58 protein-coding genes, 2 tRNA genes and 1 pseudogene (1 of these 61 only partly in view) are annotated in these 50,369 nt (G+C 62.7%); 28 read left to right on the top strand and 33 right to left on the bottom strand.

The genetic code is table 11. The annotated features are described in order from the left end of the window. Window positions 1-86: 86 nt before the first annotated feature. Window positions 87-332, bottom strand: a complete 246-nt coding sequence (locus N5A93_RS14880) for a hypothetical protein (RefSeq protein ID WP_268955889.1) — start codon at window positions 330-332, stop codon at window positions 87-89. Window positions 333-487: 155 nt separating this feature from the next. Continuing rightward, window positions 488-564, bottom strand: a tRNA-Arg gene (locus tag N5A93_RS14875). Window positions 565-687: 123 nt separating this feature from the next. Between N5A93_RS14875 and N5A93_RS14870 the strand changes: the two genes are divergently transcribed. Continuing rightward, entirely contained in the window at window positions 688-1,713 is a 1,026-nt protein-coding gene (locus tag N5A93_RS14870) for a LacI family DNA-binding transcriptional regulator (RefSeq protein WP_268955888.1), read from the top strand. A 103-nt stretch (window positions 1,714-1,816) separates the two neighbouring features. Here N5A93_RS14870 and N5A93_RS14865 read toward each other — a convergent pair whose 3' ends face one another. Genes N5A93_RS14865 through petA form a run of 3 tightly spaced genes read right to left on the bottom strand, consistent with a single transcriptional unit; the run spans window position 1,817 to window position 4,558 of the window. Next, complete coding sequence (locus N5A93_RS14865) at window positions 1,817-2,605, bottom strand: cytochrome c1 (protein ID WP_268955887.1); 789 nt, start codon at window positions 2,603-2,605, stop codon at window positions 1,817-1,819. 16 nt (window positions 2,606-2,621) lie between these two features. Next, a complete protein-coding gene (petB, locus tag N5A93_RS14860) occupies window positions 2,622-3,968 on the bottom strand; it encodes a cytochrome b (protein ID WP_268955886.1) in 1,347 nt (448 codons plus the stop codon). An 11-nt stretch (window positions 3,969-3,979) separates the two neighbouring features. Then, entirely contained in the window at window positions 3,980-4,558 is a 579-nt protein-coding gene (gene petA / locus N5A93_RS14855; RefSeq protein ID WP_268955885.1) for a ubiquinol-cytochrome c reductase iron-sulfur subunit, read from the bottom strand. A 218-nt stretch (window positions 4,559-4,776) separates the two neighbouring features. Here petA and N5A93_RS14850 point away from each other — a divergent pair, with 218 nt between their 5' ends. Further along, window positions 4,777-5,460 carry an outer membrane beta-barrel protein gene (locus tag N5A93_RS14850; RefSeq protein WP_268955884.1) on the top strand — a complete coding sequence of 228 codons (684 nt, stop codon included), beginning with the start codon at window positions 4,777-4,779 and terminating at the stop codon, window positions 5,458-5,460. Window positions 5,461-5,502: 42 nt separating this feature from the next. Here the strand turns inward: N5A93_RS14850 and N5A93_RS14845 are convergent, their stop codons facing one another. Further along, complete coding sequence (locus N5A93_RS14845; RefSeq protein ID WP_268955883.1) at window positions 5,503-6,213, bottom strand: winged helix-turn-helix transcriptional regulator; 711 nt, start codon at window positions 6,211-6,213, stop codon at window positions 5,503-5,505. 148 nt (window positions 6,214-6,361) lie between these two features. Between N5A93_RS14845 and N5A93_RS14840 the strand changes: the two genes are divergently transcribed. Next, complete coding sequence (locus tag N5A93_RS14840) at window positions 6,362-6,760, top strand: group I truncated hemoglobin (RefSeq protein ID WP_268955882.1); 399 nt, start codon at window positions 6,362-6,364, stop codon at window positions 6,758-6,760. A 61-nt stretch (window positions 6,761-6,821) separates the two neighbouring features. Here the strand turns inward: N5A93_RS14840 and N5A93_RS14835 are convergent, their stop codons facing one another. From N5A93_RS14835 to dapF, 3 genes are all read right to left on the bottom strand, one after another. Next, complete coding sequence (locus N5A93_RS14835; protein WP_268955881.1) at window positions 6,822-7,424, bottom strand: glutathione S-transferase; 603 nt, start codon at window positions 7,422-7,424, stop codon at window positions 6,822-6,824. 196 nt (window positions 7,425-7,620) lie between these two features. After that, window positions 7,621-8,880, bottom strand: coding sequence for a tRNA (N(6)-L-threonylcarbamoyladenosine(37)-C(2))-methylthiotransferase MtaB (gene mtaB, locus N5A93_RS14830; RefSeq protein ID WP_268955880.1), 1,260 nt, complete (start codon window positions 8,878-8,880; stop codon window positions 7,621-7,623). Further along, a complete protein-coding gene (gene dapF / locus N5A93_RS14825) occupies window positions 8,877-9,710 on the bottom strand; it encodes a diaminopimelate epimerase (RefSeq protein ID WP_268955879.1) in 834 nt (277 codons plus the stop codon). The genes mtaB and dapF overlap by 4 nt, the downstream gene beginning before the upstream one ends. 107 nt (window positions 9,711-9,817) lie before the next feature. Between dapF and N5A93_RS14820 the strand changes: the two genes are divergently transcribed. The 3 genes and pseudogenes from N5A93_RS14820 to N5A93_RS14810 all read left to right on the top strand — a co-directional run bounded on the left by N5A93_RS14820 (window position 9,818) and on the right by N5A93_RS14810 (window position 11,451). Continuing rightward, a tRNA-Lys gene (locus N5A93_RS14820) sits at window positions 9,818-9,893 on the top strand. Between the two features lie 694 nt (window positions 9,894-10,587). After that, window positions 10,588-10,805: pseudogene (locus N5A93_RS14815) on the top strand (IS256 family transposase); the annotation flags it as partial. A 157-nt stretch (window positions 10,806-10,962) separates the two neighbouring features. Further along, a complete protein-coding gene (locus tag N5A93_RS14810; RefSeq protein ID WP_268955878.1) occupies window positions 10,963-11,451 on the top strand; it encodes a bacterioferritin in 489 nt (162 codons plus the stop codon). Window positions 11,452-11,534: 83 nt separating this feature from the next. Here the strand turns inward: N5A93_RS14810 and N5A93_RS14805 are convergent, their stop codons facing one another. The 6 genes from N5A93_RS14805 to cydD all read right to left on the bottom strand — a co-directional run bounded on the left by N5A93_RS14805 (window position 11,535) and on the right by cydD (window position 18,524). Continuing rightward, window positions 11,535-11,945 carry a hypothetical protein gene (locus tag N5A93_RS14805; protein WP_268955877.1) on the bottom strand — a complete coding sequence of 137 codons (411 nt, stop codon included), beginning with the start codon at window positions 11,943-11,945 and terminating at the stop codon, window positions 11,535-11,537. A gap of 269 nt (window positions 11,946-12,214) precedes the next feature. Continuing rightward, window positions 12,215-12,328: a cytochrome bd-I oxidase subunit CydX gene (gene cydX / locus N5A93_RS14800; protein ID WP_268955876.1), complete on the bottom strand. Its 114-nt coding sequence runs from the start codon at window positions 12,326-12,328 to the stop codon at window positions 12,215-12,217. Between the two features lie 14 nt (window positions 12,329-12,342). After that, complete coding sequence (gene cydB, locus N5A93_RS14795) at window positions 12,343-13,491, bottom strand: cytochrome d ubiquinol oxidase subunit II (RefSeq protein WP_268955875.1); 1,149 nt, start codon at window positions 13,489-13,491, stop codon at window positions 12,343-12,345. Between the two features lie 5 nt (window positions 13,492-13,496). Then, a complete protein-coding gene (locus tag N5A93_RS14790) occupies window positions 13,497-15,107 on the bottom strand; it encodes a cytochrome ubiquinol oxidase subunit I (protein ID WP_268955874.1) in 1,611 nt (536 codons plus the stop codon). Between the two features lie 118 nt (window positions 15,108-15,225). Further along, window positions 15,226-16,887, bottom strand: coding sequence for an amino acid ABC transporter ATP-binding/permease protein (locus N5A93_RS14785; protein WP_268955873.1), 1,662 nt, complete (start codon window positions 16,885-16,887; stop codon window positions 15,226-15,228). Next, window positions 16,887-18,524: a thiol reductant ABC exporter subunit CydD gene (cydD, locus tag N5A93_RS14780; protein WP_268955872.1), complete on the bottom strand. Its 1,638-nt coding sequence runs from the start codon at window positions 18,522-18,524 to the stop codon at window positions 16,887-16,889. The genes N5A93_RS14785 and cydD overlap by 1 nt, the downstream gene beginning before the upstream one ends. Before the next feature lie 354 nt (window positions 18,525-18,878). Here cydD and N5A93_RS14775 point away from each other — a divergent pair, with 354 nt between their 5' ends. Both N5A93_RS14775 and N5A93_RS14770 read left to right on the top strand, forming a co-directional pair. Next, a complete protein-coding gene (locus N5A93_RS14775) occupies window positions 18,879-19,094 on the top strand; it encodes a hypothetical protein (RefSeq protein ID WP_268955871.1) in 216 nt (71 codons plus the stop codon). Next, window positions 19,091-19,405 (top strand): hypothetical protein, encoded by a 315-nt coding sequence (locus tag N5A93_RS14770; protein ID WP_268955870.1) that lies wholly within the window; start codon window positions 19,091-19,093, stop codon window positions 19,403-19,405. The genes N5A93_RS14775 and N5A93_RS14770 overlap by 4 nt, the downstream gene beginning before the upstream one ends. Before the next feature lie 37 nt (window positions 19,406-19,442). On the opposite strand, the gene N5A93_RS14765 is transcribed toward N5A93_RS14770, so the two are convergent. Next, window positions 19,443-20,036 carry a TetR/AcrR family transcriptional regulator gene (locus N5A93_RS14765; protein WP_268955869.1) on the bottom strand — a complete coding sequence of 198 codons (594 nt, stop codon included), beginning with the start codon at window positions 20,034-20,036 and terminating at the stop codon, window positions 19,443-19,445. A 118-nt stretch (window positions 20,037-20,154) separates the two neighbouring features. On the opposite strand from N5A93_RS14765, the gene N5A93_RS14760 reads away from it, so the two are divergent. Beyond that, complete coding sequence (locus N5A93_RS14760; RefSeq protein WP_268955893.1) at window positions 20,155-20,724, top strand: carboxymuconolactone decarboxylase family protein; 570 nt, start codon at window positions 20,155-20,157, stop codon at window positions 20,722-20,724. A gap of 93 nt (window positions 20,725-20,817) precedes the next feature. On the opposite strand, the gene N5A93_RS14755 is transcribed toward N5A93_RS14760, so the two are convergent. Further along, complete coding sequence (locus N5A93_RS14755) at window positions 20,818-21,162, bottom strand: hypothetical protein (RefSeq protein ID WP_268955868.1); 345 nt, start codon at window positions 21,160-21,162, stop codon at window positions 20,818-20,820. 140 nt (window positions 21,163-21,302) lie between these two features. Between N5A93_RS14755 and N5A93_RS14750 the strand changes: the two genes are divergently transcribed. Then, entirely contained in the window at window positions 21,303-21,854 is a 552-nt protein-coding gene (locus N5A93_RS14750; RefSeq protein ID WP_268955867.1) for a hypothetical protein, read from the top strand. A gap of 70 nt (window positions 21,855-21,924) precedes the next feature. Here the strand turns inward: N5A93_RS14750 and N5A93_RS14745 are convergent, their stop codons facing one another. The 4 genes from N5A93_RS14745 to N5A93_RS14730 form a co-directional block, all read right to left on the bottom strand. After that, window positions 21,925-22,677 (bottom strand): DeoR/GlpR family DNA-binding transcription regulator, encoded by a 753-nt coding sequence (locus tag N5A93_RS14745; protein ID WP_268955866.1) that lies wholly within the window; start codon window positions 22,675-22,677, stop codon window positions 21,925-21,927. After that, on the bottom strand, window positions 22,677-24,359 hold the full coding sequence (locus N5A93_RS14740; RefSeq protein ID WP_268955865.1) for an ABC transporter permease subunit: 1,683 nt from the start codon (window positions 24,357-24,359) through the stop codon (window positions 22,677-22,679). The genes N5A93_RS14745 and N5A93_RS14740 overlap by 1 nt, the downstream gene beginning before the upstream one ends. Further along, complete coding sequence (locus tag N5A93_RS14735; RefSeq protein WP_268955864.1) at window positions 24,356-25,396, bottom strand: ABC transporter ATP-binding protein; 1,041 nt, start codon at window positions 25,394-25,396, stop codon at window positions 24,356-24,358. Before N5A93_RS14735 ends, N5A93_RS14740 begins: the two co-directional genes overlap by 4 nt. An 85-nt stretch (window positions 25,397-25,481) precedes the next feature. Beyond that, complete coding sequence (locus N5A93_RS14730; protein ID WP_268955863.1) at window positions 25,482-26,489, bottom strand: ABC transporter substrate-binding protein; 1,008 nt, start codon at window positions 26,487-26,489, stop codon at window positions 25,482-25,484. 208 nt (window positions 26,490-26,697) lie between these two features. Between N5A93_RS14730 and hisN the strand changes: the two genes are divergently transcribed. Further along, on the top strand, window positions 26,698-27,486 hold the full coding sequence (gene hisN / locus N5A93_RS14725; RefSeq protein ID WP_268955862.1) for a histidinol-phosphatase: 789 nt from the start codon (window positions 26,698-26,700) through the stop codon (window positions 27,484-27,486). A 72-nt stretch (window positions 27,487-27,558) separates the two neighbouring features. Here the strand turns inward: hisN and N5A93_RS14720 are convergent, their stop codons facing one another. Together N5A93_RS14720 and N5A93_RS14715 are read right to left on the bottom strand one after the other, a co-directional pair. After that, window positions 27,559-28,323 (bottom strand): 3-keto-5-aminohexanoate cleavage protein, encoded by a 765-nt coding sequence (locus N5A93_RS14720; RefSeq protein ID WP_268955861.1) that lies wholly within the window; start codon window positions 28,321-28,323, stop codon window positions 27,559-27,561. Further along, the gene (locus N5A93_RS14715) at window positions 28,320-29,642 is read right to left on the bottom strand and encodes an aspartate aminotransferase family protein (RefSeq protein WP_268955860.1); all 1,323 of its coding nucleotides are present in this window, start codon (window positions 29,640-29,642) and stop codon (window positions 28,320-28,322) included. Before N5A93_RS14715 ends, N5A93_RS14720 begins: the two co-directional genes overlap by 4 nt. A gap of 136 nt (window positions 29,643-29,778) precedes the next feature. Here N5A93_RS14715 and glnH point away from each other — a divergent pair, with 136 nt between their 5' ends. From glnH to N5A93_RS14685, 6 genes are all read left to right on the top strand, one after another. Further along, on the top strand, window positions 29,779-30,510 hold the full coding sequence (gene glnH / locus N5A93_RS14710; RefSeq protein ID WP_268955859.1) for a glutamine ABC transporter substrate-binding protein GlnH: 732 nt from the start codon (window positions 29,779-29,781) through the stop codon (window positions 30,508-30,510). 75 nt (window positions 30,511-30,585) lie between these two features. Continuing rightward, on the top strand, window positions 30,586-31,242 hold the full coding sequence (glnP, locus tag N5A93_RS14705; RefSeq protein WP_268955858.1) for a glutamine ABC transporter permease GlnP: 657 nt from the start codon (window positions 30,586-30,588) through the stop codon (window positions 31,240-31,242). Next, window positions 31,239-31,964 (top strand): glutamine ABC transporter ATP-binding protein GlnQ, encoded by a 726-nt coding sequence (gene glnQ / locus N5A93_RS14700; protein WP_268955857.1) that lies wholly within the window; start codon window positions 31,239-31,241, stop codon window positions 31,962-31,964. Before glnP ends, glnQ begins: the two co-directional genes overlap by 4 nt. Beyond that, window positions 31,957-32,976, top strand: coding sequence for a C45 family autoproteolytic acyltransferase/hydrolase (locus N5A93_RS14695; RefSeq protein WP_268955856.1), 1,020 nt, complete (start codon window positions 31,957-31,959; stop codon window positions 32,974-32,976). Before glnQ ends, N5A93_RS14695 begins: the two co-directional genes overlap by 8 nt. Continuing rightward, a complete protein-coding gene (locus tag N5A93_RS14690) occupies window positions 32,936-33,889 on the top strand; it encodes a MurR/RpiR family transcriptional regulator (RefSeq protein WP_268955855.1) in 954 nt (317 codons plus the stop codon). The genes N5A93_RS14695 and N5A93_RS14690 overlap by 41 nt, the downstream gene beginning before the upstream one ends. An 89-nt stretch (window positions 33,890-33,978) precedes the next feature. Further along, a complete protein-coding gene (locus N5A93_RS14685) occupies window positions 33,979-34,230 on the top strand; it encodes an FAD-dependent oxidoreductase (RefSeq protein ID WP_328406841.1) in 252 nt (83 codons plus the stop codon). Here the strand turns inward: N5A93_RS14685 and N5A93_RS14680 are convergent. The 5 genes from N5A93_RS14680 to N5A93_RS14660 form a co-directional block, all read right to left on the bottom strand. After that, a complete protein-coding gene (locus tag N5A93_RS14680; protein WP_268955894.1) occupies window positions 34,176-34,367 on the bottom strand; it encodes a hypothetical protein in 192 nt (63 codons plus the stop codon). The genes N5A93_RS14685 and N5A93_RS14680 overlap by 55 nt on opposite strands. 134 nt (window positions 34,368-34,501) lie before the next feature. Continuing rightward, window positions 34,502-34,870 (bottom strand): hypothetical protein, encoded by a 369-nt coding sequence (locus N5A93_RS14675; protein ID WP_268955854.1) that lies wholly within the window; start codon window positions 34,868-34,870, stop codon window positions 34,502-34,504. A 16-nt stretch (window positions 34,871-34,886) separates the two neighbouring features. Then, window positions 34,887-35,213 (bottom strand): hypothetical protein, encoded by a 327-nt coding sequence (locus tag N5A93_RS14670; RefSeq protein WP_268955853.1) that lies wholly within the window; start codon window positions 35,211-35,213, stop codon window positions 34,887-34,889. A gap of 21 nt (window positions 35,214-35,234) precedes the next feature. Next, the gene (locus N5A93_RS14665; protein ID WP_268955852.1) at window positions 35,235-35,633 is read right to left on the bottom strand and encodes a CBS domain-containing protein; all 399 of its coding nucleotides are present in this window, start codon (window positions 35,631-35,633) and stop codon (window positions 35,235-35,237) included. A 9-nt stretch (window positions 35,634-35,642) separates the two neighbouring features. Next, window positions 35,643-35,759, bottom strand: coding sequence for a CBS domain-containing protein (locus N5A93_RS14660; RefSeq protein WP_268955851.1), 117 nt, complete (start codon window positions 35,757-35,759; stop codon window positions 35,643-35,645). 152 nt (window positions 35,760-35,911) lie between these two features. Between N5A93_RS14660 and N5A93_RS14655 the strand changes: the two genes are divergently transcribed. The 4 genes from N5A93_RS14655 to ligD all read left to right on the top strand — a co-directional run bounded on the left by N5A93_RS14655 (window position 35,912) and on the right by ligD (window position 37,853). After that, a complete protein-coding gene (locus N5A93_RS14655; protein ID WP_268955850.1) occupies window positions 35,912-36,172 on the top strand; it encodes a hypothetical protein in 261 nt (86 codons plus the stop codon). Window positions 36,173-36,367: 195 nt separating this feature from the next. Next, window positions 36,368-36,493 carry a hypothetical protein gene (locus N5A93_RS19575; protein WP_411289503.1) on the top strand — a complete coding sequence of 42 codons (126 nt, stop codon included), beginning with the start codon at window positions 36,368-36,370 and terminating at the stop codon, window positions 36,491-36,493. 47 nt (window positions 36,494-36,540) lie between these two features. Beyond that, complete coding sequence (locus tag N5A93_RS14650; RefSeq protein ID WP_268955849.1) at window positions 36,541-36,726, top strand: hypothetical protein; 186 nt, start codon at window positions 36,541-36,543, stop codon at window positions 36,724-36,726. 188 nt (window positions 36,727-36,914) lie between these two features. Then, window positions 36,915-37,853 (top strand): non-homologous end-joining DNA ligase, encoded by a 939-nt coding sequence (ligD, locus tag N5A93_RS14645; RefSeq protein WP_268955848.1) that lies wholly within the window; start codon window positions 36,915-36,917, stop codon window positions 37,851-37,853. 206 nt (window positions 37,854-38,059) lie between these two features. Here the strand turns inward: ligD and N5A93_RS14640 are convergent, their stop codons facing one another. From N5A93_RS14640 to N5A93_RS14630, 3 genes are all read right to left on the bottom strand, one after another. Beyond that, on the bottom strand, window positions 38,060-38,674 hold the full coding sequence (locus N5A93_RS14640) for a LuxR C-terminal-related transcriptional regulator (protein WP_268955847.1): 615 nt from the start codon (window positions 38,672-38,674) through the stop codon (window positions 38,060-38,062). Window positions 38,675-38,852: 178 nt separating this feature from the next. Next, a complete protein-coding gene (locus N5A93_RS14635) occupies window positions 38,853-39,041 on the bottom strand; it encodes a hypothetical protein (protein WP_268955846.1) in 189 nt (62 codons plus the stop codon). A 3-nt stretch (window positions 39,042-39,044) separates the two neighbouring features. After that, window positions 39,045-40,241: an EscU/YscU/HrcU family type III secretion system export apparatus switch protein gene (locus tag N5A93_RS14630; RefSeq protein ID WP_268955845.1), complete on the bottom strand. Its 1,197-nt coding sequence runs from the start codon at window positions 40,239-40,241 to the stop codon at window positions 39,045-39,047. On the opposite strand from N5A93_RS14630, the gene N5A93_RS14625 reads away from it, so the two are divergent. The 3 genes from N5A93_RS14625 to N5A93_RS14615 all read left to right on the top strand — a co-directional run bounded on the left by N5A93_RS14625 (window position 40,146) and on the right by N5A93_RS14615 (window position 44,036). After that, on the top strand, window positions 40,146-42,221 hold the full coding sequence (locus N5A93_RS14625; RefSeq protein ID WP_268955844.1) for a GcvT family protein: 2,076 nt from the start codon (window positions 40,146-40,148) through the stop codon (window positions 42,219-42,221). The two genes, N5A93_RS14630 and N5A93_RS14625, sit on opposite strands and share 96 nt — an antisense overlap. Window positions 42,222-42,242: 21 nt before the next feature. Further along, entirely contained in the window at window positions 42,243-43,175 is a 933-nt protein-coding gene (locus N5A93_RS14620) for a choline/ethanolamine kinase family protein (protein ID WP_268955843.1), read from the top strand. Window positions 43,176-43,349: 174 nt separating this feature from the next. Further along, a complete protein-coding gene (locus N5A93_RS14615; protein WP_268955842.1) occupies window positions 43,350-44,036 on the top strand; it encodes a methyltransferase domain-containing protein in 687 nt (228 codons plus the stop codon). 19 nt (window positions 44,037-44,055) lie between these two features. Here the strand turns inward: N5A93_RS14615 and N5A93_RS14610 are convergent, their stop codons facing one another. Both N5A93_RS14610 and N5A93_RS14605 read right to left on the bottom strand, forming a co-directional pair. Next, on the bottom strand, window positions 44,056-44,835 hold the full coding sequence (locus N5A93_RS14610) for an inositol monophosphatase family protein (protein ID WP_268955841.1): 780 nt from the start codon (window positions 44,833-44,835) through the stop codon (window positions 44,056-44,058). Further along, window positions 44,828-45,655 carry a DeoR/GlpR family DNA-binding transcription regulator gene (locus tag N5A93_RS14605; protein WP_268955840.1) on the bottom strand — a complete coding sequence of 276 codons (828 nt, stop codon included), beginning with the start codon at window positions 45,653-45,655 and terminating at the stop codon, window positions 44,828-44,830. The genes N5A93_RS14610 and N5A93_RS14605 overlap by 8 nt, the downstream gene beginning before the upstream one ends. A gap of 199 nt (window positions 45,656-45,854) precedes the next feature. Between N5A93_RS14605 and N5A93_RS14600 the strand changes: the two genes are divergently transcribed. From N5A93_RS14600 to N5A93_RS14585, 4 genes are all read left to right on the top strand, one after another. After that, the gene (locus N5A93_RS14600; RefSeq protein WP_268955839.1) at window positions 45,855-46,799 is read left to right on the top strand and encodes an ABC transporter substrate-binding protein; all 945 of its coding nucleotides are present in this window, start codon (window positions 45,855-45,857) and stop codon (window positions 46,797-46,799) included. A 120-nt stretch (window positions 46,800-46,919) separates the two neighbouring features. Beyond that, window positions 46,920-47,951: a quaternary amine ABC transporter ATP-binding protein gene (locus N5A93_RS14595; protein WP_268955838.1), complete on the top strand. Its 1,032-nt coding sequence runs from the start codon at window positions 46,920-46,922 to the stop codon at window positions 47,949-47,951. After that, entirely contained in the window at window positions 47,948-49,957 is a 2,010-nt protein-coding gene (locus N5A93_RS14590) for an ABC transporter permease (RefSeq protein WP_268955837.1), read from the top strand. Before N5A93_RS14595 ends, N5A93_RS14590 begins: the two co-directional genes overlap by 4 nt. Continuing rightward, window positions 49,954-50,369 carry the start of a choline/ethanolamine kinase family protein gene (locus tag N5A93_RS14585; protein WP_268955836.1) on the top strand. It continues 484 nt past the right edge of the window, so only the first 416 of its 900 coding nucleotides appear in the window; the start codon lies at window positions 49,954-49,956; its stop codon lies beyond the right edge, outside the window. Before N5A93_RS14590 ends, N5A93_RS14585 begins: the two co-directional genes overlap by 4 nt.

Genomic DNA, 50,369 nt, shown 5'->3' with positions numbered 1-50,369 from the left:
GTCATCGAAGGCGTCACATTCACCGACGGTGTCGCCACAAACGACACTGCAAACCGCGCCGCTTGATCAGGCCGCGTCACCCAAAATCACGCATAGCTCTTCTTACACCCGCGCGCACCAGTCTCGACCAGGATGCCTTCCTTCAGGAAATCGCGGATGGTCCGCTTGACGGTGGTCTCGCCCAGCTCCGTGTGCCGCTGGATCGTTCCCTTCGAACACCAGATGCCCGAGCCATCGTCCGACGCCTTGTCCGCAAGAAACATGATGATCTGCTTGCGCGTCGCACTGCCGAACTTCCGTTCGGCACACGCATTCGCCACCCGCCAGCTCATCGGATAGCCCCAAAAGCCGCACGTCCGTGCGAATTTTGTACAGGTTTTGTACGAGAACTCGGTGGTTTTCGGAGAATTCGGCGGAAAATGAAGCGGGCATTTCTGCAATCTCGGACAGAACCCCTTGCAAATAAGCCATATTTTTCAGGCAGTTTTGGCGACCCCGGCAGGATTCGAACCTGCAACCTGCCCCTTAGGAGGGGGCTGCTCTATCCAGTTGAGCCACGGGGCCATCCGCCCCCTCCTTTAGCGCGCCTCCCGGGCTTTGTCATCGGTCGATTGCACCGCGTGCGGCGCTTGATCCTGTGGCGCGCTTCGCGGTAACACTGACAAAAGCCCTTCAGGACATCCCGACGTGACCAAGCCCGATCATCGCCCCCTGACCCTGCGCGACGTATCCGAGGCCTCGGGCGTTTCCGAAATGACCGTCAGCCGCGTTCTGCGCAACCGGGGCGACGTGTCCGACGCGACGCGCCAGCGCGTTCTCGCGGCCGCCAAACGCCTTGGCTATGTGCCCAACAAGATCGCGGGCGCACTGGCCAGCCAGCGGGTCAACCTTGTCGCCGTGATCATCCCCTCGATGTCCAACATGGTCTTTCCCGAGGTCATGACCGGCATCAGCCAGATCCTCGAGGAAACCGAGCTTCAGCCGGTTGTCGGGCTGACCGATTACCTCCCCGAAAAAGAGGAAAAGGTGCTTTACGAGATGCTCTCCTGGCGTCCTTCCGGGGTGATCATCGCCGGGCTCGAACATTCCGACGCCAGCCGCGCGATGCTGCGCGCCTCGGGCATTCCCGTGGTCGAGATCATGGATGTGGACGGCACGCCGGTCGATTCCGTGGTCGGCATCTCGCATCGCCGCGCCGGTCAGCAGATGGCCCAGGCGATCATAAAGGCAGGGTACAGGCGCATCGGCTTCCTCGGCACCAAGATGCCGCTGGATCACCGCGCGCGCAAACGCTTCGAAGGCTTCACGCAGGCCCTCGCCAAAGCCGGGATCGAAGTGGCCGACCAGGAGTTCTATTCCGGCGGCTCGGCGCTGGTGAAGGGCCGCGAGATGACCGAGACCCTGCTCAAGCGCACACCCGACCTGGATTTCCTCTATTACTCCAATGACAAGATCGGCGCGGGCGGGCTGATGTATCTGATCGAACAGGGCATCGACATTCCCGGCCAGATCGGGCTTGCCGGGTTCAACGGGCTTGACCTGCTCAAGGGCCTGCCGCGCGAACTGGCGACGATGGATGCCTGCCGGGTCGAGATCGGCCGCCGCGCCGCGCAGATCATCGCCGATCGTGTCGAACATCCCGCCAATACCGACCCGGTGCGCGTGGCGCTGGAACCCACGATCACCTTCGGCGACACCCTGCGCCGCGACTGACGGGGCCTTGCATCATGCAAGAACGCCCTCGCAGTTTCCTGCAAGGGCGCTCTGTTCATTCGTGATCCCGTCAGCGCGGGATCATGTTCCTGCTGGCCATGGCTCAGGCGGTTTTCTTGCCCTTGATCGGCGCCCAGATGCGCTTGTTCGTCAGGTACAGCAGCACCGTCAGCACCGTCAGAAAGATCACCCCGGTCAGACCGGCCTGCTTGCGGGCCATCATCTTGGGTTCGGCGGCCCACATCAGGAAGGCCGCGACATCCTCGGCCTCGTGGTGCAGGTCGTTCGAATGACCATCGGCATATTCCACGTCCTCGCCGTAAAGCGGCGGCGCCATGGCGATCCAGCCGCCCGGAAATGCGGTGTTCTCGTAAAAGGTGGTGCCGGCCTCGAACTTGTCCTCACCGGTATAGCCGGTCAGAAGCGCGACCATGTATTCCGGCCCGCCCATGCCCTTGAACAGCTGCGCAAGCCCGGTGCCGTAGGGGCCGTGGAAGCCTGCGCGCTTCTTGGTCATCAGGCTCAGGTCGGGCGCGTTGGGGTCGTTGGAGGCCGGGAAGTGGTCGGTCGGCTTGGCTTCGCGGTAATCGTCCAGATCAGCGTCGAACACCTCGAACTGCGCCGCGTAGGCGCGCACCTGGTCGTCAGGCAGGTTCGGCCCGCCCTCGTCGCCAAGGGTGCGCAGCGGCACATAGGTCATGCCGTGGCAGGATGCGCAGACCTCGGTATAGACCTGAAGGCCGCGTTGCAGCTGGTTCTGGTCGAATTTGCCGAACGGACCCTCGAACGAGAAGTTCACATCCTCGATATGCCCTGCCTCACCGGCCGCCAGCGCGCCACCGGCCGAAAGGGTCAGGGCGGCGACTGCGGAAATCGCGAGTTTCTTGAACATTGTCCCGTGTCCTTTCTTATTCGGCAGGTGTGGCGGCGGTCTGACCCGCGTCACCGGATGCCTTGGGGTGGTTCGCCTCGAAATCGGCCTCGATCGTCTCTGGTTGCGGCAGCGGTTTCTCGATCACGCCCAGAAGTGGCATGATGACCAGGAAATAGGCGAACCAATAGGTCGAGCCGATCAGCGAGATGGTCGAGTAGGGCGGCTCCGCAGGCATGGCACCCGCCCACATCAGGACCAGGAAATCCAGGACCAGCAGGGCGAACCACCATTTGAACATCGGCCGGTAGCGGCCCGAGCGCACGCTCGACGTGTCCAGCCAGGGCACCAGCGCCATCACCGCGATCGCGCCGAACATCGCCAGCACGCCGAAGAACTTGGCGTCGATGATGCCGCCGGTGATCCAGCTGGCGAACATCACGACCCAGACATCCGAGGTGAAGGCCCGCAGGATTGCGTAGAAGGGCAGGAAATACCATTCCGGCACGATGTGCGACGGCGTCACCAGCGGGTTGGCCTCGATATAGTTGTCGGGATGTCCCAGGTAGTTGGGCATGAAGCCGATGATCGCGAAGAACACCACCATGATCACGCCCAGCGCGAACAGGTCCTTCATCACGAAATAGGGCCAGAACGGTACCGTGTCCTTCTCGGCCTCGGCCTTGGAGCCGCGCCGCACCTCGACACCGGTGGGGTTGTTGTTGCCCGTGGTGTGGAAGGCCCAGATATGGATCGCCACCAGCGCCGCGATCACGAAGGGCAGCAGGTAATGCAGCGAGAAGAAGCGGTTCAGCGTGGCATTATCCACCGCCGGTCCGCCCAGAAGCCAGGTCTGGATCGGCTCGCCGATGAAGGGGATCGCGCCGAAGAGGCCGGTGATCACCGTGGCGCCCCAGAACGACATCTGACCCCAGGGCAGCACGTAGCCCATGAAGGCGGTGCCCATCATCATCAGGTAGATCAGCATGCCGATGATCCACGTGACCTCGCGCGGGGCCTTGTAGGACCCGTAGTAGAGACCGCGGAAAATATGGAGATAGACCGCAAGGAAGAACAGCGACGCGCCGTTCATGTGCAGGTAGCGGATCATGTGCCCGCCATTCACGTTGCGCATGATATGCTCGATCGACGCGAAGGCCATGTCCACATGCGGCGTGTAATGCATCACCAGCACGATGCCGGTGATGATCTGCAACGCCAGGCAGAAGGTCAGGACGATGCCCCAGATCCACATCCAGTTGAGGTTCTTGGGGGTCGGGATCATCAGCGTGTCATAAAGCAGGCCGACAATGGGCAGACGCGAATGAAGCCACTTGGCGCCGCCAGACTTCGGTTCGTAATGATCGTGCGGAATTCCGGACATGAGTGCTTTCCTTATCCCAGTTTGATCGTCGATTCGTCGACGAATTCGGCGATCGGCACCGGCAGGTTCTCCGGTGCGGGGCCTTTGCGGATGCGACCAGAGGTGTCGTAATGCGACCCGTGGCAGGGGCAGAACCAGCCGCCGACATCTTCCGATGAGGTGTAATCGCCGGCATTGCCCAGCGGCACACAGCCCAGATGCGTGCACACACCCATCTGAACCAGCCATTCACCGGCCTCGTCCAGCGTGCGGTTCGCGTCATCGGCGGGCACGTCGCCGTCGATATTGTTGTTGCGTGCGATCTTGTCGGGCAGATCCGCCAGTTCGACCGCGCGCGCCTCTTCGATCTCGACTTCGGTGCGGCGGCGGATGAACACCGGCTTGCCCAGCCATTTCACGGTCACCTGCGACCCCTGGTCCAGGCCCGAAACATCGACCCGGATCGAGCTCAGCGCCTGAACGTCGGCCGACGGATTCATCTGATGCACAAGTGGCCAGATCGCGGCCCCTGCGGTCACCGCCCCCGCGCCTGCGGTGGCATAATAGAGAAAGTCGCGGCGGGTGCCTTCGTGGTCTTCTGCGTGGGACACGGGATTTACTCCATTTTCTTAGCCGGTCACGGGGCCCTGCCGTTCGACAGACGGAATCCGAGGGTCCGTTTGGATCGCTATTTAGCGGGCGATTCAAGGGCAGTCCAGTGTGCATTCTCCTCGTTTTGATCATGGCGCGGAAGTGTCGCGCTTGAGAACCTCGCCCCTTGGGTGTATCTAGCACCCAGTCCCGCGCCATCGCAACGAAAGCATTTCCCATGAAAACACCGCTTGCCGCAGCCACCATGCTGGCCGCCTCCGGCCTCGCCGCCCCCGCCCTCGCCGAAATGGAACTCAGCTTCTACCTCGGCGTGCAAAGCGTCGACAGCTCCAACGCCTCGGGCTTTCTGCCCGGCGGCGCGGCCTTCAGCCGCTCCATCGACTGGGAAGGCAAGCCGCTCGACAGCCCGATATATTACGGCGGGCGTGCGATGTGGTGGCTCGACAACAACCTCGGCTTCGGCGTCGAGGGCACACACGTCAAGGCCTATGCCCCGACTGCCGACCGCCTCGCGCTCGGCGTCAACCGGATGGAGCTTTCCGACGGCCACAACATCATCACCGCCAACGTGATGAAACGCTGGCCCGGCGCCTTCAAGCAGACCCCGAACTTCACGCCTTACATCGGCGCGGGCGTCGGTGTCGCCATTCCCCATGTGGATATCGAGGTGACCGGCTCGCCGGTGCGCACCCATGACTTCGAAGTCACCGGCCCGGCCCTGCGCGGCATCGCCGGCCTGAAATACGACTTCAACGAAAAATGGGCGCTGTTCGGCGAATACCAGTTCACCTGGTCGGATAACGACATCACCATTGATCCGGCCCCCGGCCAGCTGGCCGGCAAGATGAAAACCGACATCCTGTCGCACGCCTTCAATATCGGCATCAGCTACAGCTTCTGATATCGTCAGACCGGGCGGCGCATCGCGCGCCGCCCCTTCGCTTCATACGCGGTCCGTTCCGGCCAGCTTCTTCTGGCGCGCAAAGGGGCTGCGCCCCAGCCAGACCTGCATCCGGTCGGCCAGCCCGCGATCCCCGTCCAGCACCAACCGCCCCTGGTCCAGCGCCAGCTTGACCGTGCTCAATCCCATCCAGATCGCCGTCATGCATCTCAGATCGGTCTCGATGAACAGATCGACGTCGAAACCCGGATCTATCGAACACAGATCGACAGCCTTGCCCGGCTCGACAATCAGCCACCAATCCCGGCGCCCTTCGGGCTGATCGGTGTAAAGGAACGCGAAAACCGTCTTTCGGGGCGGCAATGGCGTCGGGTCCAGGTTGCGGCGCATGTCCCACATCAACAGGCCCGGATCGACATTGTTGAGGCTCGGCTCGGCCTCGATCCATTTCTGGCCCCATGTGCCGAAGGCCTCGATCACCGGCCCAAGGTCGCGCCCCGCTTCCGTCAGCTCATAGGCCATGTGCTCGGGGTCTTCGGGCGCGGGTCGGCGGGTGACGATCCCGGCCCGCTCCAGTTCGCGCAGACGTTTGGATAACAGCGTCGGTGACATCCTCGGCACGCCCCGCCGCAATTCGTTGAAGCGCGTCGATCCGGCCACCAATTCGCGCAACAGGACCATCGTCCAGCGCGGGCACAGAACCTCCGCCGCCATGGCGACGGGACAGAACTGGCGATAACTTTGATCCGCCATGGTGCCTCCAAAGCATTACCCTAGCCGATTCCGCACAAAAATTCGACTCCTGATACAGATCGTACACTGGCAGCGGCGTCGTCCGGCCTGTCACTGTCGGGCCACGAGGCCGGCCTCCGGACCTCGACAAGGGAGAAGGAGATTCAAGATGAATTCACTGGGCAAAGAGATTAACACCGCCACCCTTTTTGAACGCCTCGGGGCAACCGAAGGCGTCCGCCAGCTGGTCGATGGCGTCATCGATGCGCATATGCGCAACCCCGAGATCAAGGCGCGCTTCCTGCCCTATCAGGACGACGCCGATCATCTGGAGGGAATCAAGAAACATGTCTGCGACTTCTTCGTTCTCGGCGTGGGCGGCCCGGACAGATACCAGGGCCGCTCCATGCCCGAGGCGCATCGCGGCATGAATATCAACGCGGCGGAATTCCTGGCCGCGACCGACGATATTCTCGATACGATGGAAAAGCACGGCCACGACGCCGCCACGCGCGGCGAGGTTCTGGCGATCGTCTATTCCCTCAAGGACGATATCATCCGCGTCTGACCGGGCATCAGGCCCGTGCGGGCCGGGGCCGCGCACCTGTGCGCGTCGCCCCGGCCATTCTTCACTGCGGGCGCGTCGCCACCATGCTGTCGCGCTCCGCAAAGACCGCGAACCAGTCATCCAGCGCGTCATTGCCCTTGCGCCAGCCGCGATCGTCATGACGGAAATCAAGATAGGCCAGGGCGCAGCCCACGGCAACCTGCCCCATGTCCAGCGGTCCGCGCAGATGGCTCATCCACCGCGCGTTCAGCGCCGCGACCGCTCGCTCGATCTTGGTCCACTGCGCATCGACCCAGGCTTCCACAAAGGCTTCGCCGGGGCGCATCTTGTGTTCATAGACCATCAGCACCGCCGCCTCCATGATCCCGTCCGCTGTCGCTTCCAGCGTCAGGGTCTCCCAAAGACGCCCGTCAGGATAAAGCCCCGCCTGCGCGCGGTCGTCCAGATAGCGGCAGATCACCCGGCTGTCATAGATCGCCGGGCCTTCGGCACGGATCAGCGCCGGGATCTTGCCGATCGGATTCGCGCTCGCCACTTCGGGGGCGGTGTCATAGGGCGTGGTCGCCGCCGTCACCATCTCGATATCGTCCAGCTGCCCGGTCTCGTGGAGCAGCACCAGGACCTTGCGCACGAATGGCGAGGTGCCCGAGGAAATGAGCTTCATCTTATCACTCTCCAATTGGATAATCCGCGCCAGCTTAAGGGTCGCCAAGGCGCTTGAACAGCCCCGCGATGCATGCCGCATGAAGGCGGCACGAGGCACCGGATCAGGCCGGTTTTCGGGATTTGTACAGATCTTTTCGCCAACCCGGCCATTTCGGTACAAAAGCGGCGTACAAACCGGCCGTTTTGTACGCTGTTCAGGCGGCCACCAGCTGCTGTCCACGGGTGCCGGTCACCGTCGCCGTGACGATCTGGCCTTCCTCCCGGTCGGCGTCGAACGCCACCTCGGTGAACTGTTCCGTTCGCCCCATCCGGGGGTTTTCCATCAAGATGCGGTGGGTCCGGCCCTGTTGTTCCGCAAGATGTCGGGCCACCTGTGCCGCGCCCGCAGCGCGCAATTGCGCCGCGCGCGCCTTGATATCCGTGCCATGCACTTGCGGCATCCGCGCCGCAGGCGTGCCGGGGCGCGGGCTGTAGGGGAAGACATGCAGCCATGTAAGCTGGCATTCTTCTACCAATTTCAATGAGTTAGCGAACGCCTCCTCGGTCTCGGTCGGGAACCCCGCGATGATATCCGCCCCGAATGTCATCTCCGGCCGCAACCGCTTCGCCTCCTCCACAAACCGTATCGCATCCCCCCTCAAATGCCGCCGCTTCATCCGTTTCAGGATCAGGTCGTCACCATGCTGCAGGCTCAGGTGCAGATGCGGCATCAGTCGCGGTTCGGTAGCGATCGCCTGCATGAGGTTTTCATCTACCTCGATGGAATCAATGGAAGAAATCCGCAGGCGCGGCAGGTCGGGCACCAGCTTGAGGATGCGCATGACCAGGTCGCCAAGGCGCGGCGCGGCGGGCAGATCGGCGCCCCAACTGGTCAGGTCGACCCCCGTCAGCACCACCTCGTTATACCCCCGCGCCACCAGCCGCCGGATCTGATCCACCACCACCCCCGCCGGCACCGACCGCGAATTTCCCCTGCCATAAGGAATGATGCAAAACGTGCACCGATGATCACACCCGTTCTGCACCTGCACATAAGCCCGGCTCCGCGATCCGAAACCGTCTATCAGATGACCGGCGGTTTCGGTTACGCTCATTATATCGTCTACCTGGCAAGACTCTGTTTTTCCTATGAAATCAGCGGCCATTCCCTTCCAGGTCTCGGGTTGCATTTTCTCGGTATTGCCGATGACGGCGTCCACTTCCGTCATCTTGGTGAAGGTCTCGGGCTCGGTCTGTGCGGCGCAGCCGGTGACGATCAGCCTTGCATCGGGATGCTCTCGCCGCAGACGCCGGATTTCCTGTCGTGCCTTGCGAACCGCCTCGGCCGTAACCGCGCAAGTGTTTACGATTACAGCATTTTCCAGACCCGCCTGTTGGCTGAGTTCTTTCATCGCCTCGGTTTCATAAGCGTTGAGGCGGCATCCGAGCGTGGTGAATCGCGGCGTCTGCGTCATCCGATCCCCCTCAGGAACGCATCCGTCAGCACCCCGTCGAACACATGCATCGTCTCGCCGGTCATCCACACCCCGTCATCGCGCCACTCCACATGCAGCGTGCCGCCATCCAGGTCGATCTGCACACTTCGCCCCGTCAGCCCCCGCCGCGCCGCCGCCACTGCCACGGCACAGGACGACGACCCCGAAGCCAGCGTCACCCCGACGCCCCGCTCCCAGACCCGCATGCGCAAATGATCCTTGCCGATCAGGCTGGCGACCTGAACATTCGTGCGCTCGGGATAAAGCGGGTGGTGTTCATAGCGCGGGCCGAACTGCTCAAGCGGGATCGCCTCGGCGTCCTCGACGAAAAAGGTGCAGTGCGGGTTGCCCATGCCCGTCGCGGTGGGCCCGCCTTCTATCGGCAATTCAAGGGTGTCCATCTCCTCGGCCAGCGGTATGCCGCGCCAGTCAAGTTGCGGCTGCCCCATGTTGACCGAGGTCAGCCCGTCGCCCGCATCGACCGCATTTAGGTCGCCGCGCGCCGTGGTCAGATGCAGGCGGTCGCGCCCGGTTTCGTCCATCAGGAAGCGCGCGATGCAGCGCGTGGCATTGCCACATGCCGCCGATTCCGTTCCATCGGAATTATAAAACGTCAGGTGCGCGTCGGCAGCTCCGCTGGCGATCACCGCAAGCTGGTCGAACCCCACTCCCATCCGCCGATCCGCCAGGGCAAGAATCAGGGCCGGCGTGACATTGACATGGCGCGCACGCGCATCCAGCACGACAAAGTCATTGCCCAGCCCGTGCATTTTCATGAAGGGCAAACCGGTATCGCTGCGCATACTCATGAGCGGGCATATAAACCTCGTGTCGCAACGAATCCAGCGTCCGTGAACAAAACCGACAATTTCGGGCTTGACCCCCTGCCCGCCACTTTCTAGATAGGCCGCCTAGTGGGCCGTTAGCTCAGTTGGTAGAGCAACTGACTTTTAATCAGTGGGTCGCAGGTTCGAATCCTGCACGGCTCACCACTGAAATCAATTACTTAGATGATTGTTGATCTTACGCTCGACACGCCTGTAGGCTACTGCGTGGCGACCACTCAGCTGTCAACAGCGTGTTCTTTCAATTGGACTGACTTCTGGGAGCTGACAGTGCTCAGTGAGAATGCCGGGCTAGCTCACCTGCTCCTGCAAAGCCTTGGGGCATTATACAGAACCTCGGCTCGCAGCAAGTGCACGCACCCAATCACCGCAGAGACGCAGCATCGAGTTCAGCCCAGTTGAACTGGTCCCATTCTCGACCGGACATCCGGGCCGGAACGAGTAGGCTTACGCTTATTCTAAGGTCGTGCTCATGTCTGGAGTTGAGATCATTACAGATGGAGGCCGCCGGTACCGCTGGAGTGCCGCCGAAAAGCTGCGGATCGTCGAAGAGACGCCTGATGCGCGCCGCCGCAGGCTTCCATCGCAACAGCGCAGGGTGGAGCCCCGCCAAGAACTACGGCAGAGGATGCCGCTGGATGCGCTTGCGAAACACGATCGCTCCTGCTTCATCCAGCCCGGCAAGACTGCAAACGGCCTTGCCAAGATCAATTCCCAGAACCTTGACGTCCATCAGATGTTCCTCACTTCGCCAATCTCCGCAATAATGACCGCGGTTTGGTGGCAAGGCAGTTCATCCCATAGGTCAGTCGCTATGACTGTCCTGCCGAATACCGGAAGCACGTCAAATCCGATTGAAAGCACATTCGCCACCATCAGGAATCGAACAAAACGTACCAAGTGCTGCCTCAGCCGAAAGACGGGGCTGGCCATGGCCTTCAAGCTGAAGACGGCGGCGCAAGAAAATTGCGAAAGCTCGACGGGCAAAACCGCCTGCCCGAGATCATCCAAGGGATTGACTTCCGCGACAGGATTCGCCGACTTCAAGCCGCCGCCTGATCAAGCGTCACCAACTTTTGCCCATATCTCCAAGTCACCGGGTGCCCGAGCTATGAAACAACGGGTTGAGATGCTATCGAAGAATGCGTGACCATTGTTGAAATGAACTTGCCCGGACAATACGTTTTCAATCGAATTTTCAGAAAGGAGATCCGCGATGTCGAATGACAAGACCATCGAATTCCTGCAACGCGCAGTCAAAATGGAAATGACGGCGGCGCATCAGTACCAGCTTCATGCGCATACGCTGGATGATTGGGGCCTGACCAGGCTGGCGGATCAGATGCGCGAGGAGATGAACGAGGAACTCGGGCATTCGGACATGTTCATCGAGCGGCTGATGTTCCTCAAGGCCTCGCCGGAACTCGGCTTCGAGAAAGCGCCTCAACAGGCCGAGACCTTGCCGAATATGTTCAAGGCCGATCTTGCGGACGAGGAAGAGGCGATTGCGGTCTATACCAAGGCCGCGCAACACGCCGCCGAGGTCGGAGATATCGGGACACGGACGCTTTTCGAAAAGATCGTGCTGGATGAGGAAGGTCACAAGGCATGGCTTGAACTGCAGCTCGACCTGATCGAGCGGCTTGGCGAGAAGACATACAGTGCCAAGCTGATTTCATTCGGTGATGACGAGTCCGACGATTAAGGGCGGCCATTTCGCACACGCGGAGAGCGTTTGAACCATTCCGGGGGCGGGCATCTGCGCGCGCAGGGCCGCGCCCCTTGGGATCAGTATGTGAAGGCGAGGACCGCGAAGAGCACCGAGAGCTGCGCGAAGATCATGCCCGACAGGCCCAGTGGCTTGATGATGGGCGGCGGTGGCGAGCGGCGTGCCATGAGCAGTTGTGCAGTGCCCGAGACCAAGGTCAGCGCGGCGACAGCGGCGATCTTGATCCAGAACCAGGTGCCGAGACCGGTCCAGCCGCCATAGATGGCATAGACAAGGGCGATGCCCGTCAGCCACAGAACTGCAAGCGACAATGCCGAGAGGCGTGCGACCCTTTTCTGCAGCGCTGCGAAGGCGGGTTTGACTTCGGCCGAGGCGCGGGCCTGCTGCCGCCCGGCGACCATGTTGCTGATCCCGCCACCGATAGCCACGGCAAGGGCAATGAAGTGGAGGAATTTCAAAATCTCTGTCATTGTGGCTCCTTCGCCGTTCTATCCGGTCTTGCACGGTTTTTCACTGTCATGCGCCTGCCGGGCAGGAGCCCCGGAACCTCGGGGTTCCGATATTGTCATGACACCGCGGCCGGGCATATTGACTGGGCGCGATATCGTCCTGCCCCAAGGGCTTTCTGGCGCTGCGAGGCCCCGGTGAAACCATCCGTGGAAAATCTGTCATGCGACAGGCGACCGGCAGTCTCCTGCCGTACGCCTGTGCGGTTGCGCTCAAGTATGGATGCGGCGCGTCAGTCCGACTCATGGGTGAGTCGGGAATCCTCGCGCACCTCGAACCACATCGCGTTGAGAATGGCGAAGAGCGCGGCCAGCGGCAGGCCGAGAATCCAGGCGAAATACCACATGGGATGTCCTTTCCTTAATAGGCGTTCTGGTTATCCGCGATCTCGTCCATGGTGACCTTGCCCCACAGCACCTTGTAGACCCAGGCGGTGTAGAGCAGGATCAGCGGCATGAAGATCACCGTGACGGCGAGCATCACGAACAGGGTGAAATGCGACGACGAGCTGTCCCAGACCGTGAGGGAGGAGCGCGGGTCGATCGAGGAGGGCAGGATGAAGGGGAACATCGTCAGCCCGACAGAGGCGATGATGCCCGTGATCCCGAGCTTCGAGAACAAGAGCGGCGACAGTTCTCCACCGCGCCAGAGCGACAGATAGGCCAGCGCCATGCCCGCAAAGCCCATCAGGGGAGCGATGATGATCCAGGGCCGCACCGAATAGGCCGCCAGCCAGGAGCCTTCGCGCGCGACCTCGGTCAGGAGCGGGTTGGAATGGCCCCCCGCAGCCGCCTCGGTGGTCATCACGTAGCCGTCGATGCCGAAGGCCAGCCACAGCCCGGCCAGCGCATATCCTGCCATCCCGGCCAGCCCGGCGAAGGTGCCAAGGCGGCGTGCACGCTCAACCACGGGGCCTTCGGCCTTGAGCGCGACCCATGCCGCGCCATGAGCGATCAGCATGCAGAGCGACACCGCGCCAGCCAGCAGCGCGAACGGGTTCAAGAGGCCGAAGAACGACCCTTCATAGAGCGAGAAGAGATCATCGGTCAGCCGGAACGGCACGCCCTGCAACACGTTGCCCACGGCGACGCCGAAGATCAGCGCAGGCACCGCGCCGCCCACGAAGAGCGCCCAGTCCCAGCCATAGCGCCAGCGCGGGTCATCGCGCTTGGAGCGGTATTTGAACCCGACCGGGCGCAGAATCAGCGCCGCCAGCACCACGAACATCGCAAGGTAGAACCCCGAGAAACTGACCGCGTAGAGCGGCGGCCAGGCGGCGAAGATCGCGCCGCCACCCAGGATGAACCACACCTGGTTGCCTTCCCAGACGGGGCCGACGGTGTTAATGACAAGGCGGCGCTCTTCGTCGGTCCGGGCGATGAAGGGCAGCAGGGCGCCGACCCCCATGTCGAACCCGTCGGTCAGGGCGAAGCCGATCAGCAGCACACCCAGAAGGCCCCACCAGATGATGCGCAGGATATCGAAATCTATCATTTCATAAAGGATCATGGCGTTCACTCCGCAGGGTTTGCAAATGGATCGCGCCCATCATGGGTACGCAGGCGGTGTTCGTGGCGCACGCGCCATTCCTCGGCTTCTTCGGCATCCTGAACCGGGCCCTTGCGGATGTATTTCAGCATGAGGCCCATCTCGATGACGAAGAGAACGGTGTAGAAGGTGACGAACCCCGCCAGCGTCAACAGAAGTGACGTGATCGAAAGGTGACTGACCGACAGCGCGGTCGGCAGGACACCATCCACTGTCCAGGGTTGGCGGCCGTATTCGGCGACGAACCAGCCCAGTTCAGCCGCGATCCAGGGCGTCGGGATGATCGCCACCGCCGCGATCAGCGACCAGCGCGGATAGGTGCGGCTGCCGAAGTTCGAGCGGATGAAGAAATATGTCATCACCCCGATGAACGCAAAGCCGAGCCCCACCATGATGCGGAAGGCCCAGAACAACGGCCAGACCGTGGGAACGGTATCGTTGGCGGCCTTCTCGATCTGTGCATCGGTCGCTTCGCGCGGGTCTTCGACATAGCGTTTCAGCAGCAATGCATAACCCAGATCGCCGCCATGTTCCTCGAATGTGGCATTGATCTCGGGCGATGTCGCCTCGCGGTCCTGCCGGATCGTCATCAGGGCGTCATAGGCGATCAGCCCCGAGCGGATGCGCTCTTCGGATTCGATCACGAGATCATCGATGCCGGGAATATCCTTGGTCAGCGAGCGGGTGGCGATCAGGCCCATGGCATAGGGGATCTTGACCGCGTAGTGGTTTTCGCGCGCCTCCTGATCGGGCAGACCGACAAGGGTGAAGGCCGCGGGCGCCTCTTCGGTGTGCCACATGCCTTCCATCGCGGCGAGCTTCATGCGTTGCGTGTGGGTCGCGCTGTAGCCGGATTCGTCACCCAGCAGGACGACCGAAAGCGCAGCGGCCAGACCGAAGCTCGAGGCGACGGTCATCGAGCGGCGTGCCAATTCGACATGCCGCCCCTTCAGCAGGTACCAGGCTGAGACCCCCAGCACGAAGACCGAGGCCGTGACATACCCGGCCGAAACCGTGTGGACGAATTTGGCCTGCGCCACCTCGTTGAACATCACGTCGAAGAAGCTGGTCATCTCCATGCGCATGGTCATGGGGTTGAATTCGGCGCCGATCGGGTTCTGCATCCAGCCATTGGCGATCAGGATCCACAGGGCCGAGAAGTTCGACCCGATCGCCACCAGCCAGCCGATCACCATATGCGCGACCTTCGAGAGCTTGTCCCAGCCAAAGAACCACAGGCCGACGAATGTCGCCTCGAGGAAGAAGGCCATCAACCCCTCGATGGCGAGGGGTGCTCCGAACACGTCGCCGACGTAGTGGCTGTAGTAGCTCCAGTTCATGCCGAACTGAAATTCCATGGTGATACCGGTGGCGACACCAAGCACGAAGTTGATCCCGAACAGCGTGCCCCAGAACTTGGTCATCTGCCGCCAGATCGGGCGTCCGGTCATGACGTAGACCGTTTCCATGATGGCGATCAGGACTGACAGGCCAAGTGTCAGCGGGACGAACAGGAAATGATACATGGCCGTCATCGCGAATTGCAGGCGAGACAGCTCAACAAGGTCGAGTTCCATAATGTCTACTCTCCGGCCCCGAAGGGCACCTTTGGCTTCGATACAAGCAGATCAATAAGGTGTATTGGAGATAAATCTTTGATTCAGGTCAATGTTACATTCTGAAATCAAGATTTGTTCAGATTGCGAGAATCACACCGCCTGCCGTCCGTACCCATTTGGTTTCGACCGGGCTATGCGCGGCCAGGATCAGCGCGCTGTGCGGGCAGATGACGCGTATTCCCTCGAGAACCGTGCGCGCGGTTTCGCCGTCGAGGCCTGTTGTCGGTTCGTCCAGCAACAGGATGGCCGGGCGCCGGATCAGGACGCGGGCAAGTGCGAGGCGGCGGGCCTCTCCGCCCGAAAGACCCGTGCCAGTCTCGGCCAGTTCCGCTTGCAGGCCGCCACGCGGGGCAAGGGCCGGCCAAAGTGCCACCGCGTCGAGAACCCGGCGCATATCGCCGGGGTCGGCCTCGGGCATGGCCAGGTGCAGGATGCTTTCAACCGTGCCGCGGGTGAGGACGCTGCGCTGCGCCAGCAGGCCGACTTCAGCCCGCAGATCGGCCTCGTCCCAGTCGGCCAGGTCACGCCCATCGAGCTGCGCGCGCCCCTCGGCGGGATGGAGAAGCCCGGCGGCAAGATGGAGGATCGTGCTTTTGCCGCAACCGCTGGGGCCGGTCAGGGCGATGGTGTCGCCGGCCCCGACATCCAGCGAAATGCCGGACACGACAGCTGCGCAAGCGGTGTCTTCCCGCCAGCCGACATCCTGCAGGCGCAGCCTGGGCTGCGCGGTGCGCGACTTGGGGGCGGCAGCGCGTGTCGCGCCGCCTTGATCGTCGAGTTGCCGCCCGACGCGGCGGGCGGCGTCCATCATGCGCCCCAGATCGGCCATGCCCCGCCGCAGGGGGCCGAATATTTCGGCAAGGGCGAGGGTTGCGAAGAAGCCCAATGCGGCCTGAGCTGGGGTCAGGATCCCGCTCTGTGCCAGCGATGCGCCAAGGCCCAGCGTTCCGGTGGCCGCAAGCACGGCCGAGAGGGCAAGCGCCAGTGCGGTCGATTGTTCGGCGCGGTCCACCTCGGCGCGGGCCAATTCCATCCGGCCCGCCGCATCGTGGACATTCGCCTGTGCGCGATCCAGCACGCCATGCATCACCAGATCGGTCTTGGCGCGCATCAGGTCCATGCTGCGTGTTCGCAGGGCCTGCATCGCCGCCTCGGCCCGCCGCGCCGCCCGGCGAGTGCGCCGCGCAGCCACGCCCAATGCTGCCGCGCCGCCGAACCCCAGCACGCCCACGATCCAAAGCGCGATGACCGGCGTCACCAGCCAGGCCAGCGTCATGGCCGCGAGGGCGAGGGTTGCCGCGCCCGCAAGCAAGGGAATCGCAAGCCGCAGCATGACGCCATCCAGAGCGTCGACATCGGCGACGATGCGGTTCAGCGCCTGAGAGCCGCGCATCCGCATCAGTTGCCGCCATGGCCGCGCGGCGATCCCGCGCAGGAGGCGCACCCGCAGGTTGGCCAATGCGCGCAGCGTGGCGTCATGGGTCAGGATCCGTTCGCCATAGCGCGCGGCGGTCCTGCCAAGGGCAAGGAAGCGCACCCCGGCGCTGGGGCGGAACACGTCAAAGACCGCGCCCGTCCCGGCGAGGCCGGCGGCAGCGGCGGCGGTGATGAACCATCCCGAGAGGCCCAGGAGCGCCGCACCCGCCACGAGGACCGCGACCGACAGGGCAAGGCCGCGCCGCATCGCCACCCGGTCGGCGCGCCAGAGCAGCCGGTATATCCGCCAGAGCCAGCGCATCAGCTCATCCCTTCGTCGAGCGAAATCACCTGGTCCATCCGGCCCGCCAGGGTGGCGTCATGCGTCGCCACGATCAGCGTGCGCCCCGATGCCGTCAGTTCCAGAAGCCCGTCGGTCACGGCGTCGGCGGTGGCGCGGTCCAGATCGGCGGTCGGCTCGTCGGCCAGGATCGCGTCCGTGCGCGAAAGCCAGAGCCGCGCGATCAGGAGCCGCCGCGCCTCGCCGCCCGAGACGCCCACTCCGGTTTCGCCAAGACGGGTATGCAGCCCATGCGGCAGCCGCGCCACGATCCCGTCGGCCTGTGCCTTGCGCAGCGCTTCGTGCAGGGATGCGTCATCGGTCTTGTGCCCGTTCAGCAGAAGGTTCCCCAGAAGGCTGCGGTTCAGGAAATGGACATCCTGGGGCAGCCACCCCAGACGCGCGCGCCATGCGGCGGCACTGTCCGCGTCGAGGGTGTGGCCGGCGACCTCGATCCGTCCGCGATCGGCTGTGCGCAGCCCCGCGAGGCAGGCCAGCAGCGTGCTTTTGCCCGATCCGCTGGGTCCGGTCAGCGCGATGCGTGCGCCCGGTGCAATATCGAGATCGGGAAAAGTGATTTCGCGGCCCGCGATCCGCAGGCCGAGCGAACGGGTCCGGATATGCGCCGGACCCTGGAGGGCGGGTGCCGGGGCGGTGCCGCCCAGCAGGGGCACAAGGTCGCCTGCATCAAGCGCGTCGAGCTCGTCATTGACCGCCTCGGCAGCGGCCTTGTCGTGCCATGCGGCGGCCAGTTCGCGCAAGGGGTCGAAAAACGCCGGGGCCAGCATCAGAAGCCAGATACCTTCGGTCGCATCCAGTGGGGTCGTCCAGTAGCCGAAGTCGATCTGCCCCAGTAGCAGGAAGCCGACATAGACCGCCACCATCGCAACACCGATGGCGGAGAACAATTCAAGCACGGTGGATGACAGGAAGGCCAGGCGCAGAACGGCCATTGTCCGTTTGCGCAGGGCGTCCGCATGGTGCTGGAAATCGTCGGTCATGCGCCCCACGGCCCCCAGCAAACGAAGGTCGGGCAGGGCGCGCAAGCGGTCCAGAAGCATCGTGTTGAGGGAAGAGACCTCTTCGAGTTGCTGCGCGCTGGCCTGTTTGGCGGCCATTCCGACCAAGGCCTGGAACACCGGAATAAGCGGTCCCGCCATCAGCAGTATCAACCCCACCGCCCAGGAATGCCACGCCGCCAGCCCGAAGATGACAATCGGAACGGTGCGAACCCGCGCCATCGCGGGCCGGTAGCGGGTCAGCGCGGGGATCAGCATGTCCAGCTTTTCGCTCAGCAACGCCCCCAGGGCGCCGGAATCGGGGCGGGCCTCGTCAACGGGGCTGCGTCCGGCTTCGCGGTCCAGCAGGTCTTGCCGAAGGACGGCAACGGAATGCCGCGCATCCCGGACGAGGCGGCGCTGAGCGAAATGATCGAGACCGGCACGCAAGACCCCCAGAAGTGCGAAAATGGCGAGTTTTGCAGCCATCGCTTGCGGTGTCATCGCTTGCAGCAAGCCCGCAATCAGCGAGGCCGCAAACCAGGCTTGCGGAATCCAGAGAAGCGCTGAAAGCGCCCAGGCCCCTTGTGCGATGGGGTTGACGTCTACTCGATGTCCCATGCTCGAATGTAATGACTCTCGTCTTCTGATCCTGGCGTGACGCGCGTTGGCTTTCGCCGACATCCTTAATGCCCCGCCCGCCCCTTCCTGAAGTCCCAAGATTGTCACAGGCTGCCTTTGGCCGAGGCAAGGTTGCCGAAACTGTGATCATGGCTACCGGTTCAGCGCTGCCTTGTCGCGGTCACTTGTTGGTCGTGTCGGAAATCCCGGCTGTGCTGACAGTGTTGAATCGCCCATGTGAGTGCCGGAGCGTCCAGTGCTTGACCCTTATCAATGGCGGGACAACGGACATGGTATAGGAAGGACGCAACGTCGCCGAGTTTTTGACGACAGAAAGCAGAATGGAGCAAGCCCATGTCCGTGATAACGACCGAAACCCTCAAGGCAATCCTTGGTGAAGTTGAAGATAACACCCTGGCCGCGATCCAGGCGACCGGTGCCAGTGCGCAGGATGTGACGGAGGCAAAGGCCATCGCGGACGGGGAAATTGATATCGCGGGGCAGGGCGAACAGGCGATATCCGGGCCGGTCATGGAGGTTCTGACGATCCTTTCGGGAGAGACGGGATGACTGACAGCGAGCGCGTTCTGAAGGCCTTTCTTGATCCGCCGGATGTTTTCGACAGCCCCTTGGAGGTGCTTGCGGACGAGGAACTGACCAAAGGTCAGAAGATCGAGATCCTGCGGCGCTGGGTATACGATGCCAGCGAGATCAGCGTGGCCGAAGGTGAGGGCATGTCCATCGGAAATGGAGACCTGCTTCGGCAGATCATGCTTGCTCTCAAGGAACTCGACGTGGAGATCGACCCGACGCGCCGGCCGCCGACCCGGCAGGGCAGTTACGATCGTGAATCGTTGCGACAGCGCAAGTCGGAAACCTGAACGGACGCCAGCGCGAATCTGGCGTCATGATATTGTGCTATGCTCCGAGCGCCTCGATATCGCGCGCGAGATCGTCGGCAAGGTCCTGGATGCGTGCCGGCGCATCGCTGCGCTGCGCATATGCGCGCAAACCCATAATTCCGGCCTGTAATCTGGATGCCAGGCGGTCCGGGTCCTTGTCTTTCGGGATCTGTCCCATCTCTTGCGCCTTGCGAAAGGTCGCCGAAAAGGCGGCTTCCGTCTGTCGCAGGAAGTTCTCGGCTGCGATGCGCGAGGCCGAGTCGGCTTCGGTGGCCTCGAGGACAGTTTTCATGAGCATGCAAGCCCGCGAAGGGGCTTTTGAGTCCATCATGCGGCCAAGGCCACGCACATGGGCCGCGAGACCCTCCAGAGGCGATGGCGCGCTGGCCAGTGTTTCATCAAAGGCGTTTCGGGCGTTTTCTGCATAAAGCGCCAAAGCGCTGCGAAAAAGGTCTTCCTTTGATCCGAAGGCCGCATAGATCGAACCGGGACGCATGTTCAGCTTCGCTTCGATATCCTTGAGCGAGGTCGCCCAGTAACCGCGAGACCAGAACAGGTCCATGGCCTGTTTCAGCGCGGTTTCACGGTCGAAGGCGGCTTTTCTTGGCATGATGTCCGACCCCGGTCCTGACATTTGAGTGATCGTTCAAATATTAGGTTGAACAGGTATTCAAGTAAAGTAGGGTGCAGTTGATTGAGTGATCGCTCAAAAACGAAGGGAGACAGATATGGTTGAATTTGCAATCCACACGATCGAAACCGCGCCCGAAGCGAGCCGCCCGCTTCTTGAGGAGTCCAAAAAGGGGTTTGGCCGCGTTCCCGGTCTGCATGCGGTCATGGCCGAGGCGCCCGCTGTTCTTGACGGATACAAGCAGCTGCACCGGCTGTTCGCCGAGCAAACCAGCTTCGACAAGGATGAGCTGACGGTTGTCTGGCAGACGATCAACGTCGAGCATGAATGCCATTACTGCGTGCCCGCACATACCGGCATTGCCAGGATGATGAAGGTGGACGACGCGATTACCGACGCCTTGCGCAATGAAACGCCCTTGCCCAGTGACCGCCTGGAGGCATTGCGCAGCTTCACGCTAGCCGTTGTCCGGGATCGCGGGAATGTCGCGGAGAGCGCTGTCGAAACCTTCCTGGATGCAGGCTATACCAAGCGCCAGTTGCTGGAAGTGGTCCTGGGTGTGTCTCAGAAGGTGATGTCGAATTACATCAACCACCTGGCACAGACGCCGGTGGATGAGCCCATGAAAGCATTTGCCTGGCAGAAAGCCGGCAAGCCGGGCGCGTGAGCGAACCACAGCGGGATGGGCAATGCGGTTGCCCATTCCCTCACCGGGACCTTGGGCAGGCGCGCCCTTGGGCGGTATGACCAGGCTCGCCGTTCAGCTGTTCGAGCTCCAGAAGCATCTGTCGAAATCGACATATCTGATCATGTCCTCTGTCTGGCCGACCGGCACAAGCCGCGAACAGCCCTCGAAGGCATCATGACTTTCAAAGACCGAGACCATGCCGGTCGCGCCTTTCATGCCACCGCGCGCGCAAAGCGTTTCATCAGGCGCCAGTCGGGAGACTTTTCGTTCCCCGTTCGGGGCCTCTGCGACGAAGACATGGGCGTGACTGCTGCTATTGCGGACGCACACCATATTCGGCCCGGTCACAGCGTCTTCGGAGGCGGCGAAACCGGGAGCCAGCAGGAGGGTCAATGTTAAGAGAGCCTTGCTGTCCATGATCAGAGTATCGCGCTGTCTGGCTGCCGCCGTCAAATGCCGGGAGCTCACATTCCGGACACGGGGAAATCATTCGATCGTGACCCGCCGATACCGGAAATCAGGATAATCTGAGTGCAGTTACGAAAGGGAGGACTCTAATGAATATGAAACATGGAATTGCGGGCGGACTGGCTTTGCTGGCCCTGAGCGCAGGGAATGTCATGGCACAGGATGCCCCTTTTGGAACCGATGCGGATGCGGAATATGCCGCCGAGCTTTGGTCGGTCATGGAAGAGGCGAACCTTGCTGGTGACGGTATGATCCGGACATTCCCATATGAGGGTGTCGCACCGCACGGAATGATGCTGGAGACACTTTACACGACCGCGACGGTCGGCGGGCATTCCGGCGATCTGGTCATCAAGCGCAACTATGGCCCTGAAGGTGTGAGCATCAATGCGGTGATGAACGCCCCCGACAAACACCTTGGAGCGGTTACCGTCATGTTCCGGCGTGAGGCCGGTTTCGATCCGGACAATGCCGACTGGTTCTGGGTCAAGTATCTGCCGGACGGGTCACTGGACAAGAATCCCGCCGGGATGCGCTTGGCCGGGAAGGTGGCCAAAGGTATGGATGCCGGTTGTATTTCCTGCCATGTCGGAGCTGGCGATGACATGCTCTTCACTACGGATCATCTTGAGGCCGACTGACTGGCGGCCTGTCTGATCGCGCCAATCGCCGAATGCAGGCCAGGGCCGCGACCTGACCCTTGCGAGGGTTTCAGATCACGACGTTGATCCCGGATTGGCGGAAGGCGGCGAGATGCTCGGCATCGGCTGTGCGGTTGGTGACGAGCGAGTAGACGTTTTCGGCCTCCCAGGATTGCACGCGGCTGGTTTCGCCAAGCTTGCTGTGGTCGGCGAGGATGACGGAGCGCTGCGCCTGCCGTGCCATGGCGATGGCGATCTCGGCCTCTTGCAGGTCATAGAAGAACGCGCCATTGACCGGATGCACCGCGACCGGAGCGGAGAAGCAGAGATCGACGCGGAAGCGGCCGATTTCCGAGAGCGTGAGTTCGCCCACGGTGGCGGGCACGTCGGCGGCCATTCTGCCGCCAAGCAGCAAAACCTCCTTGCCGGCCCCCTGAAGCGTCCTCGCGATGTCGAGCGAGTTGGTGATCACCGACACGCCCGAGAGTTTCGCGAGTTCCCGCGCAAGGATCGCTGTGGTCGTGCCTGCATCCACAAGGATCGTCTGTCCGGGCTGGATCAGCCCGACCGCCTTGCGTGCGATCTCGGACTTGGCGCGAAGCTGGGCCGTCATGCGTTGGCGGAACGATTCTTCCGAGCGGGGCTCGGGCAGGACGGCGCCGCCATGGACACGGTTGACCAGGCCGGTTTCCGCGAGATCCAGCAAATCGCGGCGCACGGTTTCGCGCGAGACATTCAGCATCTCCGCCAGGTCGTTGGCACTGACCTGGTGGTTGGCGGCGAGCATGGAGAGGATCCTCTGGTGGCGTTCCTTTGCCCACATCAGGCTGTCCCTTTCGTCCGGTGGCGCCGGCCGATCAGGGCGAGCGTGGCCTTCATGCTGAGCAGGGCCGCGCAGACCACAGCCATGACGCAGGTGGAAAATGCCGCCGCTTGAGAGGTCAGTCCGGCGTCGTCGAGCCGCATGATCGTGACGGCGGCGACGCTCAGATCGGGGGTGGTCAGGAAGACCACCGCCGACAGCGTCACCATCGAGCGCATGAAGAGAAAGAAGAACACCGACACCAGCATCGGCGCGATGAAGGGCGCGACGATGTCGATCGCGGTACGCCGCAGGCCCGCGCCGAGGCTCCCCGCCGCTTCCTCTAGCGCCTGTGGGAGCTGGCGAAAGCCGGTCATGATCGTGAGAAAGCTTTGTGTGTGATAGTGATAGAAGTTGATGAGCGCGATCAGCGTTGCGGTGCCATAGAGAAGGTAGAGCGGTGTCGACGTGGAATTGAAGGTCAGGATGTAGGCGAGGCCCAGAACCATCCCCGGCACAGCTGCGGGCATGGCGGCCAGCAGCTGGATCGGCTGGGCGACGGCCTTTGGCAGGCGGCGCAGACCCAGACCCAGCATAAAGACGGCCAGCGTCCCGCCTGTTGCGGCCATGATGGAGATCACGATCGTCATCCTGAGCGATGAATAGCCTCCCGCAAGGGTGATGTCGTAATGCTTGGTCGACAGTTCCATATTGTAGGGCCAGAGGGTCACGAAACTGGCATAGACCACGATGCCGATCACCGCGATGATCCCCGCGCAGATAAGCAGCGCCAGCGTGGCCATGACCGTATCGCGCAGCGGCGCGAAGCGGGCGCGGTAGGGCACCTGACCGGCGGCCTGCCCGGATCGCTGCCGTTTCATCGCCTGTCGCTCGATCGCGTAGGAAAGCACCGTCGGCAGCAGCAGCATTATCCCCACCACGGCGCCCATGTTGAAATTGCGTTGGCCGACCACCTGCGAGTAGATTTCTGTCGCCAGGACCGAATAGTCGCCGCCGATCACCGCGGCGTTGCCGAAATCGGTGATCGTGATGGTGAAGCAGACGAAGGCCGCGTTCAGGATCCCGAAGCGCGCTGCGGGCAGGGTCAGGTCACGGAACTGGCGCGCGGGCGAGGCGCCCATCACATCTGCCGCCTCGTAGATTCGCGCGTCCAGGAGCACCAGCGCCGCGCCGATGATCATCACCGCCTGCGGCAGAGCGTAGAGGGTATTCGCGATCAACAATCCCCAGAAGCCGTAGATCTCGATCTCGACGCCCAGGGCGCGGCTGACGACGCCATTGCGCCCCAGCAGGAAGATCAGCCCGAGCGCCTGCACCAGCGAGGGCGCGAGCAGCGGCAGCACGATCACGGCGCGAATGAGCCACTTGCCGCGGAATGCGCAGCGATAGAGCCCATGCGCGATGATGAAACCCAGAAAGACACTGAGGACGGTCGTGGCACCACCCATGATCAGCGAGTGCTGGGTTGCGCGCCAGAATCCGACGGAGCCGAGAACCTGCGTATAGTTTGCAAGTCCGTAGCCATCATCGACCGTCACCGAACGCAGAAACACGATCAGCATTGGATAAAGGAAGAACAGCACGAGCCCGAGCAGCGGAAGCCCGATGCAGGCCAGCGTCAGAAGCCGGTCCGGATCCAGCCGCTTTCGCGATGGCGTGGCGGACTGTTCCATAGTGCTCATGCCGTGGCCTCGGCGGGTTGCGGGGTCATGTCGTCAGCCACCCAGGTGCAGGCCTCGGGCGCGATATCCAAGGTCACGCGGTCGCCCTCGTGACAAGGGTTCGCGCCGTGGGTCTCGACCACCAGCGGGCCAGCCGCGCTATCCAGCTCCAGGCGCCGCAGGTTGCCCAGAAAACTGATGCTGCGCACCGTAGCGCCGCCGTTCGGGTCGGGGGTCAGGCCGATCTGTTCGGGCCGGATGCAGGCGATATGCGTGTCCTGCGCCGCTGCGGGTCGCGTCGCCATCAGGCCGGGGAATTCGCGTCGGATCGCGTCGGCGGGAAGCAGGTTGCTGATCCCCATGAACTGCGCGACGAAACGTGTCTGCGGGCGGTGATACAGATCTTCCGGCGTTCCGGCCTGCACCACGACCCCGTGGTTCATGCAGATGATCTTATCGGCGAGGGCGAGGGCCTCTTCCTGGTCATGCGTGACCATCAGGGTGGGGATGCCGAGCGAGCGCTGAACGTGGCGAATTTCGCCACGCAGTTCGGCCCGGACCTTGGCGTCCAGAGCCGAAAGCGGTTCATCGAGCAGCAAGACGCGCGGATCGACCGCGATGGCGCGCGCAAGGGCGATCCGCTGTTGCTGACCACCGGAAAGCTGGCCGGGGAAACTGTCGGCCAGGCGCGGCAGCTTGACCAGTTCCAGCAGCTCTTTCACGCGCTGTGATATCTCGGAGCGGGTGGCGCCGCGGATCTTCAGGCCGTAGCCGATGTTCTCGGCCACCGTCATGTTGGGAAAGAGCGAGTAGGACTGGAACACGATCCCGAAACCACGATTGCGAGCGGGAAGGCTTGACAGCGCCTCGTCCTCCAGCAGGATCTCGCCACCGTCCAGTTCCGTCAGCCCGGCGATCAGGCGCAGAAGGGTTGTCTTTCCGCAGCCCGACGGCCCCAGAAGGCATACGAATTCACCCCGGTCGATGTCGATCGAAACATTGTCGAGCGCGGTGAAGGTCCCGTAGATCTTGGTGGCGTTGTTGACGGTCAGATACATGGCGCTTCATTCTTCTTTAGTAAGGGCGCGGGCCTCTTGGTGAGGCCCGCGCACCGGCCGGGCGGGTTATGCCCTTATGACGTGATCAGCGACCCAGCTTTTCCTTCCAGGTCGCTTTGACCGCGGTTTGGTTCTCGGCCGCCTCGACAAAGTCGATATCGGCGAGAACCGTCGAGATATCCGCCGGAAGCCCGGCCTGTTCCGCCGCCGCCGAGGCATCGACGCCCGGCACGGTGATGAGCGCCTTGTACTGTTGGTAAAGGTCGATGGCCTCGTCCGACATCGTCCAGTCCAGGAAGGCCTTGGCAGCCCCCTTGTTGTCCGAGCTGGCCATCAGGCCCGAGGCTTCGAGCTCATAACCCACGCCGCCTTCGGGGAAGACCATGGCCAGCGGGTAACCTTCCTCGATGGACTGCATCGCGGTGAAGGCCAGAGAGATCCCGACGGTGTATTCTCCGACGCGTGCCGACTTGCAGGGTTTGGAGCCGGACGATGTGTATTGCGCCATGTTGGGATCGACGGCTTCAAGCTGTGCCCAGCCGGCGTCTTCGCCCATGCTTTGCAGGACGGCGTTCACATGCAGGTAGCCGGTGCCCGACGAGTTCGGATCGGGCATCAGGATTTCGTCCTTGAAGGCCGGATTCTCGAGATCCTTCCAGCTTGAGGGCATTGGAAGGCCCTTTTCCTCAAGTCGCGCGGTGTTCACGCAAAACGCCCCCATGTAACCGATTGGCGCGAACCATTTGTCACCGTCGTCCCGGAAGGTGGAGGGCAGGACATCAGCGCCCTTTGCCGCGTAAGGTTCCAGCATCTCGAGGATCTGCGGATCCATCATCGCGCTGACGGCCCATCCCCAGATCACGTCGGCCTGCGGATTGCCCGCCTCGGCCAGAATGCGCGCGCCCAGCTTGCCGGTGGACAGGCGCAAGACGTTGATCTCGGTGTCGGGCATCGCTTTCTTCGCCGCCTCGACATAGGCCGCGACCTCTTCTTCCTCGAGCGCGGTGTAGACAGTGATCTCGTCGGCGACGGCCGCTGCGCCCATGCCGAGGGCGATCATCGAAGCCGTGGTGATTCTTGTGAAGGTCTTCATTTTCCTATCTCCTTGTTGGTTCGGAATTCTGGCGCCCAGGTTTGTTCTGGGCGATGCGAGCCCTTGCCCAGACCCGTTCTCATTGCCGCACCTGCCGAAACAGGCTTGGGGATATTTGTGTAGTCTTGCACTTTTGTGGGTTTTGTCTACATTTAATTTAAATAGCGGGCGTTCGTGGCCTGCAAGATCCCGCAAATGAGGAAAATTCATGCATAGCTCCACGACGTCACCTGACACGGAGAAGCTGGCGCGTTTCGCCGACGATCTGGCCGATGTGACGGACGCCATGGCGAAGACGTATTTTCGCAAGCCGCTCGGCGTGGAGCGAAAGGCCGATCTTTCTCCGGTCACCCAGGCCGATCTCGAGATCGAGGCGACGATGCGCGAAAGAATCGCAGAACGCTTTCCCTCGCATGGTGTTCTGGGGGAAGAACATGAGAACACGCGTCTGGACGCCGCGCATGTCTGGGTGCTCGATCCGATCGACGGCACCAAGAGTTTCGTATCGGGAATGCCGACTTTCGGCACGCTCATCGCCTGCCTTTTCGACGGGGTGCCCGAACTTGGGGTGATCTCGATACCGGCGACCGGGGAACGCTGGGTGGGGCTGCGCGGCGAGCAATCGGCATTGAACGGAAAGCCCTGTCGCACCAGTGGCCGGACCCGACTGGCCGATGCGACGCTTTATACCACGACGCCCGATACGTTCGACGCGCCGGGATCGGCGCGGTTCGAAGCGCTTTCGGAAAGGGTCGGGATGCGTCGCTTCGGTGGGGATTGCTATGCGTATGGGCTGCTGGCGTCGGGGCATGTCGATCTGGTTCTGGAGATGAACCTGCAGCCTTATGACTATATGGCGCTGGTTTCGGTGGTCGAAGGCGCCGGGGGGGTCATCACCGACTGGAACGGCAAGGCGCTGGGCCTGCAATCGGATGGCCGGGTCATCGCGGCGGCCAGCGCGGCGCTCCACGCCGAGGCGTTGGACGCCATATCCTGATCGGTGGGGTTGGCCCGCCTTGCATCGGGCTGTGAGCGCGCTTGCGATTCCGGTCGGGCAATGCCCGAGGCATCAGTTGCAGGCGCTGCGCACAGCAGCGACGCGTTCGGCATTGTCGCGCGCGATGGTCCCGTCGGTATGCCAGAGCGAATTCTCGAACCCGACGCGCAGCTTGCCGCCGCACCGGTGCGCTTGAGCGAGGCATGCGGTTTCGCCGCGCCCGAAGGCGCAGACCGCCCAGTCGGGGGCAGTTTCCATTGCCTTCATGCGATCAAGGAACGGCATGAGATCGGTGGGCGCGCTGTTCTGGTCGCGGCTGTAGCGGCCCAGAACGAAGATCAGTTGCAGGCCGGGATCATGCAGCAAAGCGTCTGGCAGAAGCCGGGACAGCAGGTCGAAATCCGCCGGGTCATAAAGAATATGCTGCACGGCGATGCCGTGCGCGGCGCAATCGTCGTAGAACCGTGTCGCGGTGGCGTCGGGGGTGTCCTGCACCATCTCGCGCAGGGCGGCCGAGACCATGCTGGCGCCGGACTCGCGCGCGACCTGCCGTTGATGCAGGGCACTGTAGCGACCCACGGCTTCGGTGGTGATCTGGACCGACATGCCCGGCACGGCGCTGCCCAGTTCGGACAGCGCCTCGCGGTATAGCCCGGCATCCAGCACATGGAGGCCCGCCGCATCGCGCAGATGCAGGTGCAGCCCGTCAGCGCCAGCAGCGGCACAGGCTTGCGCGGTCGCTACGATCTCGGACAGCGTGAGCGGCAGGGCCGGGTGATCGGATTTCATGCGCCGCGCCCCGTTGGGAGCGACCATCAAGCGGGGTAGTGCCGTCATGGCAGGGTCGCCCCGATGGCGTCGGAGAGCTTATCCGCGAGTTCGCCGATCTGGTCCTCGGTCAGGATGAAGGGAGGGGCCAGCAGGATGTGATCCCCCTGCCGCCCGTCGATCGTGCCGCCCATCGGATAGCACATCAAACCCGCATCCATTGCCGCCGCCTTGATCCTCTTGTGGAGTTTCAGAGACGGGTCGAACGGCGTCTTGCTGCATCTGTCGCTGACCAGTTCCAGACCGAGGAACAGACCCCTTCCCCTGATGTCGCCGATATGCGGGTGCTGGCTGAACTGTTCTTGCAGGCGCGCAAGGAGCGTCTCGCCGGTGGCGGCCACGGTGGGCAGGGTCTTGCCGTCGGTCAGTCTTGTCAACACGGCCTTGGCGGCGGCCATGGCCATCGGGTGTCCGATATAGGTGTGGCCGTGCTGGAAAAAGCCTGAGCCGCTTTCGATCGCGTCATAGATCCGGGAGGAGCACAGCATCGCGCCGACCGGCTGATACCCGGCACCGAGGCCCTTGGCGACGGTTGCGATATCGGGGACGATTCCGTCCTGTTCGCAAGCGAAAAGCGTGCCGGTGCGGCCCATGCCGCACATCACCTCGTCGAGGATAAGCAGGATACCGTAGCGGTCGCAAATTTCGCGGATCCGCTTGAAATACCCTGGCACGGCGGGCACCGCGCCGAGCGTGGCGCCGACCACCGGTTCTGCGACGAAGCCGATCACTGTCTCGGGGCCGAGGCGTTGCAGCTCTGTCTCAAGCTCGTCGGCGACGCGCTGGCCGTAGGCCTCTTGGGATTCGCCATCCTCGCGGCCGCGGTATTCGTAACAGGGCGCGATATGGCTGGTGTCGATCATCAGCGGGGCGAAGGGTTCGCGCCGCCAGGCATTGCCGCCCGTGGACAGCGCGCCGAGCGTGTTGCCGTGATAGCTTTGGCGGCGCGCGATGAAGCGGGTGCGCTGCGGCTCGCCGCGTTCGAGGAAATATTGCCGCGCCAGTTTCAGCGCGGCTTCGACCGCTTCGGAGCCGCCCGACACCGGATAGATCTTGTCGAGCCCCTCGGGCGCATGGGCCACCATCAGATCGGCGAATGATTCGGCGGCGTCGGTCGTGAAGAAGCCGGTATGCGCAAAGGGCAGTTTTTCGAGCTGCAGGCGGATCGCGTCTTTGACCGTTTCATCCGAGTGACCAAGGCAGGAAACAGCGGCGCCGCCGCAGGCATCGAGGTAACGTTTTCCATTGCGGTCAATGATGTAGCATCCGTCGCCCGTATCGGCTGAGGGCAGGGCCGCGTTGCAGGTGCGGTGAAAGAGGGCGGACATGATCGGCTCCTGTGGCTGGTAAACGATTTCCTGGCGCAAAACGAGATTTGCATTTCACGGATAAATGTGCAAATAAATTTGCATCGCTAATACAAAAAGCGCGATAAATTTGCACTCAAGCCAACCGGGAGTTAACATGAAGAAACTAATCAATCTTGCCGCCACGGCGGCCCTTGCCTTTGGCGCATCCATCGCTCATGCCGATGATATCGTCGTTGCGACCGATACCGCCTTCGTGCCGTTCGAATTCAAGCAGGACGGCGAATATACCGGGTTCGACATCGACATGTGGAACGCCATCGCCGAAGAGCTGGAGCTGGAATACGAACTGCGCCCGATGGATTTCTCGGGGATCATCCCGGCGCTGCAAACTGGCCAGGTCGATGTTGCACTGGCCGGGATCACCATCAAGCCCGAGCGCGAGGAGGTCATCGACTTCTCGGATGGCTACTACGACAGCGGCTTCCGCCTGATGGTTCCCGCCGACAGCGAGATCGCGACATGGGACGATCTGGCCGGCAAGACGCTGGCTGTGAAAACCGGCACGTCGGCGTCTGATTGGGCGGAAGAAAACCTGCCCGATACCGAGCTGCGCAAGTTCCCGAATATCGACAATGCCTATCTTGAACTGCGCACGGGGCGAGTGGATGCCGCGATGCATGACACCCCAAATGTGCTTTACTACATCGCCACCGCCGGTGGCGGGGACGTGAAGGCTGTGGGCGATCAGCAGATGGCGCATCAATACGGCATCGGCTTTCCCAAGGGCAGCGAACTGGTCGGCCCGGTGAACGCGGCGCTGACCAAGATGCGCGAAGACGGTCGCTATGACGCGATCTATTCCAAGTGGTTCGGCGGCGACAGCTGAGCCAGACCAGGGCCGGGCCGCACAGCGCCTGGCCCACCCGTTCATTCAACAGACACCCAACTACGGAGGCCTTCCATGGAAACGGACTGGTCCGTCATCGTCGAATTCATCCCCCAGCTTCTGGAGGGGGCGAAAACGACGGTCTACATTACCGTGGTCGGCCTGCTCGGCGGCCTTGTCCTTGGCACCCTGGCCGGGCTGATGCGCGCCTATGGCGGGCATATCCTGAACGCCGTCGCGTTCACTTATGTCGAGATCATCCGCGGCACACCCATCGTGGTGCAGGTCATGTTCCTTTATTTCGCGCTGCCGGTTCTGGCCGATCTGCGCATCGATCCGATGAGCGCGGCGGTACTGGCCATCGTGGTCAATGCCGGGGCCTATATCGCGGAAATCGTGCGCGGCGCGTTCCTGTCGATCAGCAAGGGCCTGACCGAAGCCGGATTGGCGATCGGCCTGCCGCATTGGAAAGTGCTGGTCTATATCGTCGGGCCACTGGCCTTTCGCCGCCTGATACCGCCACTGGGCAACCAGTTCATCGTCAGTCTCAAGGACACCTCGCTGTTCATCGTGATCGGCGTGGGGGAACTGACCCGCACAGGGCAGGAAATCATGGCCTCGAACTTTCGCGCGGTCGAGATATGGACCGCCGTGGCGATCATCTACCTGATCATGACCGGCACATTGAGCCTGATCCTGCGCACCATCGAGAAACGTATGAGGATCCTATGAGCATCATCGAATTCAAGAACACCTCGAAGCATTTCGGCCCGCTAAAGGTTCTCGATGGCGTGGACCTGTCGATCGAGACGGGCGAGGTCGTCGTGCTGGTCGGCCCGTCCGGTTCGGGGAAATCCACATTGCTGCGCTGCATCAACGGCCTGGAAACGATCACCAGCGGCGATCTCATCGTGGACGGTCTGAGCGTGGCCGGCGGAAAACGGCAGCTGCGCGAAATCCGTCAGGAAGCTGGCATGGTTTTCCAGCAGTTCAATCTTTTCCCGCAGTTGACCGCGCTGGAGAACGTGGCCTTCGGGCCCTCCAAGGTGCGTGGGCTGAGCCGGGAAAAGGCGCGGGAAGCGGCGCTGGAGCTTCTGGAAAAGGTGGGGTTGCGCGAAAAGGCGGGCCATTATCCCGCCGAGCTTTCGGGTGGTCAGCAGCAGCGCGTGGCGATTGCCCGCGCGCTGGCCGTGAAACCCAAGGTCATGCTGTTCGATGAGCCGACATCGGCGCTGGACCCCGAACTGAAGCAGGAAGTGCTGAACGTCATGCGGGCGCTGGCCGAGGAAGGCATGACCATGGTTGTCGTGACCCACGAGATGGGGTTCGCCAAGCAGGTGGGCACCCGGCTGATCTTCATGGAACACGGGCACATCGCCGTCGATGGCAACCCGCGCGAGGTGATCGACTCGCCGCCCAACGACCGGATGAAGGATTTTCTGCAGCATGTCTGAGCCTGCGCCATCTGAACTTGGCAGCGTTGCCGCACATGGCACCCCGCGCCAGATCGGGCGCGCGCTGGGCGAGGCCGGGCGTGCAGCGGTGCGGGACGTCCTGCTGCACGCCGATTACTGGCACGCGGTGACGGACAGCGCCCATGCGGGCGCGGTGCGGCGCATGGGTGATAACCTGCGCCGCTTGTATCCGGCGGTGTGGGAGGAATTGCAGGGCCTCGCGGAGGGGCTTGACCTGCCGCTTGAGCAGGTGGTGGCCTGGAACTCCCGCGGCGACCTTATGTCCAATGTGCCCGATGGATGCACCACCGTGCAGATCCCCGGCGATATCCCGGTGATCGGGCATAACGAGGATGGCTTGCCGGGCTTTCGGGGACATGCCTTTGTCGCCAGCCTGACGCCGGACGATGGCCCGGCGCTGACGTCCTTCTGCTATCCGGGATCGTTGCCCGGTCATACCTTCGGGATCAACGATGCGGGGCTGGTGCAGGCGGTCAACAATCTGCGGCTGCATAACGTGACTGCTCAGGTGCCGCGGATCGGGCTGGGGCGCGCGGTGCTTGCCTGCAGCTCGCTGGACGAGGCGCTGGCCGGGCTGGACCGCCATAATGCCAGCGGCGGTTTCCATATGACGCTTGCCCAGGCGGGCGATCCGCGGGTGATGAGCGTGGAATTCGGCGCAGGCGCCTGTTCGGCCCAAGTGATCGAGGCGCCGTCCATCCATGCCAATCATGCGCTGCATCTCGGGCTGTCGGACACAGGCCAGACCGTCACCCGGTCGTCACGCGACCGGCAGGCGCGCGGGATGGACATGCTGGTCGATGGCGTGACCGATCCGCTGACCATCCTGCGGGACGTGTCGGGACCGGGTCTGCCGATCCACAGATGCCAGCCGGATGACCCTGACAACGAGAATACGCTTGCCACGGCGGTGTTCCACGTAGGACGATCCGGGGTGGATTGGAGCATTTATGACCAGAACTCGGACCGGCCAGTCGTTGCAAGCCACTGACGCTGCCTCTGGCGCGAAGGCCGCGCCGCCGCGGGACGTGCAGGAACTGCGCGACCTGATGCTGCGTATCGCGCGCGGGGAGGCGCATCTTTCGCTGGGGCCGAAGGCGCAGAAGGCGCTGGCGGACATCCTCGATCTTCGCGGCGACCCGGCGCTGTTGTCGATCACCGCACTGGCCGAGAAGCTGTCGGTGAACCCGTCCACGCTGACCCGGTTAGCCCGCAATCTGGGCTATACCGGTTTCGGCGCGTTCCAGCAGGTCTTGCTGGATGCGTCGATGTCTGCGCCCGGAGATTTCTACACCCGGCAGGCGCAGGCCGCGTTGGCGGGCGAGGATGCCACGGGAATGGGCGGTATCGCGCGGCTTTGCCGCGAGAACCAGGCCAATATCGAGCGTTTCCTGGAAGGTTGCGATATCGATCAGTTTCACGCCGCGACCGATCTGATCACCTCGGCGCCGCGTGTCATGGTGCATGGAATCCGCCAGTTCCACGCGTTCGCGGGTTTCCTCGCCTATGGGCTGAGAATGATCCGGTCGGACGTGCATGTGCTGGATTCCAACAATCTGGGCGTCGCCGAAGGGCTTGCAGCGATGAGCCAGGACGATGTGCTCATCTCGGCCAGTTGCGCGCCTTATTCGGCGCAGGTGGCGGAAACGGCGCACGCCGCCGCTGGGCACGGCGTAAAGGTCGTGGCCGTCACCGACAGCGCCAGTTCGCCGCTGGCGGCCGTGTCGCGCGCCGCGATCCTTGTTCCGCATCAGACCAGTTTCCTGTCGAATTCCCTGACTACCTTTATCCTGGCCGCCGAATGTCTGATCAACGGCTGCGGAGCCGTTTCACCCGAACAAACGAAGCGCGCCCTTTCGAGCCGGGATGACATGATTAAGAAGCTCAATATCGAGATAACATGATCCGCTTTCGAGCCTTCCGGGGCCTGCGCGTTGAAGGAGGCCACATCTTCTGAAGGCGCCGATGACTGCTTGCGTCCACCGGCGCCGATGTGGCGGTGCTGGGGTCCGGGACCGCCGGTCTGGCAGCAGAGCGTCATGCCCGCCGTGAAGGGTTGCGCGCGCTGCTGATCGCCCCGGACTTCGCATGTACAAATTTTGCCACCGTGGGCTGCATGCCCTCAAAGCAGTTGATTGCCGCCGCCGCCGAAGCGGCAGAGAACGAGAGGCATGCCGCCCAGTTCGGGATTCATACGGCCCCCGCGTTATCGCGCGCGAGGTCATGCGGCGCGTCCGCTGGCTGAGCGATGATTTCGCACAAGGTTTTCAGAAGGACATTGCCTAACTTCCCGAAGGCACCTGCATCCGGTCCTCTGCCCGTTTCGAGGCGCCAGCGCTTGAGAATGCGCGGGTGGCGCTGGAAGATCACGGCAACACGCATTTCGACTCGGCGACGATGCAATGCGGCGATGTGCCGGTGTTCCTCGCACGCGATGCCAATCACGACCGCCCGCTACTGCACGAAGCGTCGCAGGAGGGCATGATCGCGGGGCGCAACGCCGCGCCTATCCTGATCTACGCAGCACAGCGCGCAAGATCGCGCTCAGCATCGCGTTTGCGCAGCCCGCCGCGGCGGTGATCGGAAAGATACCCGAACAGGGTGACAGCGACCATGTCGCCGGTGAGGTGGATTTCTCGGATCAGGGGCGCGAGCATCTGGCGCATCTTCTGGCGTCGCTGATCAAAGGCTGCACCACGGTAAGCGAGGCGTTGGATATGCCCTTTCATCACCCCACGCTGGAGGAAGGCCTGAAGAGCGCGCTGCAAGATATCTGCGCGAAATGTGGTGAGCAATGGCCTTGGCAGCGCGATGACGATCCGCTGCCCGGTTCGGGGCGCGGCGGGCGTGGGTGGCTGAACGGGGCGAAGGCGCGGCAGGATCATTCGCGCGGGGACTTCATTAGTTTGCCGGCGGGTCACTTGCCGGGAAGGTCTGATCGGTCTCCTCGTCGACCTCGTCCCATCTTTCCGGTGGGTTTTCCATCTCCTTGGGTCCGGCTTCGCGGACCGTCTTGCGGTCGCGCACGGGGTCAGGGCCCTGAGGGGGCAGATACTTGGGCAGATGGCCGGGTTGCTTGGTGTTCAGCTCGCCTTCGGTGTTGGCGTTCACGTCAACTCGATACCGCCCGGCGGGATCGATCTGCTGGGCGCTCTGGTTGATCACGTTGCCCTCTTGGCGCTGGACCTCGGTCGGGATGATCCGGGTGGCTTTTTCAGTGTCTGACATGGTGTCTCCTTTCATCGGATGTCACCGGCGGTGGATCATTCCGCACATGCCCCGGGCGACCTCAAGGGCTGAACATGTGGAACCCTGATCTGGCTTGCCGGGGCGCTTCGTGTCCGTCGTCAGTATGCGACCGCCCGGTTGGGCGATCTGTTCCAATGCGGCGCCAGCGTCACCTTCGCTGCCGCGCTGGGCGATGTCACCGAGCGACACGATGCCAACGAGGCTTTTTTCGCTGCGCGACACGCCCGGAATCCGGCGAATCTGCTGACTGCCAAGGTTCTGCATAACGGCTTCGGCGTCTTCATCATCAAAGCAGTAACGCAAGTCCTCGGTCATCGCGTCGCGCACCATCGTGTTGGGCGTCTTGCCAAGCCCGGCGCCGCGCAGCGCGATATCATGGTCGGCAATCATGCCGACCATGCGGTCGTCTTAGCCGACGGGCAGAAAGCCAAGACCTGATTTTTCCATGATTGCCGCCGGCTCGCAGATGGTCTGATTGGGGGTCACGGTGATCGGGTCGCGGGTCATGAGTTCTGAAATCTGCATCTCGGTCCTCCTTTGATCCCTGGAACGGTTTCCTGAAATGGAACGCAAAAGGGGCGGTCGATGTTCCTGCAGTGTCGGGGTGATCCGCATAATTCTGCGGGAACATTCCCTCCCTGCCGCGGTTGACCCTGAAATGGAAAAGGAGATTGTCGATGAGCCCGCCCGATACCGACCCGCAAGTAGAAAAACGCCGCCACCGCGTGCCGCTGATCGTGATCGCGTTTGCCGTGGTGTTCGGGGTTGGCATCATTCTTTTCTGGGTGGCCGAGGAGGCCTTCATGGCACCGGGTCCGGAAACCGGCGAGCAAGAGGCTCCGGCGGCGGAGCTTTCGGAAGGCGATGTGAACGTGCCCGCCGACGCGCCGACCGAGACGGTCGAGCCGAGTGATGGCGAGGTCGTGATCGAAGAATAGCTACTGCGCGCCGCCCTGCGCGAGCATGGGGCGCCACGCGCAGGACGAGGGTCCACGGCATGCCAGCAAGAACGATCTGCAAAGGGCAGGATCGGTGGGCGGTGATCGCCTTGCCTTTGTCATTCTAAAACACGGTGCCACCGCTTGCATTGCGATCTCAAGCTGGAATGGGGCTGCGTCCTGTTGTCATGGGCGGTGACAAAGGGGCCGTCGGACGATCCGCCCCAAAAGCGCCTTGCGGTGAGGGCCGAGGATCACCCCGTTGCTTGCATGAGTTTCGAGGGAGGGTTCCCGAAGACCCATTTGGCGGCGGCACCGTGATGCTGTGGGCTGCGAGGGGGTGGTTTCGAAGCGCCCTATCGTAGCGGGTGCAGCACAGCCTGATCAAGTCCAAGTTCACCCGGCGGGCCGAGTTCGCGATCGCGGGCTGGTTGCCCTCCGACAAGGTGGGACAGTTCTGCGCCTCATTGGTGCTGGGCAGCCATGAGCACGGCGAACTGGTCTTTCGCGGTCGCGTCGACACCGGATTTACGAAGACGGTTTCGATACACTGAGAACGGCGCTTTCCCCACTGGTCCACAAGTCGCCATCCTTCGATGGCTAATTGCCGTCCGAGGAGAAAGGTGCAAACTAGGTGACGACCAAGCTGGTTGTCGAGGCCGAATACAGCGAATTCACACGTGGGGGCCGGGTCAGACACGGTGTTCTCTAGAGCCTGCGCGAAGACAAGGAGGCCAGGGACGTGAGTGCCAAAGCGGAAGCCGAAACAGACAGCGAAAGCGATGACGAGCGCAAGATCGGCGGGGTCCGGGTATCGAGCGTCGGGCGCGTCGTCTATCCCGAGGTCGGTTTGACCAAGGGCGAGGTGGCCGAGCATTACGCGCGGGTGGGCGAGCGGATGCTGACCCATGCCGCCGATCATCCGCTGTCCCTGTTGCGCTGTCCTGACGGGATGTCAGGGGATTGCTTTTTCCAGAAACATGCGGGCAAGGGCTTTCCCGGCGCGGTGAAGACAATGCCGGTCAAGGAGAAGGATGGCAATGTGGAGGACTACATGTATGTCTCCACGCGCGAAGGGCTGATCGGTGCCGCGCAGATGGGGGCGCTGGAGTTCCATATCTGGGGCGCGGCGCGCGACCGGATCGAGCGCCCCGACCGCCTGGTGTTCGATCTCGACCCCGACGAGCGGCTGGATTTCAATCGGGTCAAGGCGGCGGCAGGGCAGGTCCGCGATGGGCTGGAAGCCTGTGGCCTGCAATCGGCGGCGATGGTGACCGGAGGCAAGGGAATCCATGTGGTTGTGCCGCTGCGCCGGATTTCGGGCTGGGATCGGGTGAAGGACTTCGCACGCACATTCGCACAGACATTGGCAGCGCGCGACCCAGATGCCTTTACGGCGACCATGTCGAAGTCAAAGCGCAAGGGGCGCGTCTTCATCGACTGGCTGCGCAATGAGCGCGGTGCCACGGCCATTGCGCCCTATTCGCTTCGCGCCCGTCGCGGCGCCGCCGTGGCGGTACCGGTCTCATGGGAGGAGCTTGCCGATCTGGCGCGGCCCGACGGTTTTCATGCGGGCGACATGGAGGCGCGGCTGTCGCTACCCTGTCCGTTGCGGGGGCCCAAGGCGCGGGGCATCGGCAAAGGCGTTATCGAGGCGCTTGAGGATTGGTCGAAGAGTTGAGCCTGGAAGCGGAACCTGCAAGAGGGTGGCGCGGTCTTCTGTTCAAGACGGGGTGCCAGATCTGGAGCCGGATACAGAACGCGGCGCGCCAGTCCAAGATGGCCGATCCTGAAAGGCGGCAGAACCAGAAGCGCAGGCGTACTCCTCGAAGGGCTCAGGTCTGCCAGGGCAGGGAGCGACGATACGACGCGCAGGCGCGACCGGTTTCAGATCAATGCGCGTTCCCGGCTGATCATCGCAGCATGCGCCCGGTTCCGCGCGCCAAGCTTCTTGCAGATCGAGCGCATATGCATCTTGATGGTCACTTCGCTGGTGTTCATGTCGCGGGCGATTTCCTTGTTGGTCAGCCCGTCCGCTGCCAGGCGCAGGACAAAAAGTTCCTTGCTGGTCAATTCGGCGTCACCGCCGGATTTTTCGGCCCCGTTCTGGGTTGTATCCATGGGGACGAAAACCTGGCCCGACATGATCAGCTGTATCACGCTGTTGAGCGACTGAAGCGGCATTGTCTTGGGGATCAGCCCGCAACAACCCAGTTCAAGGGCGCTGTTCAGGAAGTGCCGGTCCACCATGCCGGTGAATAGGGCGACTTTTCCGTCTCCGGCTTTGTCGATCACCATTTTAATGCTTGCGAGGCCCATCATCCCGGGCATTTTGAGATCAAGAAGAACGAGGTCGATATCGTTCCGTCCGTTGAGCAGGCTGAGCGCGCCATCAAGAGAGTCGGTGGTGATCGCCTCGTAATCCGGTTTTGCATTGAGCATATTGCCCACTGCTTCGGCCAAAAGATTGTGATCGTCCGCCAAAAGAATCGTAAGTGTCATTGGCCAGGGTATCCTGTGATGTTCCAAGGTTGTTATTCGTTACGCTGCCCCCAGCCATAAGTTTCATTCGCGCAAAAAGAGAGTTATCGCGCGAGGTGGGTTTTTCAATAGTTTGAGTGGTTATCGCGCTCCAAACCGCTTTTTACCCAACAATATTTGCAAAACTGTGGCGATATGGTCATTCACGGTTCAGTAAACCCGCAATCAGGTGACGTGCGGCGCCGGCAAAGCACGCCAAAGCGCATAGTGTGAGAATGATCGCTCGCGACATGGGCGAGTCCATAGCCGCGCCCAGTGTCCAGAACCCGACGCCGATGAAGCAAAGCGTCGAGATCATTTCGCCGGTGGATGTGCGTTTCGAGGCCATGGATCAACTCCTGTATTTTGGGCGGCCGTATTCGTCGAGGACGAGATTGGTGGGAAGCGTGACCTCGGGGATGGGTTCGCGCTGCCCTTGTTCGAGCCGCCAGACATGGGCGAGGATCACCGCGACAGCGGTATAGAGTGCTTCGGGGATTTCACGCCCGATCGCGCTGGTGAAGTAGAGCGCACGGGCAAGGGGCGGCACCTGCAGTTTCATCACTCCCGCGCGCCGTCCGCGCCGCATCACCTCACGGGCGATGCGACCCCGGCCCATGGCGATCACGACCGGGGCCTCACCACTGGCGGGGTCATAGCGCAGGGCGATTGCGAAATGGGTGGGGTTGGTGATGATCGCGGTGGCCTGCGGCACATCGGCGAGTGCCTTGCGTTCCGAGGCGCGGTGAGAGGCATCCATCTGGCGGCGGCGCAACGCGGCCTTTTGCTCGGGCGAGCCTTCGGCCTCCTTGGTTTCGTCCTTGATGTCCTGAAGCGACATGCGCAGGGCCTTGGTGTTCGAGTGGACCTGCCAGGCCAGATCGATCGCCGCGATCAGCGCAAGCCCCACCAGAAGTCCGCCCAGAACCCTCAGCATCGCGGTACCCAGAAGCACCATCGCATCTCCTGATGACAGATCCGCCGCACCGGCAAGCGCAGGCAGGATGGGTTGCAGCATGAGCGCGCCCGCTGCCAGCAGCAGCGTGACCTTGAGCGCCGCCTTTCCCAGATCGACCAGCGCCTTCATCGAAACCATGCGCTTGAAGCCTTCGAGCGGGTTGATTTTGTCCGCCTTGAAGCCCATCGCCTTGGGCGCGAAATTGAGGCCGCCCATCCCGCTTTGGGCCATCAGCACGGCCGCCACAAGCGGCAGACCAAGGCCCGGTCCTGCGGCGAGCATCCAGACAAAGACATCCCGGGTGCGTGTCAGCATCAACGCATCGAGCGCGTCGCCCGGCACGATCACCAACCCGGACGCCCAAAGCCCGGTCAGCCCCGCCAGGGCGGGTTTGCCGATCACGAACATCAACCCGCCCATGGCGAGGGTGACCAGAACGAATACCTCGCTCGAGGTAGTGACACGGCCTTCCTTGCGTGCCTCTTCGATCTCGACATGCAGATCATCACGCCGGACGAGGCCAAGGCGCTGTTTCCCTATATCGACGCCACCGGCCTGGAGGGCGCTGCGTTCATTCCATCGGATGGTCATGTGGACCCCGCCAGCCTGTGCCAGGCGATTGCGGCGGGCGCGCGCAAACATGGCGCGCAGATCCGACAGGGCGTGAAGGTCACCGATTTCGAGATTGTGAACCGCCGGATCACGCGGGTGATGACATCCGAGGGCGACTACGAGGCCGGGAACGTGATTCTGGCCGCCGGAATGTGGAGCCGCGAACTGGCTGCCAAGCTGGGTGTCACGGTTCCCGCCTGCGCCGTCGAGCACCAGTATATCGTGACCGAACCGCTGCCCCAACCCGAACTGGTCAAGGGGTTGCCGACCCTGCGCGACCCGGAACGACTGGTCTATTACAAGCCCGATGCGGGCGGGCGGCTGGTGATCGGCGGTTACGAGGAATGCACCCTGCCATTCGGTGATGACGGCATCCCCGGCGAATTCATCCGGCAATTGCTGCCTGACAATCTTGATCGTTTCGCGCCGCTGGCCGAAATGGCGGGCGTGGTGACGCCGGTGGTCAACGAGGTCGGTATCCGGCAGGTCATCAACGGACCGATCCCCTATTCGGCGGATGGCGATTTCGTCATGGGCTGGGCGCCGGAACTGGACAACCTGATGCTGTCGACCGGGTTCCTTTACGGGATCGCGGCGGGCGGCGGTGCGGGCGAGATGATCGCCGAATGGATCGTTGATGGACGCCCCAGCCTCGATCTGTGGCCGCTTGACGTGCGCCGCTTCAGCCCGCATCACGCGACGCGCGCCTTCATGTATCCGCGCGCCGTCGAGCATTACGCACATCACTACAAGATGCGCTATCCGGGGCAGGAGGCCGGGACCGCGCGCAACCTGCGCCTCAGCCCGCTTTATGACCGGCTCAGGGAACATGGCGCGGTCTATGGGTCCAAGAACGGCTGGGAACGCCCGCTCTGGTTTGCCCCGGAAGGTGTCGAGCCTGTCGATCAATTGGCCTTCATCGACCCCGGCTGGAAACAGTATGCCGCGCTTGAACACAAGGCGGTGCGCGAGGGTGTCGCGTTGATCGACCAGTCCAGCTTCTCGAAGTTCGAGCTGGTCGGCCCCGGCGCGCTCGACGCATTGCAGCGCCTTGCGGTGTCCAACATGGACAAGCCCGTCGGCAGCGTGATCTATACTCAGCTTTGCAATGAACATGGCGGCATCGAAGCCGATCTGACCATCACCCGCACCGGCCCGCACCGGTTCTATATCGTCACCGGATCTGGCTTTGGTGTGCATGACAGCGACTGGATCCGCCGCGCGCTGCCGCAGGACGGCTCGGTTTACCTGAGCGATGTCACCTCGGCGCGGGCTGTGATCAATATTTGCGGTCCCAAAGCGCGCGATGTGCTGCAAGCGGTCAGCGAGCACGATGTTTCCAACGCCGCCTTCCCATTCGCGACCGCGCAGCAGATCATCGTCGGCGCCGCCCATGTGAATGCCGTGCGGATCGGCTATGTCGGCGAACTGGGCTGGGAGCTGCATATCCCCACGGAATTCGCGCGCCATGTCTATGACTGCCTATGGCAGGCGGGGCAGGCGCATGGCATCCGCGATGTGGGTTACCGCGCGATTGAATCGCTGCGCCTCGAAAAGGGCTATCTCTATTGGAGCGCCGATATCACCCCCGATTACACGCCGATCGAGGCCGGGCTGGGCTTTCGCGTGCATCTCAGGAGCAAGGGCGATTTCACCGGCCGCGCGGTGCTCGAAAAACAGAAATCCGAAGGCACGCGCCAACGGCTTTGCACCTTTGTCTGCGACGACAAGCTGCCCATCACCGGCGGCGAGACAATCCTGCATGACGCCAAGACCGTGTCGGTGGCCTCAAGCGCGGGCTATGGTCACACGGTCGGCCAGACGATCATCCTTGGTTATCTGCCCGATGCGTTGGCGCAGGAAGGCGATTTCGAATTGGAGCTATTCGGCGCGCGTCATGCGATCCGCCGGGTCGATGGGCAGCTTTACGATCCGGCCAATGAACGCCTCAAGGCGTGATACAACAGGGGAGACGACAAGATGAGGGATGAAAATGAGGGAAACGTGATCGCGGTGCTGCGCAGGGCGCCGGGGTTTGAAAAGGTCGCGCCCGAAACCTGCGAGATCGAGCGGCTGGGCGGGATGACCAATCTTGTCTACCGCGTCGAGACTGGCGGGAAGAGCGCGATTGTGCGCATTCCGGGCGAGGGAACCGAGGCCTATATCGACCGGGCGGTCGAAATCCACAACACCCGCATCGCCGCAGATACCGGAGTGTGCGCGCGCGTGATCTGGGCGGATGAGGCGACCGGTGACATGGTCTGCGAATGCATCACGGGGATCGTCACGATGACGCCCGAGCTCTTCGCCAGCCGCGCGGGCGCGGCGGCGCGCGCGGGCGCTGCGCTCAGGCAACTGCATGATGCAAAGACGCCTTTTCAGTTCCGCTTCGAGCTTTTTTCGATGATCGACGACTATCTGGAGGTTCTCTCGACCAAGGATATTGAGCTGCCCGAAGGCTATGAGCGCGTGGTGGCCGAGGCCGCGCCGATCAAGCAGCTTCTGGCCGACAATCCCGGCGATCTGGTGCCAAGCCATTGCGATCCGCTTTGCGAGAACTTCCTTGATGACGGCGTGCGCATGTGGATCGTGGATTTCGAATATTCCGGCATGAACGACGCGCTTTGGGATCTGGGCGATCTGTCGGTCGAGGCCGGGCTGAGCGACGCGCAGGATATCGAAATGCTGACAGCCTATTTTGGCGCGCATCCCAGCGCGGCACAGATCGGGCGGACGGTGATCTACAAGGCGATGTGCGATCTTCTGTGGACCCTCTGGGGCTTGATCCAGCACGCCGACGACAACCCGGCCGAGGATTTCTGGGCTTATGCCGTCAACCGTTTCGCGCGGTGCAACGCCCTGATGAGCGACCCTTCCTTCGCGGGCCATCTGGCTGCGGTACGCGCGGGTTGAACCTGTTCTCTCCGACTGACGGGCGTGGCGGCTTTTGGCCCCATGCCCGCTTTTTTGCGCGGCAGAGCGCAGGTTTGTCTGGCGGCGCACGCCAAAGTTGCTTTTATTATCGCAGTATGCGTCTAAAGCTTTGTGCCAACTTGGAGTGTGTGGATGGTGGATTTTTTCAATTTCATGGGAAATATCCCGCCCTATTCGGAAAACGAAACCACTGTTCACCGCCTCAATCGTCGGCATGATCTGCTGATCGGCCCTTTCGCGCCGCAGATCGAAGGTGCCAGGGTCCTTGACCTGGCCTGTCACGATGGGCGTTGGTCCTATGCGCTGGCGGCGGCGGGGGCGGCGCATGTGCATGGGGTCGAGGCGCGCCCGGAACTGATCGACCGTTTCGCGGTCTTTCCGGAAACCGACTTCAAGGCGCGCGTTTCACTGCATTGCAATGACCTGTTCGACGAACTTGAAGCACTTGTGGCGCAGGGCGCGCGTTTCGACGTGGTCGCGGTCTATGGTATTTTCTATCACGTCATGGATCACTTGCGACTGCTCTCGCTCGCCAAGCGGCTTGAGCCGGAAATCATCATCATCGACAGCGAATTCATCATGGTCGACAACGCCATGATTCAGCTGTTGCGCGAAGAGGTGTCCAATCCCCTCAATGCCGTGCCCGCCTCTGCCGGGCAGTCGCATACCGTGGTCGGCGTACCCAGCCGCCGCGCGACCGAATTCATGGCCGATGCGTTGGCCATGGATATCGCCTGGATTGACCACGCGCTCATCCTTGGCGGCGACACCACAGGCATGAAGGACTACTTTCGTGACGGTCGCAAGGTGCGCGGAACCTGCGCGCTGACTCGGCGCTGACGGGGGCGCGCGCACCTGCTCAGGCCAGAAGGGCCATCAGTTCGCCATGCAGTTCGGGTGTGGCGGCGCTGATCACGCGCCCGTCGGAGCCGTAGTCGAGGGGGCGGCCCTGCCAGTCGGTGATGATGCCGCCTGCTTCGGTGATGATCGGGGCCAGCGCGAAATAGTCATAGGGTTTGAGGTCATAATCGACCACGGCGTCGATCTGCCCGCTGGCGACAAGCGCATGTGGCTGGCAGTCATAGGAGAGGCGGCGCAGCTTGCCCGCATTCATCAGCCGCTCGAACACCTGCGGCGCATCGGCGTAGATCTTTTCGCCCTCGTTGATGAACAGCATGGCCCGGTCAAGCGCGGTCTGGCGCGACACATGGATCGGCGCGCCGTTGCGGGTGGCGCCAAGCCCGCGCGCGGCGGCGTAGACCTGTCTGATCGCGGGCAGGCGGCAGATCCCCAGAACCGGCTGACGCTGACGGGTCATCGCCAGCAGCATCCCGAAAAGCGGCACGCCCGCTATGAAAGACCGCGTGCCATCGATCGGGTCGACAACCCAGATGTCGATCTTGTCGAGCCCCTGGCTGCCGAACTCCTCACCGTAGGTGCCGTCATCGGGGAACTCGGCCTGCAAGCGGCTGCGGATGGCCTCTTCGGTTTCGTGGTCGGCGATGGTGACAGGGCTTTCATCGTCCTTGGTGATGATGTCGAGCGAGCGGTTGAAGTGCGCGAGCGCGATGCGGCTGGCTGCCTCGGTGATGTCGAGCGCGGCGGACAGGCGGCGGCGCAGGTCGTCCGCATCAGTCATGGGCTTTTCCCCCTGATCTGTCGGCTATGGCGATCTCGGTGCCCCAGCCTTGCGCGGCCTCGCGGATGTCTTCGGGGGGTGGGCCGTCGCAGATCAGCAGGTCGACCGATGTGGGCGGGCCGATGGCGATCGGGGCTGTGCGGCCGAACTTGCTGTTATCCGCCGCCAGGATCCTTGTGGTGGAATTCGCCATGATCTCGCGCGAATAAAGCGCCTCTTCCATGTCGAACAGCATGAACCCGTTGCGCGCATTGATCGCCGCCGCCGAAAGCACCGCGAAATCGGTGCGGAACTGGCGCACGAAATCCAGCACATTCGCGCCGAACACGCCGCCGTCATGGCCGCGCAGTTCGCCGCCAGGCATGAACACCCTGTTGTTGTTGCGCGCCGCAAGGCTGTGGGCGACGGCGACCGAATTTGTGACCACCAGCAGCTCCTGATGGGCCTTCAGCGCCTCGGCGATGAAGGCGGTTGTCGATCCGACATCCAGAAACAGCGAGCTGCCGTCGCTGATCAAACCCGCCACATGGGCCGCGATGCGCTGCTTGGGGATGGGGTTTTCGGCCATCCGCTGGGCGAAGTTCAGTTCGGTCGAGCCATGCTGGAGCAGAACGCCCCCATGGACCTTGCGCACCAACCCCTCATCCGAAAGCCGCCGCACGTTCCGGCGCACTGTTTCCTCCGAGACGTTGAGCGCCTCGGCGATCGACTGGATACGCATGCTGCCCCCGGCGCGCGTCACAAGGTCGATGATCTCGGCGCCGCGCTGTGATGCGGGGAGTGAGCGGGCGTCGATAGAGGGCGTCGAGGGGTTGGTCATGTCGGGCTCCGCTGTGACCCTGTGGATTTCTAGGCAAAAAACCACAAAATCCATCAAATACCAACATTAAAACCACAAAAAACAAAAATAAACATTGAAAACTGAGATACGCTGTTGGAAATTGTCTGTTATGGCGCGGCGAATCGAAGGCTGTGAAAAAGGCCGTCGGCCAAAAAACAAAACACAGGGAGTTCTCAGGATGCGTCTTTCAACATTTGCGGCGGCAACATGCGCCGGGCTGGCGATGGCCGGTGGGGCCTTTGCCCAAGCCGAGTCACAGGAGCCGATCAAGCTGACCATGCATGACTGGACCGGTCAGCTCTTGACCACGACCATCATGGGCAAGGTCCTGGCCGAGGCCGGTTATAACGTCGAATACGTGCAGGCCGATTACATCGCGCAATTCGCCGGGCTGAAAAGCGGTGATCTGCATGTGGCGATGGAGATATGGGAAACCACCGGCCGCGAGGCGATGGACGAGGCTGTCGGCACCGGGCAGGTCGTCAACATGGGCGATACCGGCATGAAGGCGATCGAGGAATGGTGGTATCCCGCCTACATGGAGGAGGTCTGCCCCGGACTTCCGGACTGGCAGGCGCTCAACGATTGCGCGCGGGAATTCGCAACGCCCGAGACCGCACCGATGGGCCGTTATCTGGGCGGGCCGGTCACGTGGGGCGGTTTCGACGAGGAACGGATCGAGGCCCTGGGCCTCGATTTCGAAGTGGTCCATGCCGGGACCGATGCCGCGCTTTTCGCCGAACTTGAAAGCGCCTATCAGCGCAAGGCGCCCATCGTGCTGTGGATCTATGCACCGCATTGGGCGCCGACGAAATACGAGGGCAGCTTCGTGGCCTTCCCGCCCTATACGCCCGAATGCTATGAGGACCCTTCGGTGGGGATCAATCCGAACCTGGCATATGATTGCGGCAAGCCGACGGGGCCGATCTGGAAAGTGGCGTGGTCGGGTCTTGCCGATACATGGCCGGGTGCTGCCAAGGCCGTCGAGGCCTTTACCATCGGCAACGAGGACATGGGCGCCATGGTCGCCGCCGTCGATCTCGAGGGCAAGTCGCTGGACGAGGTCAGCGACGCATGGCTCGCCGAAAACAGTTCGGTCTGGCAGGGCTGGATCGCCGACTGAACAGGCGCATGCCCAAACCGGCGCGCGGGCCTTGCCGCGCCTGCGCCCGGACTTTCTGTTTGCGACCAACCGCCCTTTTCCCGGCGCGACCGGGGTGGTGCACCAGTGCCCGAGGATAAGATGGAAAAACCGATCTTGCTGGATTGCCGTGGCATCTGGAAGCTTTACGGTGCCGGCGCCCAGGATGCCTACAAACGCCATGGCGGCGCGCTGAGTTCCGAGCAAATCCGCTCAGAGGGGCTTGTCGGGGCGGTCCGCGATGCCACCGTGCAGATCCGCCAGGGCGAGATTTTCGTGATCATGGGGCTGTCGGGATCGGGCAAATCCACGCTCGTGCGCTGCCTCTCGCGCCTGATCGAGCCGACCGCTGGCGAAATCCTGTTCGAGGGCCGCGACCTGTTGTCGATGACCGACAAGGAAATGATCGACATACGGCGCCGCAAGATGGGCATGGTGTTCCAGCACTTCGCCCTGTTGCCACATCTGACTGTGTTGCAGAACGCCGCCTTTCCGCTGGAAGTGCAGGGCGTACCGCGCGCGAAGCGCGAGGCTCGCGCGCGCGAGGTGATCGAACTGGTCGGTCTCAAGGGGCGCGAGGCCTATTACCCGCGCCAATTGTCGGGCGGGCAGCAGCAGCGCGTCGGAATCGCCCGTTCACTGGCCGTCGAGCCTGACCTGTGGTTTCTGGACGAGCCCTTTTCGGCGCTCGACCCGTTGATCCGGCGCGAGATGCAGGACGAATTCCTGCGCCTTCAGGGGATGCTGCACAAGACCATCGTGTTCATCACCCATGATTTCGACGAGGCGATCCGGCTGGCAGACCATATCGCGGTGATGAAGGATGGCAGGGTCGTGCAGGTCGCAACTCCCGAAGAACTGGTGCTGAACCCCGCCACCGAATACGTCGGCGAATTCACCCGCCATGTGCCGCGCTCCAAGGTACTGACGCTGCGCAGCGTGATGACCCCCGGCGCGCCCGAGGGCGAGATGGCGGGCGATCTGCCCCAGACGCAGCGCATCGAGGCCGTGGCCGATCAGATCGAGGCCAGCGCCCTGCCGTTCCGGGTGGTGAACGCCGAAGGCGACGTGGTCGGCAGCATCGGGCGGCAGGCCGTCATTGATGTGCTGATCGGTCGGAAACCGGCCCCATGACAGGGCTGCGCGATCATCTTCCGGGGCGCAATGGGTGGTTCTGGCTGGCGCTGTTCGCAGCGACATGGCTGTTGTCGCGCTATTCCTGGGATATCTACAAGGCTTATGATGCGCGCTGGATCATCAAGTATCCAAGCGCCTATATCCTGCCGGTCGAGGCCCGTATCAGCGCCTTCATGCGCTGGCTGGTCGAGGATGCCGGTTTCGGTTTGTTCAGCTTCCGTGACGTCACGCGGTTCATCTCGACGCTTATCGAGATTCCCTATGATTTCATGCGCGACCTGTTGATCGACGGCTTTTCATCCGGGCTTGGCAATGCCGCCGTCCAGATCGCCCCGCCGCTGAGCTGGATCGCGATCATCGTGACGCTGGTCGCGATGGGCCATTACGCGCGCGACTGGAAACTGGCGGCGCTGATCGGGGCCTGCTTTCTTTATCTTGCGGTCTTTGGACAATGGAACAGCGCGATGGTGACGCTGGCCTCGGTGCTGATCGCCGTGCCGATCGGGTCGGTCGGCGGGCTGTTGCTGGGGATCATGGCCTATCGCTCGCCGCTGTTCGAGCGACTGCTGCGCCCTCTGCTCGACCTCATGCAGACGGTGCCCGTCTTCGCCTATCTCGTGCCGATCCTGTTCCTGTTCGGTTTCGGACCGGTGGCGGCGCTTGTGGCGACGATCATCTACGCGATGCCACCGATGGTGCGGGTGACCATTGTGGCGCTGCATGGGGTGCCCAATGAAACCCGCGATGTCGGTGTGATGGTCGGCTGCACGCGCCGCCAGATGATGTGGAAGGTGATCGTGCCCTCGGCCGCGCCGACGCTGATGGTGGGCGTCAACCAGGTGATCATGCTGTCGCTCAACATGGTCATCATCGCTTCGATGATCGGCGCCGGGGGGCTTGGCTTTGACGTGCTCAGCGCGCTCAGGCGACTGGATATCGGCGGCGGGATCGAAGCGGGCCTGGCGATCGTCGTCATGGCGATCGCGCTCGATCGGCTGAGCCAGGCTTTCGCCAGCCGCAATGCCCAGGCGTATGCACCTGGCCGCGACCGCAACCTGTTCCAGCGCCACCCCTGGCTGGCGACGGTGCTGCTGGTGATGATCTGCACCTACCTTCTGTCGCATGTCTCGCCCGTCCTGCAGGCCTACCCCGATGCGGCGACCGTTTCGACAGGTGCCTTCTGGTCCGACTTCATGGGCTATATCAACGTGCATTTCTTCGATGTCTTCGAGACGATCAAGGGCGCGCTTCTGTCTTACCTCCTGTTGCCCGTCAAACGCTTCTTCGTGGGGATCCCATGGCCCTGGGGGATCATGGTGATGACGTTGATCGGCTGGCGCGCAGGGGGGCTGGGGCTGGCGGCCCTGACGGGGACGCTCACCGCGCTGATCGCCATGGTGGGATTGTGGGACAAGGCAATGATCACCGTTTATCTGTGTGGTGTGTCGGTTCTGATCGCCTCGGCCATCGGCATCCCGATGGGGATCATGGCGGCACAGAACGACACGGCGAACCGCGTGGTGGGATCCTTTATCGACACGCTGCAAACGCTGCCCAGCTTCGTCTATCTCATCCCGGTGGTGATGCTGTTCAGGGTGGGGGATTTCTCGGCGATGATCGCCGTGGTGCTTTATGCGATGGCGCCCGCTGTGCGCTATGCCGCCCACGGCATCCGCAGCGTCGATCCGCAGCTTGTCGAGGCCGGGCTCGTATCGGGCTGCACGCCGCGCCAGGTGCTGTGGCGCATCAAGTTGCCGATGGCCATCCCCGAACTCCTGCTCGGCCTGAACCAGACCATCATGCTGGCCCTGTCGATGCTGGTGATCACCGCGCTGGTGGGCACCCGTGACTTGGGGCAGGAGGTTTATATCGCACTGACCAAGGCCAATTCCGGGCAAGGTATCGTCGCCGGCCTGGCCGTCGCCTTCATCGCCATTGTCGCTGATCGCATCCTGTCGGCAACGGCCAGCCGCATGCGCCGCAAAATGGGACTTGAACAATGAACGACGCAGAAAAAGCTGCCCTTGAACGGGCGACCGCCCTCTCGATCTGGACAGCGCCCGAGCAGGCCGAACTGCTGGGCGGCGGGATCACCAATTTCAACGTCGCGCTCAGCGATCAGGGCCGCCGTTACGTTGTGCGGGTCGGGCAGGACATCCCTTTGCACCAGATCATGCGCTTCAATGAACAGGCGGTGCATCGCGCCGCGCAGGCCATCGGGATCGCCCCGGCCATTGTCCACACCGAACCGGGCATCCTTGTCATCGACCATGTTGATGGGCGCACCCTCGACGAGGATGCTGTGCGCGACGATGCGATGCTGGCGCGCATCTTGCCTCTTCTCAGGCGCTGCCATGCCGAGGCGCCCGTGCATCTGCGCGGGCCGGTGCTGACCTTCTGGGTGTTCCACGTGCT

Source organism: Roseovarius salincola, assembly GCF_026891095.1.
In the GTDB taxonomy this organism is placed as follows: Bacteria; Pseudomonadota; Alphaproteobacteria; order Rhodobacterales; family Rhodobacteraceae; genus Roseovarius; species Roseovarius salincola.
Note: the sequence above shows the minus strand (reverse complement) of the source record. Positions and strands in the feature narration are given on the sequence as shown.

Coding starts and splice junctions, on each gene's coding strand:
- N5A93_RS14880 (WP_268955889.1), bottom strand. CDS start 332: ATGAGCTGGCGGGTGGCGAATGCGTGTGCCGAACGGAAGTTCGGCAGT.
- N5A93_RS14865 (WP_268955887.1), bottom strand. CDS start 2,605: ATGTTCAAGAAACTCGCGATTTCCGCAGTCGCCGCCCTGACCCTTTCG.
- petB (WP_268955886.1), bottom strand. CDS start 3,968: ATGTCCGGAATTCCGCACGATCATTACGAACCGAAGTCTGGCGGCGCC.
- N5A93_RS14850 (WP_268955884.1), top strand. CDS start 4,777: ATGAAAACACCGCTTGCCGCAGCCACCATGCTGGCCGCCTCCGGCCTC.
- N5A93_RS14845 (WP_268955883.1), bottom strand. CDS start 6,213: ATGGCGGATCAAAGTTATCGCCAGTTCTGTCCCGTCGCCATGGCGGCG.
- N5A93_RS14840 (WP_268955882.1), top strand. CDS start 6,362: ATGAATTCACTGGGCAAAGAGATTAACACCGCCACCCTTTTTGAACGC.
- N5A93_RS14835 (WP_268955881.1), bottom strand. CDS start 7,424: ATGAAGCTCATTTCCTCGGGCACCTCGCCATTCGTGCGCAAGGTCCTG.
- mtaB (WP_268955880.1), bottom strand. CDS start 8,880: ATGACGCAGACGCCGCGATTCACCACGCTCGGATGCCGCCTCAACGCT.
- dapF (WP_268955879.1), bottom strand. CDS start 9,710: ATGAGTATGCGCAGCGATACCGGTTTGCCCTTCATGAAAATGCACGGG.
- N5A93_RS14810 (WP_268955878.1), top strand. CDS start 10,963: ATGTCGAATGACAAGACCATCGAATTCCTGCAACGCGCAGTCAAAATG.
- N5A93_RS14805 (WP_268955877.1), bottom strand. CDS start 11,945: ATGACAGAGATTTTGAAATTCCTCCACTTCATTGCCCTTGCCGTGGCT.
- cydX (WP_268955876.1), bottom strand. CDS start 12,328: ATGTGGTATTTCGCCTGGATTCTCGGCCTGCCGCTGGCCGCGCTCTTC.
- cydB (WP_268955875.1), bottom strand. CDS start 13,491: ATGATCCTTTATGAAATGATAGATTTCGATATCCTGCGCATCATCTGG.
- N5A93_RS14790 (WP_268955874.1), bottom strand. CDS start 15,107: ATGGAACTCGACCTTGTTGAGCTGTCTCGCCTGCAATTCGCGATGACG.
- N5A93_RS14785 (WP_268955873.1), bottom strand. CDS start 16,887: ATGCGCTGGCTCTGGCGGATATACCGGCTGCTCTGGCGCGCCGACCGG.
- cydD (WP_268955872.1), bottom strand. CDS start 18,524: ATGGGACATCGAGTAGACGTCAACCCCATCGCACAAGGGGCCTGGGCG.
- N5A93_RS14775 (WP_268955871.1), top strand. CDS start 18,879: ATGTCCGTGATAACGACCGAAACCCTCAAGGCAATCCTTGGTGAAGTT.
- N5A93_RS14770 (WP_268955870.1), top strand. CDS start 19,091: ATGACTGACAGCGAGCGCGTTCTGAAGGCCTTTCTTGATCCGCCGGAT.
- N5A93_RS14765 (WP_268955869.1), bottom strand. CDS start 20,036: ATGCCAAGAAAAGCCGCCTTCGACCGTGAAACCGCGCTGAAACAGGCC.
- N5A93_RS14760 (WP_268955893.1), top strand. CDS start 20,155: ATGGTTGAATTTGCAATCCACACGATCGAAACCGCGCCCGAAGCGAGC.
- N5A93_RS14755 (WP_268955868.1), bottom strand. CDS start 21,162: ATGGACAGCAAGGCTCTCTTAACATTGACCCTCCTGCTGGCTCCCGGT.
- N5A93_RS14750 (WP_268955867.1), top strand. CDS start 21,303: ATGAATATGAAACATGGAATTGCGGGCGGACTGGCTTTGCTGGCCCTG.
- N5A93_RS14745 (WP_268955866.1), bottom strand. CDS start 22,677: ATGTGGGCAAAGGAACGCCACCAGAGGATCCTCTCCATGCTCGCCGCC.
- N5A93_RS14740 (WP_268955865.1), bottom strand. CDS start 24,359: ATGAGCACTATGGAACAGTCCGCCACGCCATCGCGAAAGCGGCTGGAT.
- N5A93_RS14735 (WP_268955864.1), bottom strand. CDS start 25,396: ATGTATCTGACCGTCAACAACGCCACCAAGATCTACGGGACCTTCACC.
- N5A93_RS14730 (WP_268955863.1), bottom strand. CDS start 26,489: ATGAAGACCTTCACAAGAATCACCACGGCTTCGATGATCGCCCTCGGC.
- hisN (WP_268955862.1), top strand. CDS start 26,698: ATGCATAGCTCCACGACGTCACCTGACACGGAGAAGCTGGCGCGTTTC.
- N5A93_RS14720 (WP_268955861.1), bottom strand. CDS start 28,323: ATGACGGCACTACCCCGCTTGATGGTCGCTCCCAACGGGGCGCGGCGC.
- N5A93_RS14715 (WP_268955860.1), bottom strand. CDS start 29,642: ATGTCCGCCCTCTTTCACCGCACCTGCAACGCGGCCCTGCCCTCAGCC.
- glnH (WP_268955859.1), top strand. CDS start 29,779: ATGAAGAAACTAATCAATCTTGCCGCCACGGCGGCCCTTGCCTTTGGC.
- glnP (WP_268955858.1), top strand. CDS start 30,586: ATGGAAACGGACTGGTCCGTCATCGTCGAATTCATCCCCCAGCTTCTG.
- glnQ (WP_268955857.1), top strand. CDS start 31,239: ATGAGCATCATCGAATTCAAGAACACCTCGAAGCATTTCGGCCCGCTA.
- N5A93_RS14695 (WP_268955856.1), top strand. CDS start 31,957: ATGTCTGAGCCTGCGCCATCTGAACTTGGCAGCGTTGCCGCACATGGC.
- N5A93_RS14690 (WP_268955855.1), top strand. CDS start 32,936: ATGACCAGAACTCGGACCGGCCAGTCGTTGCAAGCCACTGACGCTGCC.
- N5A93_RS14680 (WP_268955894.1), bottom strand. CDS start 34,367: ATGCGTGTTGCCGTGATCTTCCAGCGCCACCCGCGCATTCTCAAGCGC.
- N5A93_RS14675 (WP_268955854.1), bottom strand. CDS start 34,870: ATGATCCTGCCGCGCCTTCGCCCCGTTCAGCCACCCACGCCCGCCGCG.
- N5A93_RS14670 (WP_268955853.1), bottom strand. CDS start 35,213: ATGTCAGACACTGAAAAAGCCACCCGGATCATCCCGACCGAGGTCCAG.
- N5A93_RS14665 (WP_268955852.1), bottom strand. CDS start 35,633: ATGGTCGGCATGATTGCCGACCATGATATCGCGCTGCGCGGCGCCGGG.
- N5A93_RS14660 (WP_268955851.1), bottom strand. CDS start 35,759: ATGCAGATTTCAGAACTCATGACCCGCGACCCGATCACCGTGACCCCC.
- N5A93_RS14655 (WP_268955850.1), top strand. CDS start 35,912: ATGAGCCCGCCCGATACCGACCCGCAAGTAGAAAAACGCCGCCACCGC.
- N5A93_RS14640 (WP_268955847.1), bottom strand. CDS start 38,674: ATGACACTTACGATTCTTTTGGCGGACGATCACAATCTTTTGGCCGAA.
- N5A93_RS14635 (WP_268955846.1), bottom strand. CDS start 39,041: ATGGCCTCGAAACGCACATCCACCGGCGAAATGATCTCGACGCTTTGC.
- N5A93_RS14625 (WP_268955844.1), top strand. CDS start 40,146: ATGCAGATCATCACGCCGGACGAGGCCAAGGCGCTGTTTCCCTATATC.
- N5A93_RS14630 (WP_268955845.1), bottom strand. CDS start 40,241: ATGACCATCCGATGGAATGAACGCAGCGCCCTCCAGGCCGGTGGCGTC.
- N5A93_RS14620 (WP_268955843.1), top strand. CDS start 42,243: ATGAGGGATGAAAATGAGGGAAACGTGATCGCGGTGCTGCGCAGGGCG.
- N5A93_RS14615 (WP_268955842.1), top strand. CDS start 43,350: ATGGGAAATATCCCGCCCTATTCGGAAAACGAAACCACTGTTCACCGC.
- N5A93_RS14610 (WP_268955841.1), bottom strand. CDS start 44,835: ATGACTGATGCGGACGACCTGCGCCGCCGCCTGTCCGCCGCGCTCGAC.
- N5A93_RS14605 (WP_268955840.1), bottom strand. CDS start 45,655: ATGACCAACCCCTCGACGCCCTCTATCGACGCCCGCTCACTCCCCGCA.
- N5A93_RS14600 (WP_268955839.1), top strand. CDS start 45,855: ATGCGTCTTTCAACATTTGCGGCGGCAACATGCGCCGGGCTGGCGATG.
- N5A93_RS14595 (WP_268955838.1), top strand. CDS start 46,920: ATGGAAAAACCGATCTTGCTGGATTGCCGTGGCATCTGGAAGCTTTAC.
- N5A93_RS14590 (WP_268955837.1), top strand. CDS start 47,948: ATGACAGGGCTGCGCGATCATCTTCCGGGGCGCAATGGGTGGTTCTGG.